General features: G+C 71.8%; 50 protein-coding genes, 1 tRNA gene and 1 pseudogene (1 of these 52 running past the window's edge). 29 read left to right on the forward strand and 23 right to left on the reverse strand.

Annotated elements, in window-relative coordinates; all coding sequences use genetic code 11:
* The coding region (locus tag ACFWBF_RS13630) for a hypothetical protein (protein ID WP_385599978.1) at positions 1–216 on the reverse strand (216 nt) is incomplete at its 3' end.
* Between the two features lie 176 nt (positions 217–392).
* On the opposite strand from ACFWBF_RS13630, the gene ACFWBF_RS13635 reads away from it, so the two are divergent.
* Both ACFWBF_RS13635 and ACFWBF_RS13640 read left to right on the forward strand, forming a co-directional pair.
* Positions 393–698: a 4a-hydroxytetrahydrobiopterin dehydratase gene (locus ACFWBF_RS13635; protein WP_385599981.1), complete on the forward strand. Its 306-nt coding sequence runs from the start codon at positions 393–395 to the stop codon at positions 696–698.
* Positions 699–715: 17 nt separating this feature from the next.
* Positions 716–1,456 (forward strand): class I SAM-dependent methyltransferase, encoded by a 741-nt coding sequence (locus ACFWBF_RS13640; RefSeq protein WP_385600198.1) that lies wholly within the window; start codon positions 716–718, stop codon positions 1,454–1,456.
* A 35-nt stretch (positions 1,457–1,491) separates the two neighbouring features.
* Here ACFWBF_RS13640 and ACFWBF_RS13645 read toward each other — a convergent pair whose 3' ends face one another.
* From ACFWBF_RS13645 to ACFWBF_RS13675, 7 genes are all read right to left on the reverse strand, one after another.
* Entirely contained in the window at positions 1,492–1,929 is a 438-nt protein-coding gene (locus ACFWBF_RS13645; protein WP_385599984.1) for an RICIN domain-containing protein, read from the reverse strand.
* A 9-nt stretch (positions 1,930–1,938) separates the two neighbouring features.
* Entirely contained in the window at positions 1,939–2,787 is an 849-nt protein-coding gene (locus tag ACFWBF_RS13650; RefSeq protein WP_385599987.1) for an aldo/keto reductase, read from the reverse strand.
* A 127-nt stretch (positions 2,788–2,914) separates the two neighbouring features.
* Complete coding sequence (locus tag ACFWBF_RS13655) at positions 2,915–3,685, reverse strand: ABC transporter ATP-binding protein (RefSeq protein ID WP_385599990.1); 771 nt, start codon at positions 3,683–3,685, stop codon at positions 2,915–2,917.
* On the reverse strand, positions 3,682–6,372 hold the full coding sequence (locus tag ACFWBF_RS13660; protein ID WP_385599992.1) for an ATP-binding cassette domain-containing protein: 2,691 nt from the start codon (positions 6,370–6,372) through the stop codon (positions 3,682–3,684). The genes ACFWBF_RS13655 and ACFWBF_RS13660 overlap by 4 nt, the downstream gene beginning before the upstream one ends.
* 10 nt (positions 6,373–6,382) lie before the next feature.
* Positions 6,383–7,636: an ABC transporter substrate-binding protein gene (locus ACFWBF_RS13665; protein WP_385599995.1), complete on the reverse strand. Its 1,254-nt coding sequence runs from the start codon at positions 7,634–7,636 to the stop codon at positions 6,383–6,385.
* A gap of 115 nt (positions 7,637–7,751) precedes the next feature.
* Positions 7,752–9,575 (reverse strand): AMP-dependent synthetase/ligase, encoded by a 1,824-nt coding sequence (locus ACFWBF_RS13670; RefSeq protein ID WP_385599997.1) that lies wholly within the window; start codon positions 9,573–9,575, stop codon positions 7,752–7,754.
* A 145-nt stretch (positions 9,576–9,720) separates the two neighbouring features.
* The gene (locus ACFWBF_RS13675; protein WP_385600000.1) at positions 9,721–10,575 is read right to left on the reverse strand and encodes a LysR substrate-binding domain-containing protein; all 855 of its coding nucleotides are present in this window, start codon (positions 10,573–10,575) and stop codon (positions 9,721–9,723) included.
* A 158-nt stretch (positions 10,576–10,733) separates the two neighbouring features.
* On the opposite strand from ACFWBF_RS13675, the gene ACFWBF_RS13680 reads away from it, so the two are divergent.
* Together ACFWBF_RS13680 and ACFWBF_RS13685 are read left to right on the forward strand one after the other, a co-directional pair.
* The gene (locus ACFWBF_RS13680) at positions 10,734–11,786 is read left to right on the forward strand and encodes a bile acid:sodium symporter family protein (RefSeq protein WP_385600200.1); all 1,053 of its coding nucleotides are present in this window, start codon (positions 10,734–10,736) and stop codon (positions 11,784–11,786) included.
* Positions 11,787–11,795: 9 nt separating this feature from the next.
* Positions 11,796–12,242: a (2Fe-2S) ferredoxin domain-containing protein gene (locus ACFWBF_RS13685; protein WP_385600003.1), complete on the forward strand. Its 447-nt coding sequence runs from the start codon at positions 11,796–11,798 to the stop codon at positions 12,240–12,242.
* Here ACFWBF_RS13685 and fdhD read toward each other — a convergent pair.
* Positions 12,239–13,081 carry a formate dehydrogenase accessory sulfurtransferase FdhD gene (gene fdhD, locus ACFWBF_RS13690; RefSeq protein ID WP_385600006.1) on the reverse strand — a complete coding sequence of 281 codons (843 nt, stop codon included), beginning with the start codon at positions 13,079–13,081 and terminating at the stop codon, positions 12,239–12,241. The genes ACFWBF_RS13685 and fdhD overlap by 4 nt on opposite strands.
* Before the next feature lie 216 nt (positions 13,082–13,297).
* Here fdhD and ACFWBF_RS13695 point away from each other — a divergent pair, with 216 nt between their 5' ends.
* Complete coding sequence (locus ACFWBF_RS13695) at positions 13,298–14,239, forward strand: beta-ketoacyl-ACP synthase III (protein WP_385600009.1); 942 nt, start codon at positions 13,298–13,300, stop codon at positions 14,237–14,239.
* Positions 14,240–14,246: 7 nt separating this feature from the next.
* On the opposite strand, the gene ACFWBF_RS13700 is transcribed toward ACFWBF_RS13695, so the two are convergent.
* Both ACFWBF_RS13700 and ACFWBF_RS13705 read right to left on the reverse strand, forming a co-directional pair.
* Complete coding sequence (locus ACFWBF_RS13700; protein WP_385232450.1) at positions 14,247–15,581, reverse strand: radical SAM protein; 1,335 nt, start codon at positions 15,579–15,581, stop codon at positions 14,247–14,249.
* A 104-nt stretch (positions 15,582–15,685) separates the two neighbouring features.
* The gene (locus tag ACFWBF_RS13705) at positions 15,686–16,270 is read right to left on the reverse strand and encodes a helix-turn-helix domain-containing protein (protein ID WP_385600011.1); all 585 of its coding nucleotides are present in this window, start codon (positions 16,268–16,270) and stop codon (positions 15,686–15,688) included.
* Positions 16,271–16,425: 155 nt separating this feature from the next.
* Between ACFWBF_RS13705 and ACFWBF_RS13710 the strand changes: the two genes are divergently transcribed.
* On the forward strand, positions 16,426–17,805 hold the full coding sequence (locus ACFWBF_RS13710; protein WP_385600014.1) for an MFS transporter: 1,380 nt from the start codon (positions 16,426–16,428) through the stop codon (positions 17,803–17,805).
* 155 nt (positions 17,806–17,960) lie between these two features.
* Positions 17,961–18,048, forward strand: a tRNA-Leu gene (locus ACFWBF_RS13715).
* A 34-nt stretch (positions 18,049–18,082) separates the two neighbouring features.
* Here the strand turns inward: ACFWBF_RS13715 and ACFWBF_RS13720 are convergent.
* From ACFWBF_RS13720 to ACFWBF_RS13740, 5 genes are all read right to left on the reverse strand, one after another.
* Entirely contained in the window at positions 18,083–19,999 is a 1,917-nt protein-coding gene (locus ACFWBF_RS13720) for a helix-turn-helix domain-containing protein (RefSeq protein WP_385600017.1), read from the reverse strand.
* Positions 20,000–20,065: 66 nt separating this feature from the next.
* Complete coding sequence (locus tag ACFWBF_RS13725) at positions 20,066–21,475, reverse strand: MFS transporter (RefSeq protein WP_385600203.1); 1,410 nt, start codon at positions 21,473–21,475, stop codon at positions 20,066–20,068.
* A 227-nt stretch (positions 21,476–21,702) separates the two neighbouring features.
* Positions 21,703–22,743 carry a ComEC/Rec2 family competence protein gene (locus ACFWBF_RS13730; protein WP_385600020.1) on the reverse strand — a complete coding sequence of 347 codons (1,041 nt, stop codon included), beginning with the start codon at positions 22,741–22,743 and terminating at the stop codon, positions 21,703–21,705.
* Positions 22,743–24,056: a hypothetical protein gene (locus ACFWBF_RS13735; RefSeq protein ID WP_385600023.1), complete on the reverse strand. Its 1,314-nt coding sequence runs from the start codon at positions 24,054–24,056 to the stop codon at positions 22,743–22,745. Before ACFWBF_RS13735 ends, ACFWBF_RS13730 begins: the two co-directional genes overlap by 1 nt.
* Entirely contained in the window at positions 24,053–25,231 is a 1,179-nt protein-coding gene (locus tag ACFWBF_RS13740; RefSeq protein WP_385600026.1) for a caspase family protein, read from the reverse strand. Before ACFWBF_RS13740 ends, ACFWBF_RS13735 begins: the two co-directional genes overlap by 4 nt.
* Before the next feature lie 286 nt (positions 25,232–25,517).
* On the opposite strand from ACFWBF_RS13740, the gene ACFWBF_RS13745 reads away from it, so the two are divergent.
* From ACFWBF_RS13745 to ACFWBF_RS13805, 13 genes are all read left to right on the forward strand, one after another.
* Entirely contained in the window at positions 25,518–25,886 is a 369-nt protein-coding gene (locus ACFWBF_RS13745; protein ID WP_385600029.1) for a hypothetical protein, read from the forward strand.
* Positions 25,887–25,915: 29 nt separating this feature from the next.
* Positions 25,916–26,176: a hypothetical protein gene (locus tag ACFWBF_RS13750; RefSeq protein WP_385600032.1), complete on the forward strand. Its 261-nt coding sequence runs from the start codon at positions 25,916–25,918 to the stop codon at positions 26,174–26,176.
* Positions 26,177–26,191: 15 nt separating this feature from the next.
* Complete coding sequence (locus ACFWBF_RS13755; RefSeq protein WP_385600035.1) at positions 26,192–27,409, forward strand: hypothetical protein; 1,218 nt, start codon at positions 26,192–26,194, stop codon at positions 27,407–27,409.
* Between the two features lie 177 nt (positions 27,410–27,586).
* Positions 27,587–28,372 carry a DUF6202 family protein gene (locus ACFWBF_RS13760; RefSeq protein ID WP_385600038.1) on the forward strand — a complete coding sequence of 262 codons (786 nt, stop codon included), beginning with the start codon at positions 27,587–27,589 and terminating at the stop codon, positions 28,370–28,372.
* A gap of 23 nt (positions 28,373–28,395) precedes the next feature.
* Positions 28,396–29,541, forward strand: coding sequence for a DUF6421 family protein (locus ACFWBF_RS13765; RefSeq protein WP_385600041.1), 1,146 nt, complete (start codon positions 28,396–28,398; stop codon positions 29,539–29,541).
* Complete coding sequence (locus tag ACFWBF_RS13770; protein ID WP_385600044.1) at positions 29,538–30,377, forward strand: PhzF family phenazine biosynthesis protein; 840 nt, start codon at positions 29,538–29,540, stop codon at positions 30,375–30,377. The genes ACFWBF_RS13765 and ACFWBF_RS13770 overlap by 4 nt, the downstream gene beginning before the upstream one ends.
* A gap of 1 nt (position 30,378) precedes the next feature.
* Entirely contained in the window at positions 30,379–31,380 is a 1,002-nt protein-coding gene (locus ACFWBF_RS13775; RefSeq protein ID WP_385600046.1) for a proline racemase family protein, read from the forward strand.
* Positions 31,381–31,434: 54 nt separating this feature from the next.
* Complete coding sequence (locus ACFWBF_RS13780) at positions 31,435–32,304, forward strand: aspartyl/asparaginyl beta-hydroxylase domain-containing protein (RefSeq protein WP_385600049.1); 870 nt, start codon at positions 31,435–31,437, stop codon at positions 32,302–32,304.
* A gap of 2 nt (positions 32,305–32,306) precedes the next feature.
* Positions 32,307–32,564 (forward strand): phosphopantetheine-binding protein, encoded by a 258-nt coding sequence (locus ACFWBF_RS13785; protein WP_385600052.1) that lies wholly within the window; start codon positions 32,307–32,309, stop codon positions 32,562–32,564.
* Entirely contained in the window at positions 32,561–34,387 is a 1,827-nt protein-coding gene (locus tag ACFWBF_RS13790) for a hypothetical protein (protein WP_385600055.1), read from the forward strand. Before ACFWBF_RS13785 ends, ACFWBF_RS13790 begins: the two co-directional genes overlap by 4 nt.
* Positions 34,388–35,926 carry an amino acid adenylation domain-containing protein gene (locus ACFWBF_RS13795; RefSeq protein ID WP_385600058.1) on the forward strand — a complete coding sequence of 513 codons (1,539 nt, stop codon included), beginning with the start codon at positions 34,388–34,390 and terminating at the stop codon, positions 35,924–35,926.
* Complete coding sequence (locus ACFWBF_RS13800; protein WP_385600061.1) at positions 35,919–37,244, forward strand: acetyl-CoA carboxylase biotin carboxylase subunit family protein; 1,326 nt, start codon at positions 35,919–35,921, stop codon at positions 37,242–37,244. The genes ACFWBF_RS13795 and ACFWBF_RS13800 overlap by 8 nt, the downstream gene beginning before the upstream one ends.
* Positions 37,244–38,458 carry an MFS transporter gene (locus tag ACFWBF_RS13805; protein ID WP_385600206.1) on the forward strand — a complete coding sequence of 405 codons (1,215 nt, stop codon included), beginning with the start codon at positions 37,244–37,246 and terminating at the stop codon, positions 38,456–38,458. The genes ACFWBF_RS13800 and ACFWBF_RS13805 overlap by 1 nt, the downstream gene beginning before the upstream one ends.
* Before the next feature lie 84 nt (positions 38,459–38,542).
* Here the strand turns inward: ACFWBF_RS13805 and ACFWBF_RS13810 are convergent, their stop codons facing one another.
* Positions 38,543–40,315 (reverse strand): serine/threonine-protein kinase, encoded by a 1,773-nt coding sequence (locus tag ACFWBF_RS13810; protein WP_385600064.1) that lies wholly within the window; start codon positions 40,313–40,315, stop codon positions 38,543–38,545.
* Positions 40,316–40,452: 137 nt separating this feature from the next.
* On the opposite strand from ACFWBF_RS13810, the gene ACFWBF_RS13815 reads away from it, so the two are divergent.
* The 3 genes from ACFWBF_RS13815 (at position 40,453) to ACFWBF_RS13825 (ending at position 44,001) form a co-directional block, all read left to right on the forward strand.
* Entirely contained in the window at positions 40,453–41,844 is a 1,392-nt protein-coding gene (locus ACFWBF_RS13815; RefSeq protein ID WP_385600067.1) for a serine/threonine-protein kinase, read from the forward strand.
* Between the two features lie 161 nt (positions 41,845–42,005).
* Positions 42,006–42,980: an LGFP repeat-containing protein gene (locus tag ACFWBF_RS13820; protein WP_385600070.1), complete on the forward strand. Its 975-nt coding sequence runs from the start codon at positions 42,006–42,008 to the stop codon at positions 42,978–42,980.
* 37 nt (positions 42,981–43,017) lie between these two features.
* Complete coding sequence (locus ACFWBF_RS13825; protein ID WP_385600072.1) at positions 43,018–44,001, forward strand: hypothetical protein; 984 nt, start codon at positions 43,018–43,020, stop codon at positions 43,999–44,001.
* A 41-nt stretch (positions 44,002–44,042) separates the two neighbouring features.
* Here the strand turns inward: ACFWBF_RS13825 and ACFWBF_RS13830 are convergent, their stop codons facing one another.
* From ACFWBF_RS13830 to ACFWBF_RS13840, 3 genes and pseudogenes are all read right to left on the reverse strand, one after another.
* Complete coding sequence (locus ACFWBF_RS13830) at positions 44,043–44,810, reverse strand: 3-hydroxybutyrate dehydrogenase (RefSeq protein ID WP_385600075.1); 768 nt, start codon at positions 44,808–44,810, stop codon at positions 44,043–44,045.
* Positions 44,811–45,275: 465 nt separating this feature from the next.
* Positions 45,276–46,046, reverse strand: a pseudogene (locus ACFWBF_RS13835) (IclR family transcriptional regulator C-terminal domain-containing protein); the annotation flags it as partial.
* Positions 46,047–46,789: 743 nt separating this feature from the next.
* The gene (locus ACFWBF_RS13840) at positions 46,790–47,317 is read right to left on the reverse strand and encodes an RNA polymerase sigma factor (RefSeq protein WP_385600078.1); all 528 of its coding nucleotides are present in this window, start codon (positions 47,315–47,317) and stop codon (positions 46,790–46,792) included.
* A 478-nt stretch (positions 47,318–47,795) separates the two neighbouring features.
* Here ACFWBF_RS13840 and metG point away from each other — a divergent pair, with 478 nt between their 5' ends.
* The 3 genes from metG (at position 47,796) to ACFWBF_RS13855 (ending at position 51,923) form a co-directional block, all read left to right on the forward strand.
* Positions 47,796–49,511 (forward strand): methionine--tRNA ligase, encoded by a 1,716-nt coding sequence (gene metG / locus ACFWBF_RS13845; protein ID WP_385600081.1) that lies wholly within the window; start codon positions 47,796–47,798, stop codon positions 49,509–49,511.
* Between the two features lie 980 nt (positions 49,512–50,491).
* Positions 50,492–51,103 carry a hypothetical protein gene (locus tag ACFWBF_RS13850; RefSeq protein WP_385600084.1) on the forward strand — a complete coding sequence of 204 codons (612 nt, stop codon included), beginning with the start codon at positions 50,492–50,494 and terminating at the stop codon, positions 51,101–51,103.
* A gap of 37 nt (positions 51,104–51,140) precedes the next feature.
* The gene (locus tag ACFWBF_RS13855) at positions 51,141–51,923 is read left to right on the forward strand and encodes a hypothetical protein (RefSeq protein ID WP_385600087.1); all 783 of its coding nucleotides are present in this window, start codon (positions 51,141–51,143) and stop codon (positions 51,921–51,923) included.
* A gap of 33 nt (positions 51,924–51,956) precedes the next feature.
* Here the strand turns inward: ACFWBF_RS13855 and ACFWBF_RS13860 are convergent, their stop codons facing one another.
* The 3 genes from ACFWBF_RS13860 to ACFWBF_RS13870 all read right to left on the reverse strand — a co-directional run bounded on the left by ACFWBF_RS13860 (position 51,957) and on the right by ACFWBF_RS13870 (position 54,440).
* Positions 51,957–53,153 (reverse strand): MAB_1171c family putative transporter, encoded by a 1,197-nt coding sequence (locus ACFWBF_RS13860; RefSeq protein ID WP_385600090.1) that lies wholly within the window; start codon positions 53,151–53,153, stop codon positions 51,957–51,959.
* A complete protein-coding gene (locus ACFWBF_RS13865; RefSeq protein ID WP_365919020.1) occupies positions 53,150–53,707 on the reverse strand; it encodes a toxin-antitoxin system, toxin component in 558 nt (185 codons plus the stop codon). Before ACFWBF_RS13865 ends, ACFWBF_RS13860 begins: the two co-directional genes overlap by 4 nt.
* 64 nt (positions 53,708–53,771) lie before the next feature.
* Positions 53,772–54,440: a helix-turn-helix domain-containing protein gene (locus ACFWBF_RS13870; protein WP_385600092.1), complete on the reverse strand. Its 669-nt coding sequence runs from the start codon at positions 54,438–54,440 to the stop codon at positions 53,772–53,774.
* A 335-nt stretch (positions 54,441–54,775) separates the two neighbouring features.
* On the opposite strand from ACFWBF_RS13870, the gene ACFWBF_RS13875 reads away from it, so the two are divergent.
* The 3 genes from ACFWBF_RS13875 to ACFWBF_RS13885 all read left to right on the forward strand — a co-directional run.
* A complete protein-coding gene (locus tag ACFWBF_RS13875) occupies positions 54,776–55,645 on the forward strand; it encodes a helix-turn-helix domain-containing protein (protein WP_385600095.1) in 870 nt (289 codons plus the stop codon).
* A 55-nt stretch (positions 55,646–55,700) separates the two neighbouring features.
* Positions 55,701–57,050, forward strand: a complete 1,350-nt coding sequence (locus ACFWBF_RS13880) for a 6-phospho-beta-glucosidase (protein WP_385600098.1) — start codon at positions 55,701–55,703, stop codon at positions 57,048–57,050.
* A gap of 72 nt (positions 57,051–57,122) precedes the next feature.
* Positions 57,123–57,671, forward strand: the 5' end (the start) of a protein-coding gene (locus ACFWBF_RS13885; RefSeq protein ID WP_385600100.1) for an MDR family MFS transporter. Its footprint extends 1,515 nt past the window's final position; 549 of the gene's 2,064 nt are visible here — the first part of the coding sequence; the start codon lies at positions 57,123–57,125; its stop codon lies off the right edge, out of view.

Raw genomic sequence — 57,671 nt, forward strand, 5'->3', positions numbered from 1 at the left:
GGAGAAGAGCAGGCGCAGCGAGTTGGAGAGCGTCGTCACCGTGCCGACGGAGGACCGGGCCCCCGGGGCGGACCGCCGCTGCTCCAGCGAGACGGCGGGGGGCAGCCCGGTGATCTCCCCGACGGCGGCCGCGCCCGCGATGAAGGTACGCCTGGAGTTACCGGTGCCTGTGCCTGTGCTGGTGCCCGACCCCGGGTCGGTTTCCGTGCCCGCCATGGCGATGCCCCCTGGTTACCGCTGGTAACAGTCGTGTCAGGCGCAGGAGCATAGGGGTGGCGCGGTCGGCAGGGAAGTTGCGCAGGAGTACCCGGGCGCACTATGGCGCGAAAGGCTCCCTCCGGCGTGCACTGTGGCAATCTTGACCCCACGTCACGGGGAAGAGGAGCCGGTGCATGCCGAGTGAGCCGCTGTCACAGAAGGAGATCGAGGACCGGTTGCGGGAACTCCCCGGCTGGGCCTTCGAGGACGACCACATCCTGCGCACCTACCGGCTGGGCACGCACTTCGCGGCGAGCGCGCTGGTCAGCCATATCGCCGCCGTGCAGGAGGAGTTGAACCACCACTCCGACCTCACCCTCGGCTACAACACGGTCCGTCTGTCGGTCAACAGCCACGACGCTGGCGGCGCGGTGACCGAGAAGGACTTCGAACTGGCCCAGCGCGTCGAAGGCCTCGCCCCGGCCCACGGCGCCGCCTGATGGCGAGACTCCGTACCCTGCTCGACTACGACGCCGAGGCCGAGGCCTACGACGCCACGCGCGGCGGCGCCCCGCGCGCCGAGGCCGCGGCGGCCGCGGTCCTCGACCTGCTCCCCGCCGCCACCCGCAGCCTGCTCGACCTCGGCTGCGGCACCGGCATTGTCACCACCCGGCTGGCGTCGGGCCGCCCGGGGCTGCGGGTCCTGGGCGCGGACGCCTCGTACGGGATGGCCGCGATGGCCTCGGCCCGCGGGATCCCGGTGGTGCTCGCCTCCGGCACCCGGCTGCCGGTGCGGACGGGGTCGGTGGACGCCGTGAGCGCGGTGTGGCTGCTGCACCTGCTGCGGGAGCCCGGCGTGGTGCGGGCCGTCATCGCCGAGGCCGGGCGGGCACTGCGGCCCGGCGGGGTCTTCGTCACCACCGTGGACAAGGACTCCGCGCATGACGTCGGCAGCGACATCGACGCGGTGCTCGATCCGCACCTGACGCCCACCCCGGCCGACTCCACCGAGGCCGTGACCGGCTACGCGGCCGCCGCGGGCCTGCGTCCCGCCGGCGAGGCCGGCTTCCGCGGCCACGGCCAGGGCCGCTCCCCGCGCGCCGCCGCGGCCGCGCTGCTGGCCGGGCAGTACGCCTCCCGGGTCATGCCCCGCGGGATCACCCCGCGGGAGCTGGCGGACCGGCTGGAGCTGCTGCCCGACCAGGAAGTCCCGCGCGCGGAGCCGACGTACCGGCTGCGGAGCTTCGTACGCGACTGACCGCTCCGCACGGGGCCCGGGACCGGACCGGCCGGTCAGACGGCCGGGGGGTCCGCGACCGGCTCCAGGCGCCACCACTGCGCCGGGGAGTCGGTGTCCTCGCACTGGCGGGCCTGGCCCTGTGCGTCCGCCTCCAGTGGCAGGCCGCTGATCGCGGCGATCAGCGAGACCACCCCGGGATCGTCGAGGTGTTCCTCGACGATCCACTCCTGCGCGCCGAAGGCGTTCGCCCGCCACACCTGGACGCGGGCGCCGCTCTCGGTCGAGGCGTTCGCGACGTCGAGCCGCTTGCCGTTGTGGACGCTGACCAGGTGGAAGAGGCCGCCGCCGCTGTGCACCGGCGAGATCTCCCACTGCCGGGCGGCAGGGGGCGCGCCGTCGGGGCCGACGCACACCCGGTTGCCGCCCTCCACCTGGAGCAGTAGGCCGTCAGCGACATTACGGACCCGGAAGACGCCGTCAGGAGCCTGCACGGCGGCCGCTCAGGCGTCGAAGACGGTGGGATCGGGCCCGATCCGGCGGCCCGCGGAGCCGGCGCCCAGGGCGTCCAGCGCGGCGATGTCGGCGGCGTCCAGCTCGAAGCCGAAGACGTCCAGGTTCTCCCGGATCCGGGACGGGGTCGCGGACTTCGGGATCACGACGTTGCCGTGCTGGAGGTGCCAGCGCAGCACCACCTGTGCGGCGGAGCGGCCGTGCTTGGCGGCGATGTCGGCGACGGCGGGGAGCGTCAGCAGCTCCTTGCCCTGGCCGAGCGGCGACCAGGCCTCGGTGGCGATGCCCAGGCGCGCGTGCGCCTCGCGCAGCTCGGTCTGCGGGAAGAGCGGGTGCAGCTCGATCTGGTTCACGGCCGGGACCAGGGAGCTCTCGGCGCCGAGCCGCTCCAGGTCGGCCGGGCGGAAGTTCGACACGCCGACGGCCTTCGCGCGGCCGCTCGCCGCGATCTCCTCGAAGGTCTTCCAGATGGCGAGGAAGTCCTCGCGCATCGGGCGCGGCCAGTGGATCAGGTACAGGTCGACGTGGTCCAGGCCCAGCTTCGCGAGCGAGGTGTCGAACTCGCGCAGCACGTTGTCGCGGCCCCAGGTCTCGGACGGGCCGTTCCACAGCTTGGTGGTGACGAACAGCTCCTCGCGCGGCACCCCGGCACCCGCGATGGCCTTGCCGGTGCCCTCCTCGTTGCGGTAGACGGCCGCCGTGTCGATGCTGCGGTAGCCCGCCTCCAGCGCGGTCGTGACGGCCCGCTCGGCCTCGGCGTCAGGGATCTGCCAGACGCCGTAGCCGAGCTGGGGCATGAGCGTGCCGTTGTTGAGCTTGATGGTCGGGACCTGGTTCACGTCTGGCTCGTTCCTCGGTTCTGGGCGGGCTGGCGCCGGTCGTCTGTGGATCTCCCCACGACCGGCGACAACCGGACGTCCGGACGGGGTATTCCCGCCAGGCGGACGGCCCCCCAAGGGGCGGGGTTCAGGCCCCGAGATAGGCCTCCCGTACGAGGGGATCGGCCCGCACCTCGGCGGCCGTGCCCTCGGCCAGCACCGTACCGAGGTCCAGTACGACCACGCGCGTGCACAGGTCCATCACGAAGGCGACGTTGTGCTCGACCAGCAGCACCGCGCAGCCCTCCTCCGCGGCCAGCCGCCGAACCACCGTCGCGAGCCGCTCCCGCTCGGGGGCCGACATGCCGGAGGCGGGCTCGTCCAGCAGCAGCACGCGCGGCGGATCGGCCACGGCGCGGGCCAGCTCCACCATCCGGGCCTGGCCGACGGGCAGCCCGCCGGCGTACGCCGCGCCGAGCGGGCCGATGCCGCACGACTCCAGTACCCGTTCACCGCGCTCGCGGCGTTCGTGCTCGCGGCGGCGCCGGGCCGGGGAGGAGAGCAGATCGGCCGCGAGACCGCCCCCGCCGCCGCGCCACTCCTGCGCGACGAGCACGTTGTCGGCCACGCTCAGCTGCCCGAAGAGCTGCTGGCGCTGGAAGGTCCGGCGCATCCCGTGCCGGGCCCGCCACACGGGGGAGCGGCGGGTGATGTCGGCCCCGTCGAGCAGCATCCGCCCCCGGTCCGGCCGCCGGATCCCGGACAGGACGTCGAACAGCGTGGTCTTCCCGGCCCCGTTCGGCCCGATCAGCCCGCACACCTCGCCGGCCCGGATCCCGAGGTCGACCCCCGACAGCGCTGTGACGCCGCCGAACCGGACACTGATCCCGCTGCCCTGCAGCACGTACGGCGTCGTCATGTGGCGATCCCCAGGTAGGCCTCGGTGAGCCGGTCCTCCTCCACCTCGGCGCGCGGGCCGCACCAGGAGACCCGGCCCTGCGCGAGGTAGGCGACGGTGTCGGCGATCCCGAGGATCTCGGCGGCCTTCTCCTCCACCAGCAGCAGCGCGGTCCCGGCGTCGCGGAGTTCGGTGAGCAGCGCGTACACCTCTTCCACCACGCGGGGTGCGAGGCCGAGCGAGGGCTCGTCGGCGATCAGCACCTCGGGTGGCCGCTGCAACAGCGGGGCCAGGGACAGCAGTTGCTGCTCTCCGCCGGACAAGGCGCCGGCGGCAACGCCGCGGCGCTCGCGCAGCCGGGGGAACCGGGCGTAGACGGCGTCCCGTTCGGCGGTGTCCTTCAGGTACAGGGCCAGATTCTCCTCGATGCTGAGCGCGGGGAAGATCCCGCGGCCCTCAGGGGCCAGCAGCACCCCGCTGCGGGCCCGGCGCACGGCCCCGTCGGCGGTCATGTCCCTCCCGCCTACGCGGACGGCCCCGCCGGTGACGGGCAGCAGCCCGGCGGCGACCCGGCAGGCGGTGCTCTTGCCGGCTCCGTTGGGCCCGAGCACGGCGAGGATCTCCCCTCTGCGGACGATGAGATCCACCCCGTGCAGCACGAGCCCCCCGTCGTACCCGGCGGTGACGCTGCGCAGCTCGAGCGCGGGTACGACGGGGGCGGGCGATTTCAGCGCTGGCCGGGGCGGATCCGGCCTCGCCGGCGTTGGAGGCGCGGGGTCCGGGGTGGAGCCCCGGGAAGCGGCGGCGCGCCGCTTGGCCAACCGCACCGGAACGGCCGCGCAGTAGCCGTCGGGGTCATTGGCCAGGGCCAGGCCCGCCAGGCCGAACAGGATCACCGGCAGGTGCGCCGACGAGGTCACGTAGTCGGACAGGACGCGCGGGGCGAGCGCGAACACCAACCCGGCCACGGCCGCGTACTGCGGCCTGCGCACACCCGCCGCCACGACCACCGCCAGCCACACCAGCCCCGTCATCGCCGTGAAGTCCGTCGCCGTGATGCGGGTGTTGTACGACGCGTACATCACGCCCCCGAACCCGGCCAGCCCCGCCGACAGCGTGAACAGCAGCAGCTTCGTACGCAGCACCGACACCCCGCTGGCCATCGCCGCGGCCGGAGCCGACCGCACGGCCAGCATCGCCCGCCCGGTCGGCGAGTTCCGCAGCGCGCTCAGCCCCGCGGCCACCACGGCGACCAGTACCACCAGCGCCACCCCGAGGGCCCGGTCGTCGGACAGGTCCACCGGCCCGAACACCGGCCGCGGGACCGACCAGCCGGAGTCGCCGTTGCGCAGCCACCGCATCTGGAAGAGCACCTGGTCGGCCAGGAACGCCAGCGCGAGGGTGGCCAGTGCCAGCGAGCGCCCGCCGAGCCGCAGCGCGGGCAGCGCGACGAGCGCCCCGAGCACGGCCGCCACGCACGTGCCCACCGCGGCCGCCGCCACGAACGGCCAGCCCCGGCTCATCAGCAGCCCCGCCACCAGCGCGGCCCCGGTGACGAACGTGCCCTGGGCCAGCGACACCATCGCCCCGAGCCCGGTCACCACCGTGAAGGACATGAACACCAGGGCCAGCGCGAGCCCTTGCGCGAGGAGCCCGCTCCAGAACGGGGTGGTCACCGTGTAGAACGACGTGCCCAAGAGCACCGCCGCGCCGGCCCACACCCCCCACCGCCGCGCCCAGGTCGCCCCGGCGAGGTGGTCCACCGAGGGCGCGTCCGCGGCGGCCGTCCCGGCGGTCCGCGCCCGCCGGGTCAGCACCAGCAGCCCCGCGAACAGGATCAGGAACGGCACCGCCGTGCGGAAGCCCGTGATGCCGTCGGCGAAGTGCGCGTACCCGACGGCCAGGTTCTGCAGCACTCCGAGCCCGAGCCCGCCCGCGAAGGCGAGCGGCACGGACGCGAACCGCCCGATGACCGCCGCCGTGGCCGACACGAACAGGAACAGCGTGAAGTCGTGCGCCGACAGTCCCAGCAGCGGCGTCGCGAGCACCCCCGCCAGACCCGCCAGCCCCGACGCGATCATCCACGCCACCGACGACAGCCGGTCGGCGCTGATCCCGCGCAGTTCGGTGAGCGGGCGGTTGTCGACGGCGGCCCGCAGCAGCAGCCCGAGCCGGGTGTGCCGCATCAGCACCCACAGGGCCACCGCCACCGCGGCCGTCACCACCCAGGTGATCAGCTGGTCGGAGTCGATGCCGACACCGTCCAGGGGCTGCCAGGCCTTCGCCGGGCTCGGGCCCACGCCCGGCAGGCCGAACTGGTTCTCGGCCGGTTTCATGGGAGCGCCCGCGTCCGTGAGCAGCTCGACCGCCCACAGCCCGGCCGCGGGCAGCGCCACCAACAGTCCGATGGTGGCCACGATCTGTGCCGTCTCGCCGACGCGGGCGAGGCGCCGAAACATCAGCCGGTCCAGGGCCCATCCGAGCCCGGGGGCCAGTACGCACACCACCAGCAGCGCCGCCGGGACGGCCGGCCACCCCAGCCCGGAGTGCAGTTCGTAGAAGGTGAGCGCACCCAGGTAGGCGGTGGCCCCGTGCGCGAAGTTGAACAGCCCGGACGCGGAGTACGACAGCACCAGCCCGGAGGCGAGCAGTGCGTACAGGGCGCCGGACACCAGACCGCTCAGTACGACGGCGAGCAGATCTCCCATGCCCGCACCCCTACTTGAAGGGGATCGGCTCGTGGCACTGGAACGGTACGGAGACCTCGTACGCCCCGTTCTTCAGCTGGACGAGCGCCCCGCAGCCGAAGCTGTCCTTCTGCCCCTTGGGCTCGGCCCGGTCGCCCACGAGCGTGCCGGTGTCGGAGAAGCCCTGCGCGGCGGCCTGGAAGGACTCGACGGTCAGGTTCTTCCCGGCCTTCCGCGCGATGGACACGAAGAGGTCCGCCGACATGTATCCGGTCAACATGTGCATGTTGAGGGGCACTTCCTGACCGCCCGCGGCGGCCTTGATGTCGGCTTTGAACTGCGCCATTTTCGGGTCGGTCGACTCGAACGGCTGGAACTGCAGCAGGACGCGCACCCCGTCCAGGGCCTGCTTGGTGGCGTCCTTGGCGAGCAGCCCGGGGTCGTAGTCGGTCGGGTCGGAGAGCAGCCCCTGGTAGCCGCTGCGCTTGAGCGCGGTGAACAGTCCGATGTTGTTGGGGGTCTGCATGACCGAGACGACGGCGTCCGGTGCCTTGCCGTCGTTGCTGTCGAGGATCTCCTTCACGTACGCCGACCAGTCGCTCGGCACGGCGGTGCCGGGGACGGCGGCCTTGGCGTACGAGACCTTGAACCCGGCGCTGGTGAAGCCCTGTTGGAAGGTGCGCACGCCGAACTTTCCGGCGTCGCTGTCGTTGGCGATGATCGCCACCGACTTGCCCCGGGCCCCGCCGAGGAGTTGGCCGATGCCCTCCGGCCAGGTCTGGTTGATGGTGCCGCCGGGGGTGGGGACGAGGCAGCCGTTGAAGCCGTAGATGTACTTGGGCCCGCAGAAGGAGGGCAGCGTGCCCCAGCCGAAGGTGGGCACCTTCTCCTGTTCCAGGAAGTCGGCGCCGGAGAAGGTGACCGAGCTCATGGGGGAGACCGCGAAGACCTTGTCCTGCTGGACCAGCTTGCGGGCGGCGGCGAGGTTCTTGGCGGGGTCCTGCCCGTCGTCCTCGGCTCCGATGTAGTCGATCTTCCGTCCGTTGACGCCGCCCTCGGCGTTGGCTCTCAGGTACCGGGCCTTGGCTCCGAGGTCGGTGTCCTTCTTGCTGTAGCCGCTGGCGCTGGTCATCGACACGATCCCGCCGACCTTGACGGAATCGGCGCTCACCCCGCGGGAGTCGCCGTCCTTCGAGGGGGAGCTGCTCCCGGAGGCGGAGTTACAGGCGGAGACGAGCGCGAGGGCCGCTGCCGCGGCGGCCAGGGTGCGGATCGGTCGCAACATGTGTGGGATCCCCTCCGGTCGGAATCCCCGCATTCTGTGCGTGACCTGACGCCCCGTCAATACGACTGACAGGGTGAAGTGACGGTCCGTCAGATTGTGATCTGCGGTCGGCGGATCAGGGCGCGTACAGGGCCGCCACCTCCTTCGCGTACGTCTTCTCGATGGCCCGTCGCTTCAGCTTCAACGACGGCGTCAGCAGGCCGCGTTCCTCGGTGAACTGCTCGGCCAGCACCCGGAAGGTGCGAATCGCCTCGGCCTGGGAGACCAGCGTGTTCGCGGCCACCACCGCCCGGCGGATCTCCGTCGCGAGATCGGCGTCGTGCACCAGGTCCGAGGCCGGCAGCTGCGGGCGGCCCCGCATCGCCATCCAGTGCGCTATCCCCTCCATGTCCAGGGTGATCAGGGCCGCGATGAACGGCCGGTCGTTGCCCACGAGCACGCACTGGGACACCAGGGGATGCGACCGCACCCGCTCCTCCAAGGCGGTCGGCGAGACGCTCTTGCCGTTGGAGGTCACCAGGATCTCCTTCTTGCGCCCGGTGATGGTGAGGTAGCCGTCCTCGTCCAGCCGCCCCAGGTCCCCCGTCGCCAGCCAGCCGCCGCGCAGCACCTCCTCCGTGGAGCGGGGGTCGTTGAGGTACCCCGAGAACACGTGCCCGCCGTGCAGCCACACCTCCCCGTCGTCGGCGATGTGCACCGTACTGCCGGGGATCGGCCGTCCGACGGTTCCGTACTTCGTGGCCCCGGGCGGGTTCGCGGTGGCCGCCGCGCACGACTCGGTCAGTCCGTAGCCCTCGAACACCGTGATCCCCGCGCCGTCGAAGAACAGCCCCAGCCGGCGCGACATCGCGGACCCGCCGGACATCGCGTGCCGCACCCGGCCGCCCATCGCGTCGCGGACCTTCCCGTACACCAGCTTCTCGAACAGCTGGTGCTCCATGCGGAGTTTGGCCGAGGGGCCGGGCCCGAGGCCGAACGCCTTCTGCTCGCGCGCCTCCGCGTACCGTACGGCCGTCTCCACCGCCCGGTCGAAGGGGCCGGTCCGCCCCTCCGCCTCGGCCTTGCGGCGGGCAGCCGCGAACACCTTCTCGAAGACGTACGGGACCCCCAGCACGAAGGTCGGCCGGAACGCCGCCAGGTCCGGCAGCAACTCCGCCGCCGACAGGACGGGCTGGTGCCCCAGCTTCACCCGCGCCCGGACGGCGGCCACCTCCACCATGCGCCCGAAGACGTGGGCCAGGGGCAGGAAGAGCAGGGTGGAAGGCTGCTCGCCCGGCCCCGCCTGGAAGACGGACTCCCAGCGGGCCACCATCGTGTCGGCCTCGTACATGAAATTGCCGTGCGTCAGCACACAGCCCTTGGGCCGGCCGGTGGTGCCCGAGGTGTAGATGACGGTGGCGATGGCGTCGGGGGTGACGGCCCCGCGATGGCGGTGCACCACGTCCTCGGACACCCCGCGCCCGTCCTCGACGAGCCCGTCCACCGCGCCCGAGTCGAGCTGCCAGAGCCTGCGCAGGTTCGGCAGCCGCTCGATCACCGACCCGACGGTCATGGCCTGGTCCTCGTTCTCGACCACGCAGGCCGTGCACCCGGAGTCGTACAGGATCCAGTGCACCTGCTCGGCGGAGGAGGTGGGGTAGACCGGGACCGGCTGGGCGCCGATCGCCCAGAGGGCGAAGTCGAAGAGGGTCCACTCGTAGCGGGTACGGGACATCACGGCGACCCGGTCGCCGAAGCCGATGCCGTGGGCCAGCAGCCCCTTGGCGAGGGCCAGCACCTCGGCGGCCAGCTCACCGGAAGTCACGTCCTGCCACACCCCGTCGGCCTTTTGGCCGAGTACCACCCGGCCGGGGTCCTCCAAGGCGTGCAGGAAGACGACGTCGGCCAGACCGCCCACGGGCGCGCCCGTGACGACCGGTGGGACGGTGATCTCGCGCAAGGCCCCGCTCCTCTCCGCGCAGCGCGGTGACGCTACCCCACCGACCCGGCCCGCCGGGGGCGTTGCGGAAACCTCCACAAGATCCCCCCGCGCAGCGTCCGGGCCGTGACCTGCGAGGGAGTGCGTGGCGGGCGGGTCCTTCGGGTCATGCGGGCCTGCTGAGACGGTCGCCGCCCGCGAGGATCGCCGCCGCCAGCGCCTCCGAGGCCGCCGTCGGGCGGCGCTCCCCTTGCAGCAGCGCGAACTCCACCGTCCCGAGGTCCGGAAGCCCGGCCACCCGCACCAGGCCCGGCGGGATCAGGCCCCGGGTGTGGGCCATCACCCCCAGGCCCGCGCGGGCCGCCGCGATCAGGCCGCTCAGGCTGCCGCTGGTGCACGCGATCCGCCACGGGCGCCCGTCGGCCTGCAGGACGTCCAGCGCGCGGGCCCGGGTGATCCCGGGCGGCGGGAAGACGATCAGCGGAACCGGCCGGTCGGGGTCCACCCGCAGCCCCTCCGCACCGATCCACACCATGCGGTCGCGCCACACCAGCCGGCCGCGCTCGTCGCCCCGCCCGCGGCGCTTGGCCAGCACCAGGTCGAGGCGGCCGGCGTCGAGCCGCTCGTGCAGCGTTCCCGACAGCTCCACCGACAGTTCGAGCTCCACCTCGGGGTGTTCGTGGCGGAAGCGCTCCAGGATCTCCGGCAGCCGGGTCAGCACGAAGTCCTCCGAGGCCCCGAAGCGCAGCCGCCCCCTGATCCGCTTCCCGGTGAAGAAGGCCGCCGCCCGCTCGTGCGCCTCCAGGATCGAGCGGGCGAAGCCCAGCAGGGCTTCACCGTCCTCGGTCAGCTCCACGCTGTGGGTGTCGCGGGCGAACAGTGTCCGGCCCGTCGCCTCCTCCAGTCGCCGGACGTGCTGGCTGACCGTGGACTGGCGTACGCCGAGGCGCCCGGCGGCCTGCGTGAAACTCAGGGTCTGGGCCACGGTGAGGAAGGTGCGCAGCTGTGCGGGGTCGTACACACCGCCCATCGTAGGTGCGGTCATCGTGTTCCGTGATGACAGTCAGTGCGGTGTGCGGGTTTCCCGATCACCGTCCACCACCGACCATCGAAGGAGCCCGCCCGTCCGCCCCCCGCGGGCCCCGCCCCCGCCCGACACCGCAAGTGAGCACCCCGCCCATGCGCCGCCCGCACCTCCCCGCCCGGCTCCCAGCGGACCCGTTCATCCTGGGCCTGCTCGCCACCGTCGCCGTCGCCGCCCTGGTTCCGGCCCGCGGCGCGGCCGCCTCCGTCGCCGAAGCCGCCTCCACCGCGGCCGTGGCCCTGCTGTTCTTCCTCTACGGCGCCCGGCTCTCCACCCGCGAGGCCCTCGACGGGCTGCGCCACTGGCGGCTGCACGTCACCGTCCTCGCCTGCACCTTCGTCCTCTTCCCCCTCCTCGGCCTGGCCGCCCGCGGCCTCGTGCCCACCCTGCTGTCGCCCCCGCTCTACAGCGGCCTGCTCTTCCTCTGCCTGGTCCCCTCGACCGTCCAGTCCTCCATCGCCTTCACGTCCATCGCCCGCGGCAACGTCCCCGCCGCGATCTGCGCGGGCTCCTTCTCCAGCCTCGCCGGCATCTTCCTCACCCCCCTCCTCGCGGCCGGCCTGCTCGGCAACAGCGCGGGGGGCTTCTCCCCGGGCTCCCTCCTCAAGATCGTCCTCCAACTGCTGGCGCCCTTCCTCCTCGGCCAGCTGCTGCGCCCGTGGGTCGGCGCCCTCCTGGTCCGCAACAAGAAGACGCTCGGCCGCGTGGACCGCGGCTCGATCCTGCTCGTCGTCTACACCGCCTTCAGTGCGGGCATGGTCGCGGAGATCTGGCACCAGGTCAGCGTCCCGCGCCTCGGCGTCCTGCTGGCGGTGGAGGCCGTCGTCCTGGCCGTCATGCTGGCGGCCACCTGGTACGGGGCGAAGCGCCTCGGGTTCGGCCGCGAGGACCGCATCGCCATCCAGTTCGCGGGGTCGAAGAAGAGCCTGGCCGCCGGACTGCCCATGGCCAGCGTGCTGTTCGGCGCCCATGCGGGCCTCGCCGTGCTGCCCCTGATGCTGTTCCACCAGATGCAGCTGATGGTGTGCGCCGTCCTGGCCCGCCGGCGCGCGCAGGACCCCGTGGCCGAGCCCGGCGCCGAACTACCCGCCGCCCGTGTGGCGGAGGTCTCGCCGACCGGGCAACACCCCAGCTCGCAGGCCCGGTAACGTGCGGCGGTGACCTGGATACGCCCGCTCGGCGCCCACGCCGAACGCCCCTGCACCCTGGTGGTCTGCCGCGGCTGCTGCTGCGGCGACCCCCGCAAGAACCCCGGCACCGACCACGCCGGCCAACTGGCCCGGCTGAGCGAGGCCGCCGCGGCCTCCGGCGGACGTCTGGCCGTCCGTACGACCGACTGCCTCGGGCCGTGCGCGCAGGCCAACGTCATCGTGGTGCAGCCCACCACCGAGGCCCGCCGCCGGGGCGCCCGCGCGGTGTGGTTCGGCTGGGCCCTGGACGACACGGCGACCGACGAGATCATCGCCTGGGCCGAGTCCGGCGGCCCCGGTGCCACCCCGCTCCCGCCGACCCTGGACCTGCACCGGATCGACCCCCCGGTCCCGAAGCCGGCCGCGGCCCGGTCCGCGGCCCGGTCCACGTCCCGGCGCGGGCGCCGCGGTTAGGCCGTCCCTCCCGGCAGGGCGATCCGCTGCTCGCCCGCGTAGATGTTCATGTCCTGCCCCCGCAGGAAGCCGACCAGTGTGAGCCCCGTCTCCAGCGCCAGGTCCACCGCCAGCGAGGACGGCGCGGAGACCGCCGCCAGGATCGGTATGCCCGCCATCACCGCCTTCTGGGCGAGCTCGAAGGAAGCCCGGCTCGAAACCAGCAGGACCGCCCCCGTCAGCGGGAGCCGCCCGGCCTGCAGGGCCCGGCCGACGATCTTGTCCACCGCGTTGTGCCGGCCCACGTCCTCCCGTACGTCGAGCAGCTCGCCCGCCGCCGAGAACAGCGCGGCCGCGTGCAGCCCGCCCGTACGGTCGAAGACCTTCTGCGCCGCCCGCAGCCGGTCCGGCAACTCCCCGAGGAGCTCCGCGGACACCCGTACCGGGTCGGCGGCGATCCCCGGGAAACGGCTCGCCGTACGTACCGCGTCCAGGCTGGCCTTCCCGCACAGCCCGCAGGAGGAGGTGGTGTAGACGTTGCGCTCCAGCGTGATGTCCGGCACCGGAACCCCGGCTCCGAGCTGCACGTTGACGACGTTGTAGGTGTTCGTGCCGTCCTCCGCCGCCCCCTCGCAGTAGGTCACGGCCCGTACGTCCGCCGCGGAGCCCACCACGCCCTCGCTCACCAGGAAACCCACCGCCAGGGCGAAGTCGTCGCCCGGGGTGCGCATCGTGATGGCCAGCGGCTTGCCGTTCAGCCGTATCTCCAGCGGCTCCTCCGCGACCAGCGTGTCCGGCCGGGCCCCGGCTACGCCGCCGCGGATCCGGACGACGCGACGGCGTTCGGTGACCCGTCCCATGTGATCAGTCCACCCGTTCTGTACTCGCCGCGCACTTCTTCGTGCATCTGACGAGCCCATTCTCCCGGATCGGCTCCCGCCGACGCCCCCGGCAGGAAGATCCTCGGAATTCTCCAAATTCCGGGGCCCGAATCCTGTCGGGTCACGCGCCCCCGTACCCATCGGTAGCAGGCGAAGCTGGGAGATCCTGACTGTCGACGAGGGGGGACCCCGCCCATGACCGGTTCACGCGTGGTGGCGCTAGGGCACTACCAGCCCGCGAAAGTGCTCACCAACGAGGACCTCGCGGCCATGGTCGACACGAACGACGAGTGGATCCGTTCCCGCGTCGGCATCAAGACCCGCCACGTGGCCGGCCCCGACGAACCGGTGGACGAGCTGGCCTACCAGGCCGCGGGCAAGGCCCTGGCGAGCGCCGGCCTGACCCCGGACGACATCGACCTCGTCCTCGTCGCCACCTCCACCGCGATCGACCGCTCGCCCAACATGGCCGCCCGCGTCGCCGCCAAGCTCGGCATGGGCAGCGGCCCCGCCGTCATGGACCTCAACGTCGTGTGCTCGGGGTTCACGCACGCCCTGGCCACCGCCGACCACGCGATCCGAGCCGGCTCCGCCACCCGCGCCCTGGTCATCGGCGCCGACAAGATGACCGAGATCACCGACTACACCGACCGCACCACCTGCGTACTCACCGGCGACGGCGCCGGCGCGGCCGTGGTCGAGGCCTGCGACGAGCCCGGCATCGGACCCGTGCTGTGGGGTTCGGTGCCGGAGATGGGCCACGCCGTCCGGATCGAGGGCTCGCCCCCCGTCTTCGCACAGGAGGGCCAGTCCGTCTACCGCTGGACCACGAGCCAGCTGCCCCCGCTCGCCCGCAAGGTGTGCGAGAAGGCGGGGGTCGCCCCGGAGGAGCTGGCCGCCGTGGTCCTCCACCAGGCCAACCTGCGGATCATCGAGCCGCTCGCCGCCAAGATCGGCGCCGTCAACGCCGTCGTCGCCCGCGACGTCGTCGACTCCGGCAACACCTCGGCCGCCAGCATCCCCATGGCCCTGTCCAAGCTGGTCGAGCGCGGCGAGATCCCCTCCGGGGCCCCGGTCCTGCTCTTCGGCTTCGGCGGCAACCTCTCCTACGCGGGTCAGGTCATCCGCTGCCCGTAGGGGCCCGTCAGATGCCCGGGCCCTCGAGTCCCTCGAGGCTGTCCATGAACGAGCTGACGGAGAACACCGCCCGGCCCGGCCCGGCCGGGCCGTACCCGGGAGGCGAGCTCAGACCGAACTCCTCCAGCGTCGCCCGGTAGGTCTCCAGCAAGCGGATGTGGTACTCGAGCGGCGCGCCCTGCGGCGTGGCCTTGCCGAGCGGCGTCGTCGGCTCCGGGCACCAGGTGGTGAAGCGGGGCACGACCCCGCGGGACATGAAGAACCGCAGGCCCTCGGCGGTCGAGTCGATCGCCTCGCTCACCTTGGTGAAGCCGGCGGGGCCGGCCATCTCGATGCCCGCCACGAAGTTGGGGATCACATTGCTCGGGCCGAAGACCTCGGTGGACTCCAGGATCCTGCGGTGCCATTCGTCGCGGCCGACGTAGCGTTCCTTGCCCGGGCAGTGCAGCTCGAACAGCCGGCGGTCCCACACCTCGAAGTTGGGGTGGTAGATCCGGATGCCGTGGTCGTGGAAGCGCTGCACGGCGTCGCGGGGCAGCGCCTGGGCGACGACCTTGCCGATCCAGCGGCCGGGGAAGCGCTCCTCGATGGCCTTCGCGTAATGGCCGTAGAAGTCGGCCTCGTCACGGCCCGCGACCTGCGAGGTGATCGAGCCGCCGGTGAGGGTGTAGGCGCGGGAGGTACCGGCGGTGTCGTACCGGTCGATGATCTCCAGGGCCTCCAGCACCTCCTCGACCGGCTTCACGCCGGTGTACGGCCGGCCCGCCGCCTTGTGCTGGCGCCAGTTGTGGTTGATGTCGCAGAACTGGCACTCCTCCTTCGCGCCGAAGTACTGGCACACCCGGAAGACCGTCAGGTAGATGAGGTAACCCCACTGGATGGTCGGCGCGACCTCCATCACCGACTTGCCGTTCGACAGCTTGTGCCGGTAGTACTCCGGCATCGGCGGCAGGCCGACGTCCGCGATCCGCGCGCCGTCCAGGTACAGGCCGAGCGTGCCGTCCTCGCCGCCGCGCACGACGTACGGGGAGTCCGGGTTGACCCGTACGGACACCACGGTGCGGCGCAGGTCGTACGGGCCGCCGGTGAGCACGATCTCCTCGGGCGGCCGGTTGAGCGCGGCGGCACCGAGCTCCGGCAGGGTGCGGTGGTCGAAGGAGAAGATGAAGTACGACTTCGGCTTGACGTCGCCGGAACCGCCGTCGGCGGTGCCGCTGAGCGCGGACTCGTCAAAGGCCATGCCACCGCGCAGGAGGTCTTCCTTGAGCACCGCTTCCCGGGGCACGTGCGGGAAGCGCTCCATCAGTCCCTCGACCAGCGCGGTACGGCTCAGGCTCTCCATGTACTGCTCCATCCCTGACTCCTTGAGGGTCGCTTCGAAGCCTAACCTCCTGGTTCCCGCACCCCGCGCCCGAGGTCCACAGCCGGGTCCGGCTGCCCGCACCGTCATGCGTGCGGCTTCGCGCGGACGTGCATGCGCTCGCCCTGCCGCCCGAAGAGGCTGAGGATCTCGACGGGCCGGCCGTCCGCGCTGCCGAACCAGTGGGGCAGGCGCGTGTCCCATTCGGCGGCCTCGCCGGAGCCGAGGACCAGGTCGTGCCCGGCGAGGACGAGCCGTAGCCGGCCCTCCAGCACGTACAGCCACTCGTAGCCCTCGTGCGTCCGCAGCTCCGGCTCCGTACCCCGGTCGGGGATGATCATCTTGTACGCCTGGAGGGGCCCTGGCCCCCGGGTCAGGGCGACGGCCGTACCGCCGCTCTGCATGGCGCGGGGCGCCATGCGTACCCGCGGATCCCCCACCTCGGGCGCGCCGACCAGGTCGTCCAGGGCCACGTGGTACGCGCCTGCGAGCGGCAGCAGCAGCTCCAGACTGGGGCGGCGCTGCCCGGACTCCAGCCGGGACAGCGTGCTCTTGGAGATGCCGGTCGCCTCCGAGAGCGCGGCCAGGGTCAGGCCGCGCTTGGCGCGCAGCGCCTTGAGCCGGGGGGCGACCTCGTCGAGGACCTCTTGGTACGGCGCTGGTTCGTCCATGCGGGCATTCCACAGCGCCGTCCCGGAATCGGCAACAACATTTGCCGCTCCCGGCATGCGGGTGGACTCTCCTCGCCATGAAGCCAATCAGTGCGGGACGAGCCGGGGCCGCGGCCCCGGCGACAAGTACGGAACGAACGTCTTCGGTCAGGTGGGTGCTCGCCGGCCTCTCGCTGTCCATGCTGCTGTCCTCGCTCGGCACCAGCATCGCCAATGTCGCCCTGCCGACCCTGGCGCAGGCGTTCAGCGCCTCCTTCCAGCAGGTCCAGTGGATCGTCCTCGCCTACCTCCTGGCCATCACCACGGTGATCGTCAGCGTCGGACGGCTCGGCGACCTCCTCGGCCGCCGGCGGCTGCTGCTCGCCGGGATCCTCCTGTTCACGGCGGCCTCGGTCCTGTGCGGCCTCGCGCCCTCGCTGTGGCTGCTGATCGCCGCCCGCGCGGCGCAGGGCCTGGGAGCGGCCGTCATGATGGCCCTGACCATGGCCTTCATCGGGGAGACGGTGCCCAAGGAAAGGACCGGCAGCGCCATGGGGCTGCTCGGAACGATGTCCGCGGTCGGCACCGCTCTCGGTCCCTCGCTGGGCGGCGCCCTGACATCCGGCCTCGGCTGGCGGGCGATCTTCCTCGTCAACGCACCGCTGGGCCTCGCGACCTTCCTCCTCGCCCACCGCCACCTGCCCGCCGACCGGCGCGACCCCGGGGCCGGCGGGGCCGGTTTCGACCGCGCGGGCACGCTGCTGCTCGCGCTGACGCTCGCCGCATACGCACTCGCCATGACCTTGGGACGCGGCAGCTTCGGTCCGCTCAACGCCGCTCTGCTGTCGGCGGCCGTCTTCGGGGTCGTCCTCTTCGTACGCGCCGAGGCGAGGGCGGCGTCCCCCCTGATCCGCCTGGCGACGTTCCGCGATCCGGTGCTGAGCGCGAGCCTCGCCACGAGCGCGCTCGTCTCGACGGTGATGATGGCCACGCTGGTGGTCGGGCCGTTCTACCTCTCTCGCACCCTCGGGCTCGAAGAGGCCCTGGTCGGACTGGTCCTGTCGGCCGGCCCGCTGGTCGCCGCGCTGACCGGGGTGCCGGCCGGCCGCGTCGTGGACCGCTTCGGCGCACCGCGCACGACCCTCGCCGGTCTCCTCGCGATCGCGGCCGGCGCCTTCGCCCTGTCGATGACGCCGCAGTCGCTGGGCGTCCCCGGCTACCTCGGTCCCATCGTGGTGGTCACCGCCGGGTACGCGGTGTTCCAGACGGCCAACAACACCGCCGTCCTGGCGGATGTCGGCCCGGACCGTCGGGGCGTCGTCTCCGGCATGCTCAACCTGTCGCGCAACCTCGGGCTCATCACCGGTGCGTCCGTCATGGGCGCCGTGTTCGCGCTCGCCTCGGCGACGACGGACGTCACGACCGCGGGACCCGGGGCCGTGGCCACCGGCATGCGGATCACGTTCGCGGTCGCCGCGGTCCTGATCGTCCTCGCGCTGACCCTCGCGACGGGGAGCCGCGCCCTCGCGCGCAAGCGGGCGGGCCTGTCCCGCTGAGCGCGAGACGTCGCGCCTCGCCGTGTCCGGCGAGGCATGCCCGCAGGTCAGCGCGGCGCGTCGCGCGGGGCCCGGGCGAAATATCTGGTCCAACCCGCCTCGAACCTTTGCTATTGTTGTCCATGTCGCCGCGGGAAACCGGGGCCGACCACCTGGTCCGGGTGGCGGAATGGCAGACGCGCTAGCTTGAGGTGCTAGTGCCCTTTATCGGGCGTGGGGGTTCAAGTCCCCCCTCGGACACCAGCAGGAACCCCACTTCGGTGGGGTTCTTTTGCGTTCACGGGCGGGACGTCAGGCGGTGGACCCGCAGGGCGAGCTGGATCTCCAGGGCGCGCGGCGGGGTGTTCCAGGTGTCGCCGAGGAGCCGGCCGATGCGGTCCAGGCGCTGGACCACCGTGTTGACGTGGACGTGCAGGGTGTCCTTGGCCTTGTGCAGGGCGGCTCCGTGGTCGAAGTACGCCTCCAGGGTGCGGACCAGTTCGGTGCCGCGCTTGCGGTCGTACTCGATGACCGGGCCGAGCACGTGCTCGACGTACCCCGGCATGTCGGTCCGGTCCCCGAGGAGGACGCCGAGGAAGCCCAGCCCGGGGAGGTCGGCGCCGTCGCCGGTGCGGCCCAGGGAGTGCAGGGCCTCCACGCAGCGCACAGCTTCGGCGTACACGGCCGGGAGGCCGGCGGGGCCGGTGGCCGGCCCGGCGGAGCCCACGGTGACCGGGCTGCCCAGGGCCTGGCCCAGATCTGCGGCGAGGGACTCGGCGAGGACACCGGGCCGGCCGGGGACCGGGGCCAGCACGACGGCCCGGCCCTCGTGGAGTCCGGCCAGTCCGTCCAGCGCGCGGGCATGACGGGCCGCTTCCGCCGCGAGCCGGGGCCGTAGCGCGGTGTCGCAGTGCAGGACCAGGACGGCGTGCGGGCGGGTGAGGTCGACGCCGAGCTTGCGGGCCCGCAGGACCCGCAGCGCCTGGCTGCCCGTGTCGCGCGGGCGGCCGTCGGGCTCGGCGGTGAGCAGGTCGCCGAGGAGCTCGCCGCGGACCCGGTCCTCGGCCTGTGCCAGGGACCTGCGCAGCAGCAGGAGCAGCGCGGTGACCAGGCTGGCACGTTCGAACAGGCGCCGGTCCGAGTCGGGCAGGTCCGCCCGTCCGGTGAGGCTGATGCTGCCCAGCAGTTCGGGGCCCGCGAGCACCGCGCACACCCAGATGCCGTCCGTGGCGACGGCCCGGCCCCCGGAGCGGGAGGCCGCGGCGCCCCGTACCGGCGGCGGGATCGGATCGGAGGCGACCCGGGCCAGTTCGCTGCCGTCGGCGTCGTGCACCACGAGACCACCGCCCAGCAGGGCGGCGACCTCGTACGCGAGATCGGCGACGTCGCCGCCGCGCAGGACCAACTCGGTGAGGCGGTCGTGGGTTTCGGCGGCCAGGCGCATGGCTTCGCCGTGGGCGCGGACCGTCTCGGTGGCCGCGCCCAGCTCGACCAGGGCGGTACGGGTCTCCTCCAGCAGGCGGGCGCTGTCGATGGCGACCGCGGCGTGGTCGGCGAGCGAGGCGAGCAGGGCGACGGCGTCGGGTGCGAAGTCCCGCAGGCGCCGGTCCGCGGCGTACAGGACGCCGATGACCCGGTCGCCGACCCGCAGCGGGACACCGAGGATGCCGCGCAGCCCCTCCTCGCGCACGCCACTGTCGATGGCCGGGGTGTGCTTGAAGCGGGAGTCGGTGCGGTAGTCGGCGCTGGCGTAGGGGCGGGCGCTCTGCGCGACCAGGCCGCCGAGCCCTTCCCCCATGCCCAGGCGCAGTTGCTGGAAGGCGGCGGAGACGCAGCCGTCGGTGACGCGCATGAACGTGTCGCCCGCGGCCGGGTCGTTGAGGGTGAGGTAGGCGACGTCCGTGCCCAGCAGCATGCGGGCGCGGTGGACGATGGCGCGCAGTACCGCGTCGAGGTCGCGCAGGGCGGCGAGGTCGCCGGCCGTGTCGAAGAGGGCGGTGAGTTCGGCCTCGCGGCGCCGGTGCTGGTCCAGGGTGCGGCGGATGTCCAGCGCCACCCGGGTCGCCTCCTCCACGAGGGCCTGCTCGCCGGCGCCGGCGCCGGCGCCGCGGGCGGCCGCGGCGGGCCCGGCGAAGTGTTCGAGGGGCGCCCCACGGTCCAGCAGGTCCAGCAACTCCCGCAGCGCGGTGGCCGCCGTCTCGTGCGCGGGGTTCATGGAGCGGCCCTCCGGTACGGGTGGTGGTGCGGCGGCAGGGGCGGGGTCAGGCGAGGTCGGGCCGGGTCAGGCGGGGTCCGCGGTGGTGGTCGGGGCGGCTCGCGGGACGACCGGGCGGGCGCCGGCCGGGGTGGCGTACACCGTACTCGCCAGGTCGCGGCCGCGGGTCTCGGCGGCGAAGGCGACGGTGAGGGTGGTCACCACCGCGGCCGCGGACACGTAGAGCGAGACGGGGAACGAGGAGCCGTAGTCCTTGAGGAGCTCGACGGCGATGATGGGCGCCAGCGCCCCCGCGATGATCGAGGCCAGCTGGGAGCCCATCGAGGCGCCGGAGTAGCGGACTTCGGTGTCGAACATCTCGGAGATGAAGGCGGCCTGCGGCCCGTACATCGCGCCGTGCAGCAGCAGACCGGTGGTGACGGCCGCGGTGATCACCGGGAACGACTCGGTGTCGACGAGGGCGAAGAAGCCGAACGCCCACACGGCCATCCCGGCCGAGCCGATCAGCGTGACCGGGCGGCGGCCGATCCGGTCCGAGAGCGCACCCCAGGCGGGGATGGTGACGAAGTGGACGGCGGAGCCGATGAGGACCGCGTTGAGCGCGGTGGTCCTGGGCAGGCCGAGGTGGACGGTGACGTACACGAGGAGGAAGGAGGTGAGGACGTAGTACGAGATGTTCTCGCCGAAGCGGGTGCCGATGGCGCTCAGCACCCGGCGCCAGTCCTTGCGGAACACCTGCACGACGGGGGCGGCGCTCGGGTGCGACCCTGACCGCGACTGTGCCTGCGCCTGCGCCTGCGCCCTGGCCTGCGCGGCGAGGAAGACGGGGGACTCCGAGACGGACAGCCGGATCCACAGGCCGACGGCCACCAGCACCCCGGAGAGCAGGAAGGGGATGCGCCAGCCCCAGGCGAGGAACGCGGCGTCCGTCTGCACGGCGGCGAGCAGCGCGAGGACGCCGGTCGCCAGCAGATTGCCGCCCGGGGCGCCGGACTGCGGCCACGAGGCCCAGAAGCCGCGGTGCTCGTCGCCCCCGTGCTCCGAGACGATCAGGACGGCGCCGCCCCACTCGCCGCCGAGTGCGAAGCCCTGGACCAGGCGCAGCGCGGTGAGCAGGATCGGGGCGCCGATGCCGATGCTCGCGTGTGTGGGCAGCAGGCCCATCGCGAAGGTCGCCCCGCCCATCAGGACCAGGCTGAGCACCAGCAGCTTCTTGCGGCCGAGCTTGTCCCCGAAGTGGCCGAACACCACGCCGCCCAGCGGCCGGGCCAGGAAGCCGATGGCGTAGGTGAGGAACGCGATGAGCGTGCCCGTCAGCGGGTCGGAGGTGGGGAAGAACAGCTTGTTGAAGACCAGGGCGGCAGCGGTGCCGTAGAGGAAGAAGTCGTACCACTCGATGGTGGTCCCGATGAGGCTCGCGGCGACGATCCGTCTGATGCCTGACGGAGCCTTCGAGGCGGTTGCGGGGGAGACCATGTGCACCACTTCCAGGGTGTCTGCGGGGACGTCGGGTGTGGCCACAACGTAGAAGTCCCCGGGGCAGCCGGATATGTGGCTGGTCATCATATTCAGGCCCGGCCAAGTGTGTCCAGGCACCACATCACCCGAACCGGCCTGCTCCGAGCTCACCGGGAGGGGGTCGGCAAGCCCTGCCGGAACTCGCGGAACTGCAGGCCGAGTAAGCCGGAGGTCCCTGTCCGGGGTCAGAACTCCACGGTGACGAATCCGTCCTCGTCGGCCGGTGCGGGAGCCAGCACGCGGTAGCCGAACTCCTGCTTCAGGTCGTCCACGTCCCAGTTCGCCGCCCGGTCCCGGTAGTTGAAGACGAGGTCCTTGGTCGCCCCGCCGTTCTTCAGGATCCGGGCGATGGCGATGTCGTCCGGGTGGCCGTGGATCTTTCCGTTGGTGGAGATCAGGTAGCGCCCGCAGTCGAGGAGGCCGAGGAGCTCGTTCGAGAGGTTTTTGGAGCTGCCGTGGTGGGCCACCTTCAGGGTGTCGATCCGCAGGCGCCCGCCCTCGTCCTCGGCGCGCGGCCGGATCGAGGCCACCAGGCGCGGGTCGTCCGCGTCACCGGTGAAGACGATCCGGGTGCCCTCGAACTCGAACAGCAGGGCGATGCTGGTCGGGTTCGTCGGGGAGCCGTCCCGCTTGAACGGCGCGGCGGCCAGCTTGTCGACGTCGATCGCGCCGAAGTGTTCGATGCCGGGCGTCGCCGCCCTCTCCATGGGGTCCACGCCCGGGATCAGCCCCGCCTCCTGGCACTTCGTCTTCCACGTGGGGATCAGCGACTCCAGCAGCCGACGGTCCGGTGCGAGCACTTCCATCGTGGATCCGTCGTCGAACCAGGTCAGCGGATGGCCCACTTCGATGCTGCGGCCCTCGAAGGCCTTGTTCCAGGGGATCTGCTGGGTGATGAGCGCGGTGGTGACCTTCTCCCCCTCCACCGCGCCGAAGATCTCGCGGTCGTGGAGGTGGTCGAAGCCGTTGAACCACACGTCCCCGAACTCGACCGACCGGTCGGGGTCTTCGAGCAACGCCAGCACGCCGAGGATGTGGTCCTGGTCGACGTGGGTCACCACGAGTACGTCGATCAGGCCGTCCAGCTCGGCGAGCAGGGGCTTGATCCGTCCGTAGGTGCCGTGCCGCCCGCCGTCGAAGAGGATCCTCCGGGTGAAGTCGTCGTCGCCGTACTCGAGGAGCAGACAGTCGCCGTCCTCCGCGGGCAGCATCCTGAGCCGGATCATCACGTACTCCCTTGCGTCAGGTCGAGAATCAGGAACGGTTCGCGCATGTCGGCCAGCCAGGACAGTCGGCGCGCCTGGTCGAGGCGCTCCGCGCACTCGGGGTCGTCGGGGAAGGCGGAGAGCCCCTCCACGAGCCAGACCAGCCCGAGCGTGTAGAACGGGATGCCGCGGTCGAAGGCCTCCATCAGGCCCTTGCGGGCTCCCTCCCTGTCCGGCGAGGCGCGGCGCAGCAGCCGCACCGCCCGCAGGATCGCCCCGTCGCCGAGCCAGGGGAAGGAGCCGGCGAGCCGCTCCAGCCACGGGTCCCAGTACGTCTCGCCCCGCGTGTGGTCGGTGCCGATGAGGACGTAGGCTCCGGCGGCCGCCGCGAGCGGGTTCTGGAACTTGGAGTAGAGCATCGCCTCCACATCGGTGAACAACCGGGCCGCCATGTCCAGGGCTCCCTGGGCCATGTACGCGAGCCCCGCGCCGACCGCCGGGTCGCGCACGGCCACCGAGATCGCGCTGCCGGTCGGGCTCTGCCGCAGATTGACCAGGACCTCGACCTCGCTCGTGCCCCAGGGCAGGGGGAGGGTGACCAGCCGTACGGATCCGGCGGCCTCCACGACCAGGAACTGCCGCTCGCCGGGAGGATCGGCAGGGGTTGCGACCGGCCCGTCCGGACCGAACCGGTAGAGCGGAGAGACCGCCTCCCCGCGCACGTCGGGTGCCCGAAGGACGCGGGGCTTCCCCCGGGTGATCAGCCGGGCGATCGGGCGATCCGGCGGTTTCTCGCCCAGCGCCAGCATCGACGCGAAGGTGCACTTGTCGGGCGCGGCGTCACCGACCCAGGTGGCGAGCCTGGTCAGGGCCACGACGGCCTCGGGAGCGGCATCGTCCGGCGCGGTGGCGGCGGGCGCGGGCGCGGCGGCGGGGGCGGGGGCGACCATGGACCGTGAGGCGACCGACTCGGCGAGAGGGGCCGCGGAGGAGCCGTGGTAGACCCGGCCCGGCTCGATGTTGCCCATGAGGTACTGCCAGGAGTGCGTCTCGTACGGCGAGTCCGTCATGCGGAAGTCCACCGAGGTCTCCTCGCCCTCTCTCGCCACGGCGTTCTCGGTCAGGACCAGCCCGGACGGCAGGGTCGCCGACACGAGGTAGCGGCCGGGCGCCACCGCGTACGGCCTGGGCAGGGGCGAACTCCCGCAGGGGATAAGAATGTTGAGCAGGTCCGTGGCTTCGAGGTCGGCCGAGCGGATGTCACCGACGATCAGCGACTCATCGGCCTCTCCCGAGGTGGAGAGGAAGAGCCTGACGGCGAGTACGGCGCTCATGTCCTGGCCAATCCGATGCGGAACAGCGGTGGGCGGGCGTCGAGTCGGTCCGCGCGCACGTCGCCGTCTCCGAGGACGGCCTCGACCTCGTAGCGGCCGAACGGCAGGAACAAGGCCCACTCGCTGATGTCGGGCTCTTCGCCGGCCACGGGCGGCGGGCGTCGCCGCGGCTCTTGCCCGTCGCCCCGGCAGACGAACTCGGCGAGCGCGTTGTCCTCCTCGGGCCGGCACCCGATGTACACGGGGACGATCGGATCGCCCCTCAGTTCGTGGAAGTCGAATTCGAACGACTCGGGGCTGACCGGCGTCCCCGCGCCCGTGAGGGAGCCTGCGAACGCAGGCTCCTTCATGAAGCGGGTGATCGCGTGCTTGAGGGTGTCGATGGTCACCCGCCACACGTGGCCTTCGGTGTTCTCGCTCCCGGCGCCATCGAAGCTCCGCAGCAGCGCGCTGGTGAACAGGCTGACCTCGTCGGGGCGTGCGAAGGACTCCTCGCCGTGCAGGGTCGCGTAGATGACGGCGTGCTCCCGCGGCAGGAAACCGTCCGGCCGTCTGTTCCCGGAGACCGGGACCCGTCCGAGGTTGTCCGCACCCACCACTTTGAAGAGTCTGTCGGAGCCGGCCCGGCAGGCGTCGACGAAGAAGACCTGCTGGGAGGCCTTGCAACTGCCCAGTCCCCGCCACAACGCCTCGAAGTGCAACGCGCCGTTCAGCGGGCTGTTCACGTCCGCGAACATGTCAGCCGCCAGAAGGGACGTGTCGACCCCCAGCGAGACGCCGTGGCCACAGAAGTAGAAGACCAGCCGGGCCTCGTCGTGGTCGCCCCGGGTCTTCCATTCCTTGACGGCGGCCACGATGTTGTCGATGGTCGCCGGTTCCACAAGATGCGGCTCGCCCGTCCCCGGGTCGGGGAACGGGGCGGGAGCCGCCTCGCTCAGCAGGAGTGCCAGGCTCCCCAGGGGTCTGCCCGTGTCGTGGTACTCGCCGATCATCCAGGTGGCGAACTTGCGTGCCGAGAGGGGTGGTGAGGACAGCTGCCGCATCCCCACGGCACCCGGGTGGTCAGTCGGCGACGGGCCGCCGTTCAGATGCGTGTACGCCCCGATCCCGATGACGAGCGCGTGCGTGGACGCCGGCCCCGCGTTCTCGTCCAGGTGCACCGTGAAACCGGCCATGGGACCTCCGCATGACGCACCGGCAGGCCGGTGGGAGGATTTGCTCCCATTATAGGAATGAATGCGGGTAACTGTCCCTCGGAGACCGTGATGGGCAAGAACATCGTGGTATGCCTGGACGGTACGGGCAATCAGCTACGACCCGGGCGTCGGCACCTTCTCCCTCTGGCCCCGCACCCGGACGCCGGTTGACGGGATCGGGCAGGTGCGTTTGACAGTCTCGGGGGTGGGGCGCCTACTGAGAGTGAGGCCTCGGCACGGTATTTTCTGCTGCCGCCTGCTGGCGGTGGCGGTGCCGCTGATGGGCCGTCAGTCGCTGCCCGTCCGTCCGGCGGGCGCTCTCGCCCTGGCCTCGGTTGAGGAGCGGGCGGTCCGGCCGTGGAATACCTCGCGAAGGGTGCGCAAGATGATGCGTAATGTGCGTATGCGCGGCTGGATCGAGGCGATTGCCGCCACGATCAGCGGAATCCTTCTCCTCGTGACCCTGGTCTGGCGCGACTGGGTCGAAGAGGTCTTCGGGGTCGACCCCGACCAGCACAGCGGGGCACTCGAATGGGGCATCGTCGCCCTCGCCGTCTGCGCCACGCTCACGTTCTCGCTGCTCGCGCGTGGTGAATGGCGCAGGGCCAAGGCACTGCAGCCGCGCACCGAGTGAGCTCATCAGCAGGAACCGGAGGCTGTCAGATGTCGAACGAGAAGCGGACCGAGGGACCTCCGTACGTGGCGGAGGAAGCGAATGTGGGGCATGCCCGTAAGCCGAAGTCACTGGCGAAGTCCGGAAAGCGGGCCAGGGCGCTGGCCGAGTCGGCGGAAGGCACGCCGACGCCCGAGGAGCTCGACGCCCGCGAGGACAGGGTCAGCCGACGTCGCAAGCCGATGGGCCCCGCGCAGGACCAGGTGCCCGAAACCATTCCCCAGGAGCTCGACGAGCCCGAGGAGCAGTGACGGAGGACAGCAGTCATGGCCCAGGTCCGCCTCATCAAGAACATCGGCCTCGACGACAACGCCACCGGCGTCCAGACCGGCACCATCCACGAGCCGACCGTCGCGACGTCCCACGACAACATCTTCATCACCGGTAACTGGTTCGCCAGCCGCAGCACCGACAACGGCGCGGGATGGACCCTGGTCGATCCGTTCACCGCGCTGCCCTCTGCGGCGGGCGGCTTCTGCTGCGACCAGATCGTCCTCTACGACCCCAGCCGGGACCTCTGGATCTGGATCCTCCAGTACAGCGCCAAGGCGGGCAGCAACGTCTTCCGGGTGGCTTACGCCCCTGGTGACGACCCGACCGCATGGAACTGGCAGGACTTCACTCCGCGGGACCTGGACCACTCGTGGACGGACATGTGGTTCGACTACCCGGACGCGGCGGTGAGTTCGAACCACCTCTACGTCACCTTCAACGCCTTCAACGCGGCCGGCCGCTGGCTGCGCGCCTTCGTCTTCAAGCTGCCCCTCGATGCGCTCAAGGCCAGGACCGAGCTGACATACCAGTGGTGGACGACGACGCAGAACGGTTCCCTGCGGCTCACGCAAGGCGCGGCCGGCAGCATGTTCTTCGCCAGCCACAACGGCGGCCGGACCCTGCGGATCCACGGCTGGCCCGACGGCTCGAACACCGTGGGCTCCTTCGATGTGCAGGTGAGCTCGTGGACCCCCGATCCGTTCGCCGCTCCCGGACCCGGCGGCGTCGAGTGGCTCACCCGTACCGACTCGCGCATCACCGGCGGCTGGGTGAGCGGCACCCGCGCGGGCTTCCTGTGGACGGCCGGGCCCCGATCCGGACGACCCATGCCGTACGTCAAGGGTGCGGTCGTCGACGTGACCACCCAGGCTCTGGTGGAGGAGCCCGACATCTGGAGCCAGGAGTCCGCGTACGCCCAGCCGGCGGCCTGCCCGAACGCCCAGGGGGTCGTCGGCATCTCGCTGTTCTTGGGCGGTGGTCCCAGGCATCCCTCGCACGTCGTGGGCTTCCGCGACGGCGGCGAGTGGCGGCTGGCCATCACCGGTACGAGCACGCATGGACCGCTGGAGGGCAAGTGGGGTGACTACCTCACCTGTCACCGCCATGATCCGGAATCCTCGGAGTGGGTGGCCTCCGGCTACACCCTCCAGGGCGGTTTCGACCGCCGCAATGTGGAACCGCGGTACGTGCACTTCGGCATCGGCAGCTGACTCGGCACGGGCGTCCCGGCGTCGTAGGAGACCAGGCCGGGGTGCGGGTGCTGCGGGCTCAGGTGCCGGGAGGGGTGATTCAGGCTTTCCGTGGGTTTTTCAACGGCCGTTGACAGCCTGTTCGCGTGGTACGTAGCCTGTGACATGTGAAATTTTACAACACGAAGGGGGCGTGTCGTGCCTGGTGGTGAGGGGCTTGACGAGCGCGTGGCGGCGGTCGTGCAAACGGCGGGGTTGGTGAGGCCGGTAAACCGCTTCTTCTTAACTGCGGGGGCTGTTGACGAGGTCACGGTCGCGAACGCGCTGGCCGTGGCGCGGCAGTGGGAGGCGATGACCAAGGCCTTCATGTTCACGACGATCTCGGGGCTGGGCGCGGCGGCGCGGCACTTCGCGGCGCAAAAGGCTCCGGGGCGGGAGCCGTTGGCGGCGTTCCAGACCGCCTTCCGGGTGATAGGCGACGACCTGGACAACCTGGCCGACGACTTCAGCGCGGTGGCGCCTCGCGGGGCGGCCGGAATCCACTATCTGTGGTGGGCGGACTCGATCGTCGGGCCGCTGGCGGAAGCGGCCGGCGAAGAGGCCGCGCGGGAACTGCCGGTGGACGTCGCCAAGTTGCTGGAGGCGATGGACTCCCTCGCCGATCACCGACTGGGAGCGGCGGTGCAGCTGCGGGTCGTGGAGGCCACGGCGCTGGACATCGCCGTCGCGTTCCGGCGCATGTACGGCAAGGTGCGGGTCGGCGGGGAGAAACTGTTCGCGGGGTCCGACGCGCTGGTGTGGATCGACGCGCACATCAAGGCCGAGACCAGTCACGCCAAGTCGGTCAGCGACGAGGAGACCGGCATGACCGCCCTCGTCGAGAGCGAAGAGGACGCCGAGGAACTGGTCCTGCTCGCCACGGACTACGCGGCCCACTGGGCCGCTGCGCTCGACGACTTCGCCGATCAGATCTGCGCGGGCTGATCCGGGAAGGACGTTCAGAGCCAGTGAACGACGTCATTGACGCGGTCAACGAACTGCGCGGCTCGGTTCAGCGCGACGAACGGCGCGGGGACGAAAGGCGGGGGGACGAACGGCGGGGGGACGAACGGCGGGACGAAGCGTTCCTCAAGCGCCTGTCCCAAGAACTGATCACATCGCCGGCGCTCCGGAAGATGCCCGTCGTCCAGGCGTTCGCCGACGACGCCCTGACGTTCGCCGAGGATCCCCGGCTGCTCCGTACCAAGGCGCACATCAACACCCGCGCGGACAACCACATCTTCTCGCTGTTCGACGCGTCCTACTTCCCGACGCTGTCCCTGGAGTTCCTGTCCTACCGGACGCTGCCCTCCGACGCGCATCTGGAAGCCAGATACCCCAGCCCGACCATGCCGGTGACGATCGAGCGCATGTCGAAGGGCTTCGAGGCGCGGCCCGTCGTGGCGCTCTTCCCCGAGAACCACATCGACGGCCGTCAGGAGAGCGGCGACCTGATCTTCTATTTCATCGACAAGTTCGTCGAACGACACCTGCGCCTGACCCGGCTTCTGGCGAAGAACGTCATGGCGGAGGGGTCGTTCCCGCTGGTCGAAGCCGCGGGGCCGGAAGACGTCGAGCAGGCGTCGTCCTGGTGGGTACGGCTGCACGAATACCACCACCGGCAGGGCGACATGCCGATACCCGAGTTCCTCCCGGTGAAGAAGCTGAAGCCATTGGCCGGACTGGAGGAGCTGCGGGCCGACGTGTCCGCGATGCTCGCCTGCCTCCATGACTCCGCGCTGCCCGAGCGCGGCGCGCGACTCACCTATGAGTACGTCCTGTCCGAACGGCTGCTCCGCTACGCGGTCGAGGGAATTCCCAGGCCCAACTACGACGCGGTGGCTTCCCAGTTGCTCTACAACTACCTGACGGCGGTGGACGGCATCCGGCTGCACAACGGTCTGATTCACCTCCGCCCGGATCTCCCGGCCGCGCTGGCCGCGTTCCTGGACGAGATCCAGGCGATCGAACGGCACATCCACAGCGAATCCGCAGAGCAGGTCCGGGAGCGACTGCTGCGCTTCACCCGTCAGTACACCGACTACGACGAGAAGGCGAAGGACTACCGGCACATCCCCTTCTTCGCCGAGGCCAAGCGGAAGCTGGGTGTGTGAGCGTGATCAGTGTTCCGATCTTCCAGGTCGACGCCTTCACCGACCGGGTTCTCTGGGGGAATCCGGCGGCCGTCTGCCCGCTCGAGGAGTGGCTTCCCGAGCCCGTCATGCAGGCCATCGCCCTGGAGAACAACCTCCCGGAAACGGCCTTCATCGTCAGGAACGGGGACGCCTACGATCTGCGCTGGTTCACCCCGGCCACCGAGGTGGACCTCTGCGGACACGCCACGCTGGGCGCCGCATACGTCGTACTGACACATCTGGAGCCGGGCCGGGACCAGGTGACGTTCCACTCGGCCAGCGGACCGCTCGTGGTCGCCCGGCACGGGGACATGTTCGGACTGACCTTCCCCGCCCTCGAATTCGCCCCGGTTGAACCGCCGGCGGACCTGCTGCGAGGGCTGGGACCGGTTGCGCCGTCGGCCGTCTACCGGTCCATGGACTACATCGCGGTCTACGACAGCGAGGCCCAGGTCCGCTCGGTGGTGCCGGACCTCGTCGCACTCTCCGCGCTGGACCTGCGCGGTGTGGTCATCACCGCGCAGGGTGACGAAGTGGACTTCTGCTCGCGCTTCTTCGGGCCGAAGCTCTCCATTCCGGAAGACCCGATCACCGGGTCGGCGCACTGTGCGCTCGTCCCGTACTGGGCCCAGCGGCTGGGGAAGTCCCGGATGCGCGCCCACCAGTATTCGCCGCGGCTGGGCCGGACCCTCACGATCAGCGTCGACTGCGGCCTGGACGGGGACCGGGTCGTCCTGTCCGGCGCGGCCAGACCGTACATGACCGGGACGATCCACCTGACCGACGACGACCTCGACCAGAACCGAGAGGGATGACGTGCGCACCAATCGAATCTTCCATGCGGTGGACTCCCACACCGAAGGCATGCCCACCCGTGTGATCACCGGCGGGATCGGGGTCATCCCCGGAGCCACGATGGCGGAACGCCGGATCTACTTCCGCGAGAACCTCGACCACATCAGGACCCTGCTGGTGACCGAGCCCCGGGGGCACGCGTCGATGAGCGGGGCGATCCTCCAGCCGCCGACCCGGCCCGATGCCGACTGGGGCGTGCTCTTCATCGAGGTGTCCGGCTACCTTCCGATGTGCGGGCACGGCACGATCGGGGTGGCTACCGTCCTGGTGGAGACGGGCATGGTCACCGTGACCGAGCCGGTCACCACGGTGCGGCTGGAGACCCCTGCCGGTCTGGTCGTCGTCGACGTGGCGGTCTCGGACGGAGTCGCACGCCAGGTCACCCTCCGAAACGTTCCGGCGTTCGCCGAGAGGCTGGATGCCGAGCTGGAGGTCCCGGGGTTCGGCTCCGTGCGCTACGACCTGGCGTACGGCGGAAACTTCTACGCGATCGTGCAACTCGACGACTACGGGCTGCCGTTCGACCGGAAGGCCAAGAACGAGATCACGGCCGCGGGCCTGGCCACCATGCAGGCGATCAACGCGACCGACGAGCCGGTGCACCCCGAGGACTCCCGGATCCGGGGCGTGAGGCACGTGTACTTCGCCGCGCCGGGGTCCAACGCGTCGCACTCACGCCACGCCATGTCCATCTACCCCGGCTGGTTCGACCGCTCCCCGTGCGGTACCGGCACCAGCGCGAGGCTGGCGCAGCTGCACGCCCGCGGCGAGCTGCAAATCGGCGAGGACTTCGTCAACGAGTCCTTCATCGGGTCGAAGTTCACCGGCCGCCTCGTCGAGGAGACCACCGTCGCGGGCCGCAAGGCCGTCGTGCCGACGGTCACAGGACGGGCCTGGATCACGGGCACCGCGCAGTACTTCCTCTCTCCTGACGACCCCTTCCCCGCAGGTTTCGAGCTCTGACCGCTCGCCGCGAGGCACCCGCACGGCATCCGCAAGGAAGGACACGCCCCACCCATGGCTTCCGTGATTCTCGGCCGCGTTCTGTTTGACGACGAGCGCCTCGCCAAGGACATCGCCCGGCTCACGACCATGTCGATCCCGCAGGAGCCGTACCAGGTCTTCACCACGGGAACCTGGCTGAACCTCAATCTGTGGAACGCCTCCGGGGACCAGAACGACGGCTTCTGGTACGGCCACGAGCAGCGTCCGGGACGTGCCACCGCGCTCCTCGACGAGATCCCGTATCTGCGCGAAGTGCTGACCACCCGGTTCAACCTGGAGCGGATGACGATGGTGCGCGGGCGCAACGTCGTCGAGTTCTCCATCATCCCGCACCGGGACTTCATCGAGGCCGGTGACGTGCAGGAGTTCTTCCGGGTGATCCTCTTCCTGGAGGACAACGAGCACGCGGTCAACTCCGACGAGGACATGGTCTTCCACATGCGCAAGGGCGAGGTGTGGTTCCTGGACGCGGCCCAGATCCATGCGGGCATGAACATGTCCACGCGCAGCCGTTGGTCGCTCTGCCTGGACTTCGCGGCAGGACCGGGTTTCCGGCCGGCCGACATCTTCGCCGGGTCCGAGCTGTACGAGCCCGATCTGCGGCCCGCGCTGGTGGAGCGCAGACCGGCCTCGCCGGAACTGCCGGAGCGGCTGCGCGCCCTGAGCACCGTGGTCTCCCGGCACAACATCAAGGACATCGCCTTCCTGCTGGGGAGGATCCACTTCACCGAGGAGGTGCCGATCGGGGCTTCCTGGGACTGGCTCATCGACATCACCCGGGAGTCCGGCGATCCGGAACTGATCGACATAGCCGAGCGCGCCAAGAAGTTCTTCGTCCTCTCCCGTGAAGTCGGCGAGGACTTCACCTTCCTGCCGGGGTGAACATGACCGACAAGGCGCGGTACTCGCGTCCGGAGCTTCTCGAGCACATCGCCGAGGTCTGGGCGGAAGTCCTGTGCCTCGACCGGGTCGAGTGTGACCAGGACTTCTTCGAACTCGGCGGCCATTCGCTGGGGGCGGTGCGCACGGCGTCCCGGCTCGGGGACGAACTCGGGTGCGACCTGTCCCTCCGTGCGATCTTCGAGCACCGGACCGTCGAAGCCCTCACCGCCGCGATCATGAAGGCCGGGGCCGCGGGATGACGGGCACAGGGAACGTGTTCCGAGCGGTGGTCACCGCTGCCGACTTCGAACGCTCGGTCGCCGAGTTCCGGTCGGCCTGGTCGCGGGGACACCGCGAAGCCGCCGTTCCGGTGTGGATCGGCGAGCGCTCCGACCTCAAGGCGTCGCTCGACCTCGCGGCGGGACTCTACGCCGCCCCGAGGCAGCCGCCCGAGTGCACGACGGGCGTCGTTCTGGGGGACGTACCAGAGGCGGTCCGCTCGTTCGCCCGTCCACTGGCCCGGGATTGGGCGGACGGGGCGCCGCCCGTCGGCGGCGGTTCGCTGCTCGTCCTCGGCCGCTACGCGGACCTGCGGATGGACGTCATCGGCCCGGTCCTGGTGGACGCCTACCGCAGTGGCAGGGACGTCTTCCTGCTGACGGGCCGCGACCTCCACTCGATCACGTGGATGATCGCCAAGCAGTACGGAGAGGTGGTCGGCGAGGGTGGGACGGGGTTGTTCACCGATCTCGACACGGAGCCGGTGTCCACTCCGGCGACGTACTACGACTCGCGGTCACTGGGCGGCGCGGATCTCAGCCGCATCGCGACGGAGCGCCTCTGGAAGCGCGTGATGGTCAGCGGCCACGGTACCGAGGACAGCATCAACCTCGGCGCCCACACGGTGTGCGGGCTCAGCCCGGTCGCCGACCCCGAGCGGCCGGGTCCCACGTGCGCCTACGGCCGGGGCTGCCACAAGCCCGAGGACAAGCTGGTCCCCGCGCATCGCGTCCGTACCGCAGAGCTCGTACTCAGCGGCTGCGACAGCGGCGCCCTGGCGGATCTCGCCTCCTACAGTCCCCGCTACCAACTGCTCCTGAACGCCGTTGACGGCCCCGCCCAGACGGTGGTCGCCGCGCTGTCCATGCACCAGTCGGCCCGCGTGGAGAACCTCGTCTGGCTGGACTCCGCGGACAGCGCAGGGAGCACCGCCCGGCTGCTGAACGCGAGCTTGGAGAACATGCACCCCTATCCCACGTTCATTCAGGTGGGACTGGCGAGTTCGGCCTATCGGGACACCGGGCGACCGGCGCCGGCACCCGACGACGTACAGGCCGGGCTGGTCCGCGACCTCAGCTCGCGGGCCCGCGGCTTCCTCATGACCGGAATGCTGCCCGGCGCGCATCCCCTGCGGGAACGGTTCGAGAGGCTTGCGGAAAGGACCGAGACGACGGCCACGAGGCCGGTCATGGGCCTGGCCCTGGAGAGGTCGGCGTTCCTGCACTCGCTCCAGGGCGAGGCCCACGCGCTGGACCAGGCGATCGCCCTACGGATCGCGGAGCGCCCCGACGACGGCCTCGCCGAGTTCCCCCGCTTCTTCGGCGACCGCAGCAGCGTCTCGCCGGCGGACGCGACGACCACGCCGTGCGTCCTGTGCGGGCGGTCCGCCTGGGAATATCCGCGCCGCGGGTTCACCGCCCGCGTCCCCCTCACGACCGCACACGTCTGTCTGAGCTGCGGTCCCGTCGGCTACACGATGGAGGGCGGGGCACGGCTCGACGCGGACGCCGCCCCGACGGTGCGCGCCGGAGCGACGCTGCGCGTCGAGGTCGAGGTCCGGTCGCCACGACCGGGTCCGGTCCAGGTGGGCGTGACCGTCCCCTGGGGCCTCGCCGCCTCCGTGTCCCCGCCGGTGCACCGGGTCGGTCTCGGCCCGGGGGAGCGCCGCAGCGTCGTCTTCGAAGTGCGCCTCGACGCGCAGGCCGCGCCCCAGGAACACCACTTCACCGTATTCGGCGTCCAGGATCTCGCGATCTCCCTGTTGCGTTGTCCGTTCGCTGTCCTGCCGACCGGGGAGGCGTAGGTGGACAGCACCATCCATGAGGCGGTGGCCCGCCAGGCACGGGAGCGACCGGATCATCCAGCGCTGGTCGAGCGCGGCGCGGCCATCAGCTACCGCACCCTCGACCGGGCGGCCGATCACTTCGCGTCGGCCCTTACGGACCTCGGCATCGGCCCGGGGAGCCTGGTCCCCGTCGTCCTTCCCCGGTCCGCGCGCCTGGTCGTCGCCCAACTCGCGCTGCTGAAGTGCGGAGCGGCGTACTCCGTCCTCGACCCGGGCTGGCCCGCCGAGCGGTTGGAATCGCTGGCCGGGCGGCTGCGGGCGCCGCTGGCCGTCGCGGATTCGCAGGCGTACGGCTTCCCGGTCTGGATCCCGCCCCGGGAGCCGCTGCGGGAATCCGCCGACCGGGCCGTCGCACCCGTGCGGCGGGACGCCGACGGCGCCTCGCCCGCGATGGTCATCTTCACCTCGGGAACCACCGGCGTACCCAAGGCGGTGGTCCTGCCGCACCGGGCGGCGCTGCGGCTGTTCCGCGAGAGCGGGCCGACGTCCTTCGGCTCCGATCACGTCATGCCGCAGGTGTCGAACGCGGCCTGGGACATGTACGCCCTGGAGGTCTGGGGAACTCTGGTCGCGGGTGGGACCTGTCTCCTCCAGGACGACCAGATCTTCTTCCCCGAGTCCCTGCGCAAGGCCGTCACCGAGCACGGCGCGAACGCGGCGCACCTGCCGACCGCCCTGTTCAACCTGTTCGTCGATGTGGACCCCGGCTGCTTCGCCGGCTTGCGGACGGTCTTCGTCAGCGGCGAGGCGATGTCCGGGACCCACGCGGCCAGGTTCATCCGAGCCCATCCCGGGACCCCGCTGGTGAACTGCTACGGACCCGTCGAATGCTGCATGTACGTCTCCGCCCACCAGGTCCGCCTGGGGGACTGCGGCGAGCCCGACGGCGTACCCCTCGGAACGGCCGCGCCGGGAACGCGGATCTTCGTGATGGCCGACGACGGAGTGTGCCTCCCCGGACGGCAAGGCGAGATCTGCGTGGCGGGTGACGGACTGGCCGCGGGCTACCTGGGACAGGACGAGCTGACCGCGGAGAGGTTCCGCACCGTGGCGATCGACGGCGCGGCGACCCGGTTGTACCGCACCGGCGACCAGGGGCGTGTGGACGGCGAAGGGAACCTGCGCTACCTCGGCCGCAAGGACCGCCAGGTCAAGCTCCGGGGCTTCCGCGTCGAACCCGCCGAGGTGGAGCACGCAGGCCGCTCGGTGCCAGGAGTCCTCAACTGCGCCGCGGTCCCGATCCGCGAAGCGGACGGCGGCTGCCAGTCGATGGTGCTGGCCTACACGATGCGACCCGGCGGTGTGGCCGACTCGGCGGACCCGCTCGCCGTCCGCTCGGCCCTGGCCGCGGTGCTCCCCGAGTACCTGGTGCCCGCCCGTGCCGTGGCCGTCGACGTCCTGCCGATGACGCCGAACGGAAAGTTGGACCGTGCCGCCCTGGAGGACTGGGGGAGCAGGCACTACAGCACGCACAACAGGAGGAACAATCATGACTGAGAGCCGACCGCGCCTGCTGCTCGTGGGTCTGGACCGGTACACCCTGGACGCGTGCGTCCGCCTGGGCGTGGACGCCGTCGTCATCTGCGGCTCGGCCACCTGGGACGACGGGCTGGTGAGCATCCCACCCGAGCTCACCGTGATACGGGTCGACGACCAAGTCAGCGTCGAGGCCGTGCTGATGGCACTGCACCGGTCCGGACTGGGGGCCGATGACTTCGACGCCGTACACACCTCCGACGAGTACTCCATGGTGACGGCGGGCATGCTCGCCCGCCATCTCGGTCTGCCGGGGCTCGACCCGCAGACAGCGGTGCGCTTCCGTGACAAGTCCGTCCAGAAGGCCGCGGTGCGCAGCGCCGGGCTGCCCGCCGCACGGTGTGTGGTCGTCGAGGACGTCTTCTCGGTCTCCGACCTTCACGAGCTGCCCTTCGAGCCCGCCGTGCTCAAGCCGGTGGCCGGTGCCGCCACGGCCCTCACCTCGTCGGTCAGGACCATCGACGATCTCCGGGCGAGGAGCGAGGAATACCGGCGGAACAAGACCGGTCAGCGCACGTTCGTACTGGAGGAACACGTCGTCGGCGACGAGTGGTTCGTGGACGGCATCGTCTTCGAGGGGGAGCTGCTGTTCCTCGCCGTGGGCTCCTACGGGGACCCCTGCCTCACCGCCATCGAGAGTGGGGAACCCCTCTGGCTGCGGCACTTCGACCCGGTCGGGGAAGGCTGGGCCTACGAGAAGGCGCGGGGCCTGGTGGGGGCCGCGCTCGGAGCGCTCGGCCTTAGGGACGGGTCCTTCCACATGGAGCTCTTCCATGACGCGCCGTCCGGAACGCTCACGTTCGGCGAATGCGCCGCCCGTCGCGGTGGCGCGCTGATCCACGAGCAGATCCAGGCGAAGTTCGGGGTGAACATCGCCGAATGCGCTGTCGAGATCGCCCTCGGCCGCCGCCCCCGGATCGATGCCAAGGTCAGCCCGGACGTCTTCGGAGGCTGCTACCTGCCCGGACGTCCGGGGACGCTGCTCGGCTGCCCGACGGCAGCCGACCTGCTGGCTCTGGATCAGGTGCGGTTCGCCCGGATCGAGCACCCCGTCGGCACGCCCTTCCCGGCCGGACCGGCTCACACCAGCCAGCGGGTCGGGCAGTTCATGGTCGTGGCGGAGTCGATCGAGCAGCTCACCGGACGCTTCGAGGAGGTCCGGCAGTGGTTCGACGAGCGCCTGTGGGTGCTTCCCGACGGACTGACCACCAGAGGAAAGCGGGACTTCCAGCGGGAATGGCGGCCCGACGCCGACTTCGGAGACACCCTGTGGCGGTGATGGAAGCCCTGCTGCCGGCCGGCAGGGGCCAGCGCGTCATCGCGATGACGTCCTTCGTGCACAGCTTCGGCTCAGGACTGTCCCTCGCGGCGGGTGCGCTCTTCTTCACCCGGATCGTCGGCCTGCCCGCATCGCAGGTGGCCGGCGGTCTGTTCGCCGGGGCGATCGCGGGCCTGGGCGCCGGTGTGTACGTCGGCCGCTGGGCGGACCGGTGGGGGCCCAAGCGCGTCCAGATCGCGGTCGCGGCCTGCGGGACCGTGGTGAACACCGGGCTGCTGCTGGTCCACACCTTCTGGGCCTACCTCCTGGTGTCCCTGCTGTCCGGTGCCGTGGTCGCGGCGAGCTGGTCCACCCTGGCCCCGCTCGTCCGCGGCTTCGGCGGGCCGACGCCGGCCGTCTTCCGCGGCTATCTGCGGTCGGTGGGCAATCTCGCGATCGCACTCGGCGCCGTGGCGGCGGGCTTCGCCATCCAGTTGGACACCAGGGCGGCCTTCCTCACCGTCATGATCGGCCGGTCCCTGACGTATCTGCTCTCCGGCCTGATCCTGCTGCGGCTTCCGCCCTTCACCCTCCAGGACGGCGGTGGCGCCGGTCGCGGCTGGGCGGCCCTGCGAGATCGCACCTATCTGGCCGCGACGGCGGTCAACGCGGTGATGTCCCTGCACTTCACGGTTCCCACGTTCCTGCTCCCGCTGTGGATCGTGGAACACACCGCCGCGCCGCGGTGGACGATCTCCGCGATGCTCGTCCTCAACACGATCCTGGTGGTCGTCCTCCAGGTCCGCTTCAGCCGGAGCATCGGCGACGTGCCGTCCGCGGGACGGGCGATGCGCCGGGCGGGCGCGGCCCTCTCGGCGGGCCTGGTCCTGATGGCGCTGGCCGAGAAGCCCCCGAGCGCCCTGGCCGTCCTCCTCCTCGCGGCGGGGACGGTCGCGTACACCCTCGGCGAGATCTGGCACTCGGCCGCCTCGGCCGAGTACTCCTTCGGCCTCGCCCCGGCCGATGCGCAGGGCCAGTACGCCGGGGTCTTCGGCCTGGGCCACGGGCTGGCCGAGGGCGTGTCGCCGGCGGTCATGAGCGCGCTCCCGCTGGCCCTGGGCCTCCCCGGCTGGCTGGTCCTGGCCCTCCTCCTCCTGGCCACCGGCCTGGCCTGCCACCCCTTCATGACGCACGTTTCCCGCCCGCCCCTGAGCCTCAAGTCCCCGGTCGCATAGGCGGTGACGTCGATCCCGGCCGTGCGCCGGCACACCGTCCGGGCCGCTGCCGTGCGGTGGGCGGGACGTTTCCGTGTCGCGGCGCTACCCCTTGCGCTTCCAGAGCGTCACCTCGGTGAGGTACGTCGGGACGGAGTACAGCTTGTTGTTCGACGGCTCGATGGTGATGATCTTGACCATGGCGAGGTTGCCCTTGGACGTGACCGTGCACAGCAGGTCGCCCTGGACGATGGCGCTGTCCGCGCCGGTGAGGTCCGACTTCGGCAGCCGGGCGGGGATCGGATTGGTGGCGGCCCCGGTTTCGCACAGTTCGGGGGCGGGGCCCGCGCTCTTTCCGAACGGGGTGCGGTTCTCGATGTCCTCGAAGCCCATCTGCAATTCCCGGTCGCTCGAGGCGATCTCCCCGAAGGGGGCGACCTTCGGAAAGTCCAGGTCGACGTCGTTGAGCTTGCCGAACTCCCTGGTCGCCAGGAGCTTCAGCGGCTTGTCCTTGAACACCACCGTGTAAGCCGCGGCGGAGGCAGAGGCGGAGGCCGAGGTCGAGGGCCGGGGCGCGGGTGCGGAGCCGTCGGCCTTCCCCGGGGCCGCGGTGTCCTTCGGCTGGTCCGCCTTCTTCTGGTCTCCGCCCGTGAGGTACCAGGCGCCCCCCGCGGCCAGCGCCACCGCCAAGATCCCCGCGCCGACGAGCAGGGGCACGCGGCCCCGGCCCGCGGTTGCGGGGGCCGGCGTGACGTGGGCGGGGCCCATGGGAGCTCCGTACGCCGCGGGATGAGGGGCGCTCGTCGGGCCCTGCGTCGGCACGTACGCCGGGTGGGGCGCTCCGGACGCCTGCGTCGGCACGTACGACGGCCGGCCCGGTGCGGCGGCGGCCTGCGTCGGCGCGTACGCCGGCGGCTGCGGCGGAGTCTGCGGGGGCGCCTGCAAAGGCAGCTGCGGGGGCGCCTGCGCCAGCTGCTCACGCCGTGCGATCTCCGCGGTCAGCGGTGCGGGCAGCCAGCCCGCGAAGTCGCGCAGCTCCCGGCCCCCCGCCTGCCGGCACCACTCGGCGACCTCCGCGGGCAGCGGCCGCCGGGCGGCATCGGCCGTCAGGCAGCGCTCCAACAGGGGCCGCAGCGCATCCGGGTAACCGCTGAGGTCCGGCGCCCGCTGCGGGGTGTTGGCTATCGACGCGGCGATCGAGAGGCCCGCGCCATCGCCGTACGGGTGCCGACCCGTCGCCACGACGGCGGCGATCAGCCCCAGCGCGAAGATGTCCGTGGCCGGGGTGACCGGCTTGCCGAGCGCGTGCTCGGGCGACATGTACTGAGGGGTGCCGATGAACCCGCCACTGCGGGTGAGCTGGGTGGTGTCCGTGGCCCGCGCGATCCCGAAGTCGATCACCCAGGGACCGTTCGAACCGAGCAGGATGTTGCTCGGCTTGAGGTCGCGGTGCACCACCGACGCGGCGTGCACGGAGTGCAGCGCCTGCGCCGTGCAGCCGATCAGCTGGAACACGGCGGGCAGCGGCAGCGGGCCGTGCGTGGCGAGGGCGTCGTCGAGCGGCAGCGCCGGCACGTACGCGGTGGCGAGCCAGGGCTGCTCGCCGCTGGTGTCGTGGTCCAGGACCGGCACGATGTGGTAGCCCTGCACCCGGCGGGCCGCCTGCACCTCGTGCTCGAACCGCGCCCGGAAGTCCTGCTCCTGGGCGAACTCGCGACGGATGACCTTCAGCGCGACCGGCTGGTTCCCCCGGGTCCGGGAGAAGTAGACGGAGCCCATGCCGCCCTCGCCGATCTTCGCGAGCAGCCGGTAACCGGCTATCTCCTGCGGATCGTTCGGCCCCAGCCGGCCCAGTACGGCGCGGTCGGTGTTCGGCATCCGTTCCCCCTCGATGATCACAAAGGTGAGATCGTAGCGGGCGTCCGCCACCGGCCCGTCCACGCCCGGCGCCGCCGGCCACCGGATGTGTAACGTTCGTCGTACGTAGGCGGGAAGCGTTGACGGGGGAGGCGATCGTGGGACCGGAGCTGCCCCCGCGCGGCTATCGCGTCGGCGGCTGGGAGATCACCGGGCCCATCGGCGCGGGTGGCTGGGGAACGGTCCACGCCGCACGGCTGGTCGGCGACGCGGCCCGGTCGGCCGGTCCGCAGGACGTGGCGCTCAAGTTCCTGCCGACCGCCGAACTCGCACCACGGCAGGCCCGCAAGGTCGCGGAGACGGCCCGGCGCGAGGTCGAACTCGGCCGCCGGGCCGGCCATCCGAGGCTGATCCGCCTATGGGACTCCGTCGTGCTCAGCGAACCCGACCAGCCGCTCCTGGACGGCGCGATCGTGCTGGTCATGGAGCGGGCCGAGCGCAGTCTGCGGGACCTGCTGGAGGCCGGTTCGCCGACCGAGGCCGAGGGCGCCCGGCTGGTGACCGAGATCTGTGAGGGCCTGGTGCACCTGCACCGCAGCGGCTGGGTGCACGGCGACCTCAAACCGGACAACATCCTGCTGATGGCGGACGGTTCGGTGAAGCTCTCGGACTTCGGGCTCGCCACGGAGCTGACCGGCACCCACGGCACCCACGGGTACGCGCCGCCGATGGGCACCCTGGACTATCTGCCGCCCGAGCGGTGGAACGCCCCGCTCGGCGAGCACGGCGTGAAGGTCCGGCCGAGCGCCGACATCTGGGCCCTGGGCATCGTGATCCACGAGGTGTTCGCCGCGGGCGCCCCGCCGTTCCCCGGCGCCACGCCCGTCTCGCGCGGCGCCGCCACGCAGGAGTACGCCCACGGGCGCGCACCGCTGCGCCTGGACGACGCGGTACCGCCGTTCTGGCGCGAGCTGGCCGCCGACTGCCTGGCCCCGACCCACGCCGCGCGCGCCGCGCACACCGCCGAGAGCCTGCTGGTACGCATCACCGCGCGCCGGGCTCCCGCGGTACGCCGTCGCGGCGGCGCCCGCGGCGCCCGCGTGGCCGTCGCGGCCCTTGCGGCCCTCGCCGTGTGCGCAGCGGCCGCGGCGGTCTGGTCGTACGGCGCAGTGCGCGGCACGGGGACGGCGGCCGAAGTCACCCACCCGATACGGGTGTTCAACGCCGAGCAGCGCTGCCGGGACCGTACGGACCGGGACCCGCAGTGCAGTCTCGGCCTGGCGGTCGACCCCATGAGGTCCTACACCGCCGACAACGTCGTACCGACACGGGTGTGGCACGGAGACCTCCTCGCCGTCGACTGCCGGCTCGCCCAAGGGGTGCCCGTCATCGACGAATCGGACACCGTGTCCACCGAGTGGTTCCGCGTCCGCCTCCCGCTCGGCTCCACACCGTCCGTCGCCTGGCTGCCCGCGGTGCGCACGAAGGACCGCCCCTCGGTCCCCGGTTGCCCCCGCCCCTCCGTCGCATCCTCCAACACGAAGTATTAGCAGGGGACTTCGGGAGTCGTCACTCCGGAGCGTTCCGGATGCCTTGCCCGCCACCCCCACGGCTACCTTCCGCTGCAAGTGATCCCGAGGCGAAGGAGCAAGCCGTGCATGGCTTGGCTGTTGCACGACGCGCGCGACTCAGAACAACGATCCTGCTGGTCATGGCGGCCGTGTCCGCCCTCGGCCCACCGGCATGGGCGGCGCAGGGCGCGCACGGCGTGCCCGGCCCCCTCGGGCACACCGCGACGGCCGAGATGTACTGCGCCATCCCCGCGGAACGGGACATCGCGGTGACCCGCAAGGTCTACGAGGTCGGCCAGCGCCGCGGCGTGTCCGACAAGGTGATGCTCGCCGGATTCGAGACGGGCTGGGTCGAGTCCCGTATGAACAACCTCGATTGCGGGGACCGGGACTCGCTCGGCGTCTTCCAGCAACGGCCCTCGCAGGGCTGGGGCTCGCGCGAGCAGATACTCGACGTCGACTACTCGGCGAACAAGTTCTTCGAAGTGGCCCAGCAGATGGAACCGGGCATGGAGGGCAGCACCGCCGGGCAGCTCGCCCAGGCCGTCCAGCGCTCCGCCTATCCGGACCGCTACGACCAGGCGGAGGGCACCGCACGGGCGCAGCGGGACGAGGCCTTCCAGCCGTACGGCACGATCGGCGCGAAGTACGACGGCCTCGGCGGCCCGGGCGGCCCCCTCGGCACGCCGGTCCGCGCCGAGGAGAACTCCTCGCTGGGCGGCCGCTTCCAGGCCTTCCAGAACGGCATCGTGATCTGGCATCCGGATGCGGCGTACGCGATCTACGGGGACATCCTGCAGAAGTTCTGGGCGACGGACGCGGAGCGTCGTTGGGGTTTCCCGACGATGGACGAGGCGGAGGCCGCGCAGGCGCCGAACGGGACCCGGGGCCGGTACCAGTTCTTCGAGCAGGGTCTGTTCTTGTGGTCTCCGCAGACCGGGACGCATGTGGTTCACGGGGCGATCTACGAGGCGTTCCACGCGGCCGGGCACGAGAAGGCGCTGGGTTACGCGGTGACCGACGAGATGGACGAGGCCGGCGGCAAGGTCCAGCAGTTCCAGAAGGTGACCATCCACTGGACCCCCGCCAAGGGCACCTGGATCACCAACAACTGACGGGGGGACAGCCATGAAATCGCAGATCCTTCGGCGCGTGAGCGGCGCGGCGGCCCTGACGCTTGCCGCCCTGGCCACCACGCTGTGCGCGGCGCCCGCCGCGAGCGCATCGGACCCCGGCGGCATGATCGGGCGGGGCGAGGCGATGGACCGCGCCTGGTCGTGGATCGCCGAGCAGGTCCCGTACAGCCAGAGCGGGTGCCACGAGAACCAGTTCGGCTGCTACCGCCCGGACTGCTCGGGCTACGTGTCGATGGCCTGGCACCTGAACTCGTCCCTGACCACCTGGGACCTGTGGAACGTCACCGTCGACGTCCCCGCGAACGACCTGCAGGCCGGCGACGCCCTGCTGCGCGACTCGGGCGGCACGGACCACGTCGCGCTGTTCCTCCGCTGGGCGGACGGCGCCCACACACAGCCGGTGGTGCGCGAGGAGTACGACTTCGGCCACGTGGCCGAGGAGCGGACGTGGACCGACGGGCTCCGCGGGTTCTCGCCCCGCCGCTACAACCGGTTGGACGACCTGATGCCGTACGGCACGATCGGGGCGAAGTACGACGCCATGGGCGGCCCGAACAGCCCGCTGGGCGCGCCGACCCGGGGTGAGCGCGATGCCTCGCTGGGCGGCCGCTTCCAGGCCTTCCAGAACGGCATCGTGATCTGGCATCCGGATGCGGCGTACGCGATCTACGGGGACATCCTGCAGAAGTTCTGGGCGACGGACGCGGAGCGTCGTTGGGGTTTCCCGACGATGGACGAGGCGGAGGCCGCGCAGGCGCCGAACGGGACCCGGGGCCGGTACCAGTTCTTCGAGCAGGGTCTGTTCTTGTGGTCTCCGCAGACCGGGACGCATGTGGTTCACGGGGCGATCTACGAGGCGTTCCACGCGGCCGGGCACGAGAAGGCGCTGGGTTACGCGGTGACCGACGAGATGGACGAGGCCGGCGGCAAGGTCCAGCAGTTCCAGAAGGTGACCATCCACTGGACCCCCGCCAAGGGCACCTGGATCACCAACAACTGACGGGGGCTCCGCACGGCGTGGCCGGCGGCTGGGAGGCAGGCTCAGTTCGCCCCCCAGCCGCCGTCGAGCGGCAGCGAAGCCCCGGTGAGGTGGCCGGTGTGGGGACCGCACAGCCACAGCGCGGCCGCCGCGACGTCCTCGGGCTCGATCAGCCGCTTGATCGCCGACCGGGCGAGCAGCACCTCGGACAGCACGTCGCCCGGGCTGATGCCGTGCGCGGCGGCCTGGGCCTCGATCTGCGCCTCGACCAGGGGCGTCCGTACGTACCCGGGGCTGATGCAGTTGCTGGTCACACCGTACGGGGCGCCCTCCAGCGCGGTGACCTTGCTCAACCCCTCCAGCCCGTGTTTGGCCGCGACATAGGCGGACTTGAAGGCGCTGGCCCGCAGACCGTGGACGCTGGAGATGTTGACCACGCGGCCCCAGCGGGCGCCGTACATGTGCGGCAGCACCCGCCGCAGCAGGAGGAACGGCGCGGTGACCATCACCTGCTGGATCAGGGTGAATCGCTCGGGCGGGAACTCCGTGAGCGGAGCGACGTGTTGCAGCCCGGCGCTGTTGACCAGGATGTCCACCGCGTCGGGCAGGGTCTCGATGGCGCCCGGGTCGGAAAGATCGGCCGTGTGGGCCAGGGCCCCCCGGGCCCGCCCGCCCAACGCCCGCGCCACGGCGGCGGCCGACCCTCCGTCGAGATCCACCACGTGCACGGTGGCTCCCGCGGCGGCCAGGGCCACCGCGCATGCCCTGCCGATGCCGCTGCCGCCGCCCGTGACGAGAGCGACACGCCCCCGCAGAAATTCGCTCGTCATGGCGGGTAACAGTAAGCACCGGCGCGTACGCCGCCCATGGTGCGGGGCGCCACACTCACCGGGCCCGCAGTGGCGCCCCCGCACATGGGGTTCTCAGGTGCGCAGGACCACCAGCCCGTTCGCGGTGGGCAGGCTGCCCGGGCTGAGCGGAGCGAAGGTGTGCGGGAGCGCGAGGCGCGGCGGACCGTGGTCGGGGTCCGCCGGGGCTTCGAACAGGTACGCCGCCGCCGCGGTGGGGTCGCTGACCAGGTGCGGCCCGTCGGCCGCGGTGGCGCCGCGGGCGAGCGGGGCGAGGGCGGTGCGAAAGACGCTCCGCAGGTGCCGCAGGGTCTCCGGAGTGACGTGCTCACGCAGCGGTTGCTCCGCGGGCGTGACCGGGTCGGCCTCCGGAGCTCCCGGGCCGTCGGGCCGGTCGGCTCCGCCCTCGGCCGTCGCCGCCGGGGCGTCCGGCGGGATCGCGCCCGACAGCAGCAGGGCCAGCAGCACCGGTACGGCCTTGCGGCGCAGTGCCTCGGTGGCCTCGCGCAGCCGGTGGGCGTGCGTGGCGGGCAGCGAGAGCGCGAGGCTGCCCGCGGCGTCACCGGTCGCGATGGGCACCGCCGCGCAGACGACGCCGGGGGAGTACTCCCGCAGGTCGAAGACGGGCGCGCCCGGCGCCACCGCGTCCAGGGCGCTGAACAGGGCCCGGCTGTCGGTGATGGTCTGCGGGGTGAGCCGGGCGGGCCGGTGCCGGGCCACGTGGTCCGCGCGCCGGTCGTGGTCGAGCTGGGTCAACAGGCACTTGCCGACGGCGCTGGCGTGCGCGGCGTCCCGGAAGTCCACCCACTCCCGCACCGGCGGGGCCCCGGGCCCGTCGGCCGTCTGCGTGATCCGGACCTCGCCCTCGGCGTACCGGCTCAGGTACACGGCCGCGCCCGCGCTGTCCCGGGCCAGCGCCAGCGTGCGCTGGAGCTGCCCCGCGAGTCCCCGGCCGCCGGGGGCCGCGAGCCGGTCGAGGGCGGGCCCGCGGCCGTACACCCCGGCGCCCGGGCGGTACGCGTACCCCTCCTCGCACAGCATCGCCAGCAGCGGGCCGAACTCCGCCTCGGCCAGGCCCGCCTCCCGCCGGAGCTGGGCGGCTCGTACTCCGAGCGGATGCCGCTCCAGGACCCGTACGACGGCCAGGGCGCGGCGCGCCTCGGCCAGCGCCTTGCCGGCGTCGGGCCGTACGACGGTGCCGCGCGCGGCGGCCGCCAGCGCGGGGTGGCGCAGCGGGCCCGCTCCCAGGCGCGGCGGTTCGGCCGGGGCTGCCGCCGCGGGCGAGAGCCGGAACGCGGCCAGCACCCCGGTCAGCCCCGGCCGCGGCAGCGGTACGGGGCCCAGGTCGGGGTCGTCGAGCTGGTCGACGTAGCGCAGGACGGCCGCCTGCGCGCACAGCCGTACCTCCCGCAGGTCCCGGCGGCCGCTCGGCCGGAACCCGCGCCCGCCCAGCTCGCGCGCCCAGATCCGGGCGTCGTGGTGCTCGCCGCGCCGGGAGTGGTCGAGGAACAGGCAGTAGGCGGCGGGCGCGGTGCGCGCGCGCCCGGACCCGGCGGCGAACTGCCACCAGAAGCGGGCTCCCTCGCGCAGCCCGGCCAGGTGCAGCAGGCAGCCGAAGACGAGGGCCCCGGGCAGGTGGAGGTGGCCGTCGCTCACGAAGGCGTCGAGGTCGGCTCCGGCGCGGGGGCCGCACACGGCGGCCAGGCAGACGGCCTTGAGGTCGCGCCGGGCCCGTTCGGAGTCGAGCGGGCAGTCCCGTGCGGGATCGCTCCAGCCGAACGTGCGGCGCCGGGCGGGGGCCGCGGCCCGCGACCGCCGCGAGCCGCGCAGCAGCCGGGCTTCGGCCGCGCCCAGGTCGTAGTGGGGATAGCGGTCGCGGACACCGGCCCGGGCCAGGAACTCGGCCAGGGAGCGGGGGAGTCCGCCGTCGTCGCGCCTCATGCCGGGGCTCGTGTTCCGGCTCATGATTCGGCGGACGTGTCGAGCAGGCGGGCGAGCCGCCGGTGCGCCTGGCCGAGCTGGGAGCGGACCGTCGCCTCGTCCACGCCCATCACGGCCGCGGCCTCCCCGGGGGTGCACTGGAGTCCGTACCGCAGCAGGACGGCGTCGCGCTGGCGTTCGGCGAGCCGGGAGACGGCGGAGTAGAAGCGGATGGTGTCGGTGAGCACCTCGTACTGGTCCGTCTCCGCGTGGGCCTCCTTGAGCGCGGCCTCGAAGGCGCTGATGTCCATCGGCTCGGGCCAGGGGCTGCGGCGGCGCTGCCGGTCGACGATGCGCTGTTTGAGGACGGTCCAGGCGTAGGCGTCCAGGCGGTCCATGTGCAACATCGGCAGCCACTCGTTCATGATCGAATCGAAGGCGGCGTCCACCGCCTGCTCGGCCGCCGCGTCGGAGCCCAGCTGCAAGTACGCGAAACGCATGTACGCCGGACGCCGGTTGCTGTGGAAGGCCCAGTACGACAGGCGTGCCGTCGGATCCCACTGACTCATGGGCGTCGGCCGCCGTCGCCGGCTCGGCAGCCCCACAGCCCCACCACCGGACTCCTCCGGTCCGCCATCGCTCACCGCTCCACCCCATCCCGTTTGCGCGGCCAGGAAATCAGCGCGGGCGCACTCGGAGGGCGCATAGATGAAACCTGGGAGCATTACGTTCGGTGATGACCGACCTGTGATCGGTATCGATCACGCACCCGCTCAACCAGCGCAAACGCATATGCCGCCCTCATTCGCGCCTCCGCGGCCGCACGACGCGTGACGATCCGGCTGCCCGGTCGGGGGTCTCGTCCCCCCGCTGTACCATGGCCCCAGCGCGAGGGCCGTGACGCAGTGGTCACCGTCCTCGCTTCTGCGTTACGCCCACCCCGAAGAAATGCGGCACGTGGCGTTTCGGCGGTTCGATACGATGAACCGGATCAATCCGCCACGCACGTCACGTTGTACCGGCATATATGAAATGGAGCATCCGAGGATGGCTCGACACCTGATCACCAGCGCGCTTCCCTACATCAACGGGATCAAGCACCTGGGCAACATGGTCGGGTCGATGCTTCCGGCGGATGTGTACTCCCGGTACCTCCGCCAGCGCGGCCACGACGTCCTCTACATCTGCGCCACCGACGAGCACGGCACCCCCGCCGAGCTCGCCGCCAAGGAGGCCGGCATCTCGGTCGCCGAATTCTGCGCGCAGGCCCACGACGCCCAGAAGGCGGTCTACGACGGCTTCCAGCTGTCCTTCGACTACTTCGGCCGCAGTTCCTCCGCGCAGAACGCCGAGATCACCCAGCACTTCGCGCGCAGGCTGCAGGAGAACGGCTTCATCGAGGAGCGCGCGATCCGGCAGGTCTACTCGCCGGTCGACGGCCGCTTCCTGCCGGACCGCTACGTCGAGGGCACCTGCCCGCACTGCGGCTACGACAAGGCCCGCGGCGACCAGTGCGAGAACTGCACCCGCGTCCTGGACCCCACGGACCTGATCGAGCCCCGCTCGGCGATCTCCGGCTCCACCGAGCTGGAGGTGCGCGAGACCAAGCACCTCTTCCTCCTGCAGTCCAAGCTCCAGCACGAGGTCGAGGCCTGGGTCGCGCAGCACGAGGAGGAGTGGCCGCAGCTCGCCTCCTCCATCGCCCGCAAATGGCTCACCGAGGGCCTGCTCGACCGCGCCATCACCCGCGACCTCGACTGGGGCGTGCCGGTCCCGGCCGACACCTGGCCCGAACTGGCCGCCGCTGGCAAGGTCTTCTACGTCTGGTTCGACGCGCCGATCGAGTACATCGCCTCCACCAAGGAGTGGGCCGACGCCGACCCGGCGAACCGCGACTACAAGGCGTGGTGGTACGAGGCCGAGGACGTCCGCTACACCCAGTTCATGGCCAAGGACAACGTCCCGTTCCACACGGTGATGTTCCCCGCCACCGAACTGGGCACCCGCGAGCCGTGGAAGAAGGTCGACTACGTCAAGGCCTTCAACTGGCTGACGTACTACGGCGGCAAGTTCTCCACCTCGCAGAAGCGAGGCGTCTTCACCGACCAGGCGCTGGAGATCCTGCCGGCCGACTACTGGCGCTACTTCCTCATCGCGAACGCGCCCGAGTCCGACGACTCGTCCTTCACGTGGGAGCACTTCACCGCCACGGTCAACAAGGACCTCGGCGGTACCCTCGGCAACTTCGTCAACCGCGTGCTGACCTTCTCCCGCAAGCGCTTCGGTGACGAGGTCCCGGCGGGCAGCGCGGCCGGCGAGGCCGAGACCAGGCTGGGCGAGCAGATCGCCGAACTGCTGGCCGAGTACGAGGGCCACATGGAGTCCCTCCAGTACCGCAAGGCCGCGGCCGCGCTGCGCGCCCTGTGGTCGGCCGGAAACGCCTACCTCGACGAGAAGGCCCCCTGGCTGGAGGTCAAGACCGACCTGGAGGGCGCGGCGCTCACCCTGCGCACCGCGATGAACCTCATCCACCTCTACTCGGTGGTCTCCGAGCCCTTCATCCCGGCCTCGGCGCACGCCATGCGCTCCGCGTTCGACCTCGCCGACGACACGGCGGCGTGGGTGACCCCGGAGCAGGCCAAGTCCCTGGACGCGGTCCCGGCGGGGACGCCGTTCACCGTGCCGCCGGTGCTCTTCGCGAAGATCACCGAAGAGGACCTGGAGTCGTACCGGGAGCGCTTCGGCGGCAACCCGGACGCCTGATCCTTCGCACGACGACTCCGTGAGGGGCGCGACCTCCCCCAGCTACCGCTGGGAGGTACCACCAGGGCCGCGCCCCTTCGGCGTACCCGGCCCCGGCCCGCGGCCGTCGGGGGCCGTCGGGTCCGGGCCGGGGCCGCGATCGGCGCCGGCCGGGCCCGCGGCGCGAAGGGCCCGTACGCCCGGGTGCGCAGCAGCGTGGCGATCACCACCCGCTCCCCGGCCGCGACCCCGTACGCCTCCAGACGCTGGCCGGACGGCGCTGCGCAGCATCACCGGCGTCGGCGAGGTCACCCGCAGCGCTTCCTCGATCAGGGGCGTCGGTGATCCGGCCGGGCCCCCGGTCGCGGTCGTGGACCAGGGCGACCAGCCGCGGTACGAAGGAGACGAGCGTCTCGGTGCCGGTCAGCAGCAACACCGCGACCGCGCCCCGCGCCTCGCACTCGCCCGGCCCCGGCCCCGGACGCCGCAGCCGCCCCGGCACGGTGGACCCGTCGGCCGCCCGGTAACGCGGTGACCGCCGCCTCGCTCAGCCCGGCCAACGCGGCCCGCGCACGCGCCGCCTGACCTCCGGTCAGCGAGGGCCGCCGCAGCCGCATCCACGACAGCGCCGCGCAGGCCCCGGCGAAGTCGGCCCCGGCGTCCGGCAGCCCGACCAGCTCCCGGCACAGGCGCCGGCGCAGGGCCGCGTGCTCGGCGCCTTCTGACCACCACCCCGACGCGGGGCACCCGCACGGCCGGACCGCGGGTGGCGGCCGCGCTCGGCAGCCGGTACGCGAAGGGGTGCGCGGCCGTCTGCACGCGCCGCTCCCAGCGCTCCCATTCGCCCATCGGGGCAGGCTGATGCCGCCGATGGCTTGAAGTGACCCCTCGCGCAGGGATCTTGACCTGTCTGCCGCGTATCGAACCTCTGCCGGGATCGTTTCTGCAGGAGAGAACCCTGGACAAACGCTGCATCTGCTGCGGAATCGGGAGGACGTGCGGTGACCGCTTGGCAGTACTTCGCCGGAGCCGGCATGGTGGCGGCGCTCTGCCCGCTGCACGGCCACGTGGCGGCCGCGGGCGACGGTCACGGGCGCGGAGCCCGCGTCGACCTGTGCGTGCCGGCAGACGCGAAGCCGGGCCGGCCGGCCGCGGCTCGGCCGTCGCTGCACCCGTCCCTGCACCCCTCCCTGCAGGCGCCCGTGCCCGGGCCCGCGCGGCCGACGGTGCGGCACCCGGGGAGCGGGCCCCTGCCGGCTCCCGCCGAAGCCGCGCTCCCGGGGTGGGCAGCGCCGACGGCGGAGGCAGGAGCGGGGCCGGCAGCGGAGACGGGGCCGGCAGTGGAGGCGGAGGCCGTACCGTCGCAGCCGCCGCCGGCCGGGCCGGGTGCCGGGCCCGTTGCCGGGGTGGCGGTCGCCGAAGCCGTGGTCCCGGCCGCGGTCGCAGCTCCGGCCGCGCCCGCACGTGGCTTCCACGTGCGCTCGTACCACTCATCGGCCCTGGCGCGGCGCGGCCCGGACGGCATGTCCACCGTGATGCTCATGGTCGTCGTCACCACCCCGGCGGTCCTCGCGGCCGCCGCGCTGCGGCCGCGGGGCAAGAGCCGTAGCTGACCTCTCATCCGATTGATTCACCCACTGGAGAACCCTCGTGTCCGAATGGCTGGTCCTGGCCATCGCCATGGCGCTCGTCTGCGCCGTCGTCCTCACCTTCACCGCGATCCGGCACCGCCGGGCCGCGGACGACGAGGACACCAGTGAAACCCCCGACGTCATCGAGTACATGACGATGATGGTCGGGGTCGTCTACGCGATCGTGCTGGGTCTGGCCATCGCGGGCGTCTGGGAGGCGCGCGGCGCCGCCGAGGACAGCGTGCGCCGGGAGGCCCAGTCCCTGTACGAGGTCACCCAGCGCGCGGACGTCTACCCGGTGCCGGTCCGCGACCGGATCCGGGGCGAGGTGGACGCGTACGTCTCCCACACCGTCAACGTGGACTGGCCGCGGCTGACCTCCGGCCAGGCCGCGACCGCCGAGGGCGCCGGGCTGCTCGGCAAGCTGCGCAGCGACGTCACCCACCAGGCCCCCGCCAACGAGCTCCAGGCGCAGGCCTACCAGCCGCTGCTGGACCACATCGCGGCCGCCGACGACGCCCGCCACTCGCGGACGCAGAGCGACGAGTCGACGCTGCCGAGCGTGGTGTGGTTCGGGCTGCTGGTCGGCGGGGTGGTCACGGTCGGGCTGATCTTCACCCTGCAGATCCGGCGTTCGGGCCGGGAGCTGCTCCTCGCCGGGCTGTTCAGCGCGCTGATCGTGTTCCTGCTGTTCATGGTGTGGAGCTTCGACGCGCCCTACGGCCGTGGGGGCATCGATTCCGCCGGCGCCTTCCAGGACCTGTTCCCGGCGGTGACGGTGACGGTGGCCGCCGGAAGCTGACCGCGCGGCGCTCGCCCCCGGGCCTCGGGCGGGTCAGGCCCCCGGGGACCCCGGCGCCCCGGAGAGCGCCGTCTGCCGCCGGACCTCCGCCACGACCGGCGAGTGCCGCAGGGCGTGGGAGATCCGTACGAGATCGCGCGGCCCGTCGGCGGCGTGCTGTGCGCTCTCCTCGCTGGCCCCGATGACCTTGCCCTCGGGGTCGGCGGCGCGGGCCCGCACCGCGGCCGCGACCATGGCGGCGTCGGCGACGGCCCGGGAGGTCTCCTCGTCGGCGCCGTCGGCGAGGGCCCGCGCGAGGGCCTCGTCCCGGTGGCGCTGGTCGAAGTACGGGCCCAGGTGCAGGAAACCGTCGTGGATGTCCGACTCGCGCTGGATCATCCGCAGCTCGGCGGCGGCCCACCAGGACATCTGGACGCAGGGGGTGCCGCCGGGCGCGGAGATCTGCACCTCGTGCCAGAGCGCGCCGAGGCGCCGGTACGTCGCCCAGTTCTGCCAGCTGTCCGACAGTCGCTGGCACACCAGCGGGAGCACGAAGCCGACGGCGCTGATGAGCGCGCCGAGGGAGGCGACCGGCGGGGCGAGGTCGGTGCTCAGCCAGTCGAGGTCGTGTCCGGTCCAGCGGGCGACGACGGCGGTCATCTTGGTCGCGTCGTAGCTGAGGTTGAAGATGTAGCCCAGGACGATGATCATCAGGCCGACGCGCAGCCACCCCCGCACCTGGAGGGACCAGCGCCAGCACATGGCCACCATCACGAACGCGGCCACGTTGTGGGCGACCAGGTAGAGGGCGATCAGCTCCCGCATGTACGGGGTGTTGGCGTAGTACGTGTCGAAGTCGCGCAGCCGCTCGACCGGCGCGTCACCGAGGACGAACAGCAGCGAGAGCGCCACGATCACCGCGCCGTAGCCCAGGATCCAGCGCCGGGAGACGCGCCGGGTGTCCTCCGGCGGCCCGCCCCGCCAGTTGACGATCAGCACCAGGCAGGCGGCGCTGAAGGCGGTGATCAGGCAATAGACGAGCGGGGCGGAGAAATTGGGGATGCCGGTCCAGCGGTTGACCGCCTCGATGGTGGGCGGGGCGGCGAAGGTGAACACCGATCCGGCCAGGGTGAGCAGCGCGCAGACCGAGCGGAGCAGCGGGTCCCGCCAGTTGTTGCGCAGGGTCGGCAGCTTGAACGCGAGGGAGACACCCATCGCAACTGCCGGTGTGTAGTAGTCCTGGCCGTTCAACGGTCGTTCCTGTGCCCCCGGTATCCGAGCGAGGCCTCGATGCGGCCCGCCAGCTGATCACGTTGTGCCGGTGCCCGGTGGCTCGCCGAACCGGCCAGCCACGTACGGCATCTGCTGCCCAGCAGTAAACCGAAGGTTTCCGCTTCGGTCTCCTCCTGGACGTCGGCGCGCGTGCGCGCGGCCACCCGCCGGACCGTCTCGCCGAGATCGGCCTCGTCGGAGAGCAGCCGGGCGGCGACGGCGGCGCCGTCGACGTGGTGGCTGCAGTGGCCGGCCTTCATGTGCCACAGCTCGTGGCCGAGGATCACCAGCTGGTGGTCCGGTGCCGTGCGCTCCTCGATGACCACCAGATCGCGGTCCGCCATGTCGAGCCACAGACCGCTGGCCGTCCCCGGCGGGAACGAGGCCATCCGGAACTCCACCCGGCGGCCGCGGTGTTTGCTCATGCCCTCACAGAGGGCGGCGTAGAGGTCCACGGGTTCCACGGGCGCGGTCAGCGTGATGCCGGCCACCAGCTCCCCGCACAACCGCCGCTGCTCTCTGCCTATGCTCACCGTTCTCCCCGTCGGCGCGGATCCGGATCAGGACTCAAGGATCAGACCCAGACTTTCGACTGGGTCAGGACTCGTTCGGTTTTACGCTTTCGAGAAGCATGTCCAGCCATTCGGTCACCTTGTCCCGGTGCTTGTCGCTGGGCAGTTGGGCGGCCCGCCAGGCGATGCCGCGTACGCCGTGGTTCTGGAGAAGTCTTGCCAGCGGATCGCCTGCCGAAGCGGCGGCGGCCGGTACGGTTTCCCTGGCTCTTCCCGCGAAGTCCTGGAGCAGTTGCTGCTCGGTCCGCTGGAGCGCGTCGGTGAGGGCGTCGGCGTCGTGGGCGGTGAGGAAGCCCGCGTGTACCCCGAAGAAGCGCTGGATGGCGTCACAGTGCTCCATGGTGGGCCGCCGGTCGCCGTTGATCAGGGCCCCGGCCTGCTGCCGGGACATGCCGGCGCCGTCCGCGATCTCCTGCTGCGTGTACCGGCGTCCGTTGGACTTGACCCGGGTGCGGCGCAGCAGGTCGAGGCGCTGGAGGAAGCGGGTCTGAAGATCGGGTTCACCGGCGGGCCTGCCGTCCAGCAGCGTCCTGACCACGTCCGCGGGGACGCCGGAGGCCGCGGAGAGCCGACGCAGGTCGAAGACCTGGTTCAGGTCGCGGCCCATCTTGCCCGCGAGTTCGGCGACGCGCGTGACGGTGGCTGCCAGGGGCGCGTTGGCCACCGCGACGGGAGCCGGGAAGCCGTCTGTCACCAGTGGTTCTCCTAGATCGCGCGAGGTCGGTACGGGCACATGGTCGGCTCCTGGAATCTAGCCGCTCACGCTGCGGAGGGCTAGAACTTGCCACAGCTGTGGCGGGAATGAGCTGTCAAGAGGCTGGAATTGCCACAATAGTTGACACTCGAATGAAGTCGGTAGCAGGATCGCCACACGGAAATGAAGATCCAGACCGTGAGGAGGGGGAGCTCTCGGTGCCACATCTCGCAGCGGTGGGCCCGTCCGATGGCCTCGCCCGAGCCGGTGAGGAGCGCCTGGCGGGCGATGAGTCCGCACGCGGCGCCGTGCGGTCAGAGCGACGCAAGGAGATTTTGCGCCAGCGCCGAGAGGAGCTGGGGCTGAGCCAGGAGGACCTCGCGGCACGGCTGCGGATCAGCGTGCGTGCGTACGGAAACTGGGAACGCGGCCTGGTCAAGGAGTGGACGGACCGCAAACTGCTCGCCCTGGCCGAGGCCTTGGAGATGAGCGAGCGGCAACGCTTTTGGCTCTTCCGGGTCATGGTCGACCGCGACCCGCCGCCCACCTGGCGCGCGGCCGAGGAGAACCGGCTGCCCGAAGACCCCGCACAGCGCGACTACCTGTGCGACTACGCGGCACTGATGGAGGCCGTGCCCTACCCGAGCTTCCTGGTGGACCACCGCTGGGACGTGGCCCTCACCAACTCGGCCTTCGACCGGCTCTTCCAGTCGGTACGCCCCCATCCGACCGCTCTGCCGGACGACAACTTCCTGCGCTTCGTGCTGTTCCACCCGGACGCCGCGGCCGTGCTGGAAGACCATGAACCGGCCTGGTGCGTACCGCTGTTGGCCAGATTCGCGACCGCGCTGGCAGCCGCGCCGGAGGACGAGGGGCTGCGCAGCATCCGCCAGGAGGTGGCCCGCGACCCCTTCATGGAGGCGGCCTACCGGTACGGGGTGCCGCACTGGCTGACCACGCACGGGGCCGACGCCGCCGAGCAGGACGGGGCGGTGCGCACCGTGCGCCATCCCGACCCGGGCTGGGGACTGGTGCGCTGCCGGATGGTGGCCGAATCCAGCCGCATGCTCAACGCGATGGGGCTCACCCGTATCACCCTGATCCTCTCGGCGCCGAAGGGAGCGTCGATCGGCCCGGTCCGCGGCGGCGGAGCGCCGCAGCACCAGGGGCCGCGGCTGCGCGCCGTGCCGTCGCTCGGGGACTGACCCGGCGGGGGACACTGGTGTCACGAAACGTGGCACTGCGAAGGGCGGTATGGGCGTGCGGCTGACGATCCTCGGCGGGGGCGGATTCCGGGTACCGCTCGTGTACGGAGCACTGCTCGGCGACCACGCCGAGGGCAGGGTGTCGCAGGTGACCCTCTACGACGAGGACCCCGGCCGGCTGAGCGCCATGGCCCGGGTGCTCGCGGACCAGGCCGCGGGTGTGCCGGACGCACCCGCCGTCAGCGCCACCGCGGACCTCGACGAGGCGTTGCGTGGCGCGGACTTCGTGTTTTCGGCCATCCGCGTCGGTGGGCTGGAGGGGCGCGCCGCCGACGAGCGGATCGCCCTGGCCGAGGGAGTGCTGGGTCAGGAGACGGTGGGCGCGGGCGGGATCGCGTACGGCCTGCGGACCGTGCCGGTGGCCCGGGAGATCGCGCGCAGGATCGCCCGTACCGCTCCCGAGGCGTGGGTCATCAACTTCACGAATCCGGCCGGGGTGGTCACCGAGGCTATGGCCGAGGAGCTCGGGGACCGGGTGATCGGGATCTGTGACTCGCCGGTGGGCCTCGGGCGGCGGATCGCCCGGCTGCTGGGCGCCCGGCCCGAAGAGGCCTGGATCGACTACGTCGGCCTCAACCACCTGGGCTGGGTGCGCGGGCTGCACATCGGCGGCCGCGACGAACTGCCCCGGCTGCTGGCCGATACCGAGGCCCTGGAGTCCTTCGAAGAGGGCCGGCTCTTCGGGGCCGACTGGCTGCGCTCGATCGGCGCGGTACCCAACGAGTACCTGCACTACTACTACTTCAACCGTGACACGGTACGGGCCTACCAGAAGGCCAGGCAGACCCGCGGCGCCTTCCTGCGCGACCAGCAGCGCGGCTTCTACGCCGAGGCGGGCCGCCCCGGGCAGCGGCCCGGCGAGGCCCTGGCCGCCTGGGACCGGACCCGGGCCGAGCGCGAAGCCACGTACATGGCCGAGAACCGCGAGGCGGCGGGCGTCGGCGAGCGCGACGAGAGCGACCTGGAGTCGGGCGGCTACGAGAAGGTCGCGCTGGCGCTCATGCGGGCCATCGCCCGGGACGAGCGGGCCACGCTGATCCTCAACGTCCGCAACCGGGGCACGCTCTCGGCACTCGACGCGCAGGCCGTCATCGAGGTCCCGTGCCTCGTCGACGCCAACGGGGCCCACCCGGTGGCCGTCGCCCCACTGCCGCTGCACGCGGCGGGCCTGGTGACCTCCGTCAAGGCGGTCGAGCGCGAGGTGCTGGCAGCCGCGGCGAGCGGGTCCCGGGCGGACGCGGTCAAGGCCTTCGCGCTGCACCCGCTGGTGGACTCGGTGACGGTGGCCCGGCGGCTGCTCGACGGGTACGCGGCGGAGCATCCGAACCTGGCCTACCTGCGCTGATGCAGGCCGGGGCTCACCCGTACGGCCCTGTGCCGGGTGCGGGGGGCCAGGGGCGCTGTGAGAGTGCGAGATGTGACCACTGCCCCTGCCACAGCCGCAGCGCCCCCCGTGCTCGACAGGCGGCGGCGCGACATCATCTTCGGCACGATCATGCTGGGCGTGTTGCTGGCAGCCCTCGACCAGACGATCGTGGGCACGGCCCTGCCCACGATCGTGGCGGACCTCGGCGGCGGGGACCACATGTCGTGGGTGGTCACCTCCTACCTGCTCGCGGAGACCGTCGCGACGGTACTGGTGGGCAAGTTCGGCGACATGTTCGGCCGGAAGCTGATCTTCCAGATCTCGGCGGTCATCTTCATCACCGGCTCCTTCCTGTGCGGCCTCGCGGGCAACATGACCCTGCTCATCCTGTGGCGGGGCGTGCAAGGCATCGGGGCGGGCGGCCTGATGGTCACCTCCATGGCGCTGATCGCCGATGTGGTGCCACTGCGCGAACGGGGCAAGTACCAGGGCGCGATCGGCGCGGTCTTCGGGGTCGCCACCGTCATCGGACCGCTGCTGGGCGGGCTGTTCACCGACAATCTGACCTGGCGCTGGTGCTTCTACGTCAACGTGCCCATC

The sequence above is a fragment of the Streptomyces sp. NPDC060028 genome, assembly GCF_042736725.1.
Taxonomy (GTDB): Bacteria; Actinomycetota; Actinomycetes; order Streptomycetales; family Streptomycetaceae; genus Streptomyces.

Coding starts and splice junctions, on each gene's coding strand:
- ACFWBF_RS13680 (WP_385600200.1), top strand. CDS start 10,734: ATGCGCCGCCCGCACCTCCCCGCCCGGCTCCCAGCGGACCCGTTCATC.
- ACFWBF_RS13785 (WP_385600052.1), top strand. CDS start 32,307: ATGACCGACAAGGCGCGGTACTCGCGTCCGGAGCTTCTCGAGCACATC.
- ACFWBF_RS13810 (WP_385600064.1), bottom strand. CDS start 40,315: ATGCCGAACACCGACCGCGCCGTACTGGGCCGGCTGGGGCCGAACGAT.
- ACFWBF_RS13800 (WP_385600061.1), top strand. CDS start 35,919: ATGACTGAGAGCCGACCGCGCCTGCTGCTCGTGGGTCTGGACCGGTAC.
- ACFWBF_RS13695 (WP_385600009.1), top strand. CDS start 13,298: ATGACCGGTTCACGCGTGGTGGCGCTAGGGCACTACCAGCCCGCGAAA.
- ACFWBF_RS13820 (WP_385600070.1), top strand. CDS start 42,006: ATGGCGGCCGTGTCCGCCCTCGGCCCACCGGCATGGGCGGCGCAGGGC.
- ACFWBF_RS13790 (WP_385600055.1), top strand. CDS start 32,561: ATGACGGGCACAGGGAACGTGTTCCGAGCGGTGGTCACCGCTGCCGAC.
- ACFWBF_RS13665 (WP_385599995.1), bottom strand. CDS start 7,636: ATGTTGCGACCGATCCGCACCCTGGCCGCCGCGGCAGCGGCCCTCGCG.
- ACFWBF_RS13805 (WP_385600206.1), top strand. CDS start 37,244: ATGGAAGCCCTGCTGCCGGCCGGCAGGGGCCAGCGCGTCATCGCGATG.
- ACFWBF_RS13740 (WP_385600026.1), bottom strand. CDS start 25,231: ATGGCCGGTTTCACGGTGCACCTGGACGAGAACGCGGGGCCGGCGTCC.
- ACFWBF_RS13660 (WP_385599992.1), bottom strand. CDS start 6,372: ATGGGAGATCTGCTCGCCGTCGTACTGAGCGGTCTGGTGTCCGGCGCC.
- ACFWBF_RS13780 (WP_385600049.1), top strand. CDS start 31,435: ATGGCTTCCGTGATTCTCGGCCGCGTTCTGTTTGACGACGAGCGCCTC.
- ACFWBF_RS13725 (WP_385600203.1), bottom strand. CDS start 21,475: ATGGTCTCCCCCGCAACCGCCTCGAAGGCTCCGTCAGGCATCAGACGG.
- ACFWBF_RS13720 (WP_385600017.1), bottom strand. CDS start 19,999: ATGAACCCCGCGCACGAGACGGCGGCCACCGCGCTGCGGGAGTTGCTG.
- ACFWBF_RS13635 (WP_385599981.1), top strand. CDS start 393: ATGCCGAGTGAGCCGCTGTCACAGAAGGAGATCGAGGACCGGTTGCGG.
- ACFWBF_RS13655 (WP_385599990.1), bottom strand. CDS start 3,685: ATGACGACGCCGTACGTGCTGCAGGGCAGCGGGATCAGTGTCCGGTTC.
- ACFWBF_RS13750 (WP_385600032.1), top strand. CDS start 25,916: ATGTCGAACGAGAAGCGGACCGAGGGACCTCCGTACGTGGCGGAGGAA.
- metG (WP_385600081.1), top strand. CDS start 47,796: ATGGCTCGACACCTGATCACCAGCGCGCTTCCCTACATCAACGGGATC.
- ACFWBF_RS13840 (WP_385600078.1), bottom strand. CDS start 47,317: ATGAGTCAGTGGGATCCGACGGCACGCCTGTCGTACTGGGCCTTCCAC.
- ACFWBF_RS13705 (WP_385600011.1), bottom strand. CDS start 16,270: ATGGACGAACCAGCGCCGTACCAAGAGGTCCTCGACGAGGTCGCCCCC.
- ACFWBF_RS13700 (WP_385232450.1), bottom strand. CDS start 15,581: ATGGAGAGCCTGAGCCGTACCGCGCTGGTCGAGGGACTGATGGAGCGC.
- ACFWBF_RS13830 (WP_385600075.1), bottom strand. CDS start 44,810: ATGACGAGCGAATTTCTGCGGGGGCGTGTCGCTCTCGTCACGGGCGGC.
- ACFWBF_RS13735 (WP_385600023.1), bottom strand. CDS start 24,056: ATGAGCGCCGTACTCGCCGTCAGGCTCTTCCTCTCCACCTCGGGAGAG.
- ACFWBF_RS13730 (WP_385600020.1), bottom strand. CDS start 22,743: ATGATCCGGCTCAGGATGCTGCCCGCGGAGGACGGCGACTGTCTGCTC.
- ACFWBF_RS13755 (WP_385600035.1), top strand. CDS start 26,192: ATGGCCCAGGTCCGCCTCATCAAGAACATCGGCCTCGACGACAACGCC.
- fdhD (WP_385600006.1), bottom strand. CDS start 13,081: ATGGGACGGGTCACCGAACGCCGTCGCGTCGTCCGGATCCGCGGCGGC.